This is a genomic window from Idiomarina sp. UBA4520 (assembly GCF_002388365.1).
Lineage (GTDB): Bacteria > Pseudomonadota > Gammaproteobacteria > Enterobacterales > Alteromonadaceae > Idiomarina > Idiomarina zobellii.
This window is the reverse complement of sequence record NZ_DGMK01000004.1, coordinates 57,672-115,342: the sequence shown is the minus strand read 5'-3', so window position 1 is coordinate 115,342 and position 57,671 is coordinate 57,672. Positions and strand designations below refer to the sequence as shown.

Sequence of the window (57,671 nt, the reverse complement as noted above, 5' to 3'; positions counted from 1 at the left end):
GCGCTTTGGAATGCGGACCGGCTGATCAACGAACAAGATGAAGTGTTTCGGGCTGACGTGACAAAAGTGAGTGCGCAGCTACCCCAACTTTTTGGGCCTGAGCACGCGGTCGAGGACACGCTAAGCGAGTTCTACCGATTACAAAAGATGTTGTCGGTGAATGGTTTTTCGATAAGAGCCTTACGTTTAACCGACCGCTTTGCTGTCAGTTTGGTGCTGGAGCAAGGTATTGAAATTAAGTTAGGGCGGGAAGCCACCCTGGAACGCATTAAACGGTTTATCGACTTGTTTCCAAGTATGATGAACCACGAAAACAGTAAAGAGAACAAAGTCGACACAGTGGATTTACGATACGATACCGGGGCTGCAGTAGCCTGGCGTGAAGCAAAAAGTGAGAGTTAGACAGATATGTCGAAAACATCGGAACGCAATATGGTAGTAGGTCTGGACATAGGTACGAGCAAAGTTACCGCTCTTATCGGTGAGTTGTTGCCGGACAATGAAATCAGCGTTGTAGGCGTTGGTACTGCGGTTGCTCGTGGCATGGACAAAGGCGGCGTTAATGACCTGAATTTGGTCGTTCAGTCGGTTCAACGAGCTGTGGACGAAGCCGAATTGATGGCTGACTGCCGAGTTGCATCTGTTTACTTGAATATCTCTGGTCGCCACATCTCGTGCCAGAACGAAAGCGGCATGGTGCCGATTAATGAAGCGGAAGTGACACAGGACGATGTCGACAGTGTGATTCATGCAGCGCAGTCGGTGCCTATTGCGAAAGAGCGCCGCATTTTGCATGTGCTACCGCAAGAGTATGTGATTGACTCTCAGGAAAGCATTCGCAGTCCTATTGGTATGTCGGGCGTGCGTATGGAGTCAAAAGTCCACATTATTACTTGCGCTAATGACATGGCCAAGAACATTACCAAAGCCGTGGAACGCTGTGGTTTGTCGGTCGACAAACTGATTTTTTCAGCGCTGGCATCCAGCATCTCGGTACTAACCGATGACGAAAAAGACTTAGGCGTGGCGTTGGTTGACTTAGGCGGCGGTACTATTGATATCTGCATCTATGCAGGCGGAGTGCTGCGTCACACCGCTGTGATCCCGGCGGCGGGTAATCAGGTCACCAGTGATATTGCAAAAATATTCCGCACACCAACGAATCACGCGGAAGAAATTAAGACCAAGCACGCTTGTGCGTTGCGGCAAATGGTCAGCATGGAAGACACCATTGAGGTGCCGTCAGTGGGTGGTCGCCCTTCGCGTGTTATGTCTCGACATACCCTCGCAGAAGTGGTGGAGCCGCGTTACCAAGAGCTGTTTGAGTTAATCAGAGATGAAATTCAGCAAAGCGGCCTGGACGAACAAATAGCTGCTGGTGTGGTTATCACAGGTGGTAGCGCGAAAATGGAAGGCTGCGTTGACTTTGCGGAAGAGATATTTCAAATGCCGGTGCGCGTAGGTGTGCCGCTTGGTATGAAAGGTTTACGGGACTACGTAGAAGACCCGGTTTATGCGACAGCGGTCGGACTGTTACGGTATGGACAGGAAGACGCCGCTGTATCACAAAAAGAAAGCTCTAAAACTGACGTTATCGGGCTCTGGCAAAAAGTGCAGAGCTGGTTTAAAGGTGAGTTTTAACTTGGGGTAGCAAAAAAAGCAGGTAGGGAGAATTATTATGTTCGAACTGATGGATAATTACGAAAGCGAAGCCGTCATTAAGGTGATAGGCGTCGGTGGTGGTGGCGGTAACGCTGTTCAGCACATGGTAAAAGAGTCAATTGAAGGCGTGCAGTTTATTGCGGCGAACACCGATGCGCAGGCATTGCGTAATCACACTGCAGACGTGACCATTCAATTAGGTCAGGACATCACGAAGGGGCTTGGCGCTGGCGCTAACCCTGAAGTGGGTCGCCAATCAGCGGAAGAAGACCGCGAAAATATCCGTATTCAATTAGAAGGCGCGGATATGGTCTTTATTGCAGCCGGCATGGGCGGCGGCACTGGAACCGGTGCAGCACCTGTGGTTGCTGAAGTCGCCAAAGAGCTGGGTATTCTGACAGTTGCGGTTGTTACTAAACCCTTCCCGTTTGAAGGTAAGAAGCGCATGGCCGTTGCCGATGAAGGTATTCACGCGCTAGAGCAAAGTGTGGACTCGCTTATTACTATTCCTAACGAGAAACTGTTGAAGGTAATGGGCAAAGGCACTTCGTTGTTAGATGCCTTCAGCGCAGCCAACAACGTGCTATTAGGTGCGGTACAGGGCATTGCCGAGCTGATTACCCGTCCGGGTCTTATCAACGTTGACTTTGCCGACGTTCGTGCAGTGATGAAAGAAATGGGTACCGCGATGATGGGTACCGGAGCCGCAAGCGGTGAAGATCGCGCGCAGGAAGCGGCGGAAATGGCTATCAACAGCCCGCTTCTGGAAGACATCGATCTGTCAGGCGCGCGCGGTGTCTTGGTTAATGTAACCGCTGGCATGGACATGAGCATTGACGAGTTCGAAACGGTAGGTAACACCGTGAAGGCGTTTGCGTCAGATAATGCGACCGTAATTGTGGGAACCGTTATCGATACTGAAATGTCTGATGAATTAAGAGTAACCGTTGTTGCGACAGGTATCGGCGCAGAGCGTAAACCAGATATTTCTCTGGTCAACAATGCGCAAAATGCACCTAAGCGTGAACCGCAACCTACGTATCGTGCGGACATTGACCGCGGCGCTACAGCTCCTCGTTACGAAGAGCAGGAAGAGGCTCAGGCAGAGCCGAAACCAGAAGCGAAGCGTCAGGCGGCGGCGAAGCCAAAGCAGGAAAAAGAACTGGATTATTTGGATATTCCGGCATTTTTGCGCAAACAAGCGGACTAAATTACCGCTAAGCCAGTGTAATTATGCGTAAAATTTGATCGGACCATGACAAATGTCGTATAATATGCGGCCGCTTCGGTTTGAATGGTCGTTTTTTGACCAGTAACCGTATAAAGCGAACCGATTTTATAAGGTAGGTGAATAAAACTCATGATTAAGCAACGTACATTGCAACAAGCGATATCAGCAACAGGAATTGGCTTGCACAAGGGCAACAAAGTGAACTTAACTTTGCGTCCGGCGCCGGCTAATACTGGGTTGATCTTTCGCCGTACTGACTTAGAGCCGGCAGTGGATATCCCTGCGCGTGCTGACTGGGTTCGTGATACGCAGTTGTGTACGTGCTTAATTAATGAAGAAAATATTCGCATATCGACAGTCGAACACTTACTCGCTGCGCTTGCAGGAGTTGGCATTGATAACGCTATTATCGAAGTCGACTCTCACGAAATACCTATTATGGACGGTAGCTCTCACCCGTTTGTTTACCTGCTACAAAGTGCGGGCATTGAAGAGCAGTCAGCAGCGAAGAAGTTTATCCGAATCAAAGAGCCGGTGCGTGTTGAAGACGGTGACAAGTGGGCGGAACTGCTACCCCACGATGGTTTCCGTATCGACTTTGCTATCGACTTTGACCATCCGGCTATCGCAGACACAGGGCAAACTGTCAGCATGGACTTCAGTGCTAATGCCTTCATTAAAGACATTAGCCGTGCGCGTACCTTTGGCTTTATGAAAGACATTGAGTACTTGCGCAAAAATAACCTGGCACTTGGTGGCAGTTTTGATAACGCTGTGGTTCTGGATGACTTCCGCGTGTTAAATAATGATGGCCTGCGTTATGACGACGAGTTTGTGAAGCATAAAATGTTGGACGCTGTGGGCGATCTCTACATGGGCGGTCATAGCATTTTGGGCCACCTGCGTGCATACAAGTCAGGCCATGCGTTAAATAACCAATTACTTCAGGCGGTACTGGAAACTGAGTCTGCCTGGGAGTTCGTGACCTTTGAAGATGAGCAGGCAAAAGAGCCTATCGCATTTTGGTCACCAGCTAATACTACGGCTTAATTAGCCTTTATTGTTGGCGGCGTTGTTATCAAACTTCGCCGCTAATGCTTCTAACTGAAGTCGCAGCGGCTCGCTGCAACCCTCCGCCATATTCCTTAGCCTTTGTGCGTTGTCATTTGTGGTGTTTACATTCGGTGACACTTTCACGCTCAGCTTGTTGACCGGCACCGTCGCATTGTTTTGAAAATACGTTATAATGGCCGCTTGTTGGAATTTAAGTTTTGTTGACCAGCTGCCGCTGCCAGCCTTTATAATAAGCTCGCCGTCGCGAATATTCACAAGCTGACAATGTTGAGCGGTTGCTTTGTCCACGCAGTTTTTAAACAACTGTTGCCATTGAGAGAGTTGAGCGGCAAACTGTGCATAATGTCGCAACGTTTCAGCCATAGGTTGCTGGCCAGTACGTAGCAATTCAGATGGCGTTTTCGGTTGTCGGGACATAAGTGGTGTAGTCAACAAATAATAAGAGAGTTCAGATGAGTTTATCAGTCTTTTATCGAGGCTCCAAAATTCGTTTTCGCGTTAATTTAAGTCGTAGACGGATGTTGTCTTTCGCCGGTATAGCGACCTTTATTGGGCTTGTTACCTGGCAACCTTGGGAATACCGGGGAGTTGACCCAGAGTTCGCGCAGGCACAAATCACCGAAGAGCAAAAAAACCTTATTCTTCAGCAAAAAGCCGTCAAAGCGTTGAAAGAAGATACCCAAAAGCAATTGGGTGCTATGAAGGTTTATTTAGGTGAGTTGCGGGCACAAATGCGTCGTTTAGATGCCTTAGGTGAGCGTTTAGCGGGTGTGGCGAACTTGGACAATGGCGAGTTCAATTTCCAGCAGGAAATGCCCATCGGCGGACCGGAAATTGAAGTCGCTGAGTTACCTCAGGCCTCAGGATCTGATGTACTTACCGACATTGAAGACATGTTGTCGAAGATATCGGACAAACAAAAACAGCTATCTCTCCTTGAATCTGTGATGATGAATCACCAACTTAATAATGATGCATATATTGCTGGGCGCCCTATCTCCGATGGTTGGCTCTCTTCGCAATATGGTATTCGTAAAGACCCTTTCAATGGCACTCCGGCCATGCACAAGGGTTTAGACTTTGCGAGTTATAACGAAGATGTGCAAGTGGTCGCGACCGGTGCCGGTGTTGTCACCTGGGCGGGTGACCGGTACGGCTATGGTCAGTTGGTTGAGATTGACCACGGTGGTGGCTTAAAAACTCGCTATGGGCACAATCACGAATTATTAGTAAACGTCGGCGACGTGGTAACACGAGGCCAGCAAATTGCAGAGATGGGTAGCAGTGGTCGTTCAACCGGACCGCATGTGCATTACGAAGTTTTACGTAATGGTAAGCAGATTGACCCGAACCAATTTGTGTACCGAAAAGCCGACTAATACATCTGAACATTAAGAGAATAAACGCAAGCGGTACTAAGTACCGCTTTTGTTGTTAAAAAGTAACACAGGATATATCAAACTCATGCTAGGCAGTCTGTTTCGAAAAGTTTTTGGAAGTCGCAACGATCGCATACTCAAAAACATGCAAAAAGATGTTGATCGGATTAATGCGTTAGAACCCGAATTTGAAGCATTGAGTGATGCGGAATTAAAGGAAAAGACCGCCGAGTTTCGTAAGCGTCTGAACGAAGGTGAAAAGCTCGATAAGTTACTTGTTGAAGCCTTTGCCACGGTCCGTGAAGCCAGTAAACGCGTATTTAAAATGCGTCACTTTGACGTCCAGCTTATCGGCGGTATGGTTTTGAATGAAAACCGTATTGCGGAAATGAAGACAGGTGAAGGTAAAACCTTAACCGCAACCTTAACTGCCTATTTAAATGCCTTGCCGGGCAAAGGCGTGCATATTATTACTGTGAACGACTACTTGGCAAAGCGTGACGCAGAGTTTAACCGTCCCTTATTCGAATACTTGGGCCTAAGTGTAGCGTTCAACATTCCGGGTATGAATCCGGAAGACAAAAAAGCGGCCTATCAGGCAGATATTACTTACGGTACTAATAATGAGTTTGGTTTCGACTATTTACGCGACAACATGGCCTTTTCGCCACAGGATCGCGTGCAGCGCGACCTTTACTATGCGCTAGTCGATGAGGTTGACTCCATTCTTATTGACGAAGCCAGAACACCACTGATTATCTCTGGGCCGGCTGAAGACAGCTCAGAAATGTATCGCAAGATGAACGAGCTGGTGCCGCACTTAGTACGTCAGGAAAAGGAAGATACCGAGGAGGAGCGGGGCGACGGCCACTTTACTATCGATGAAAAAGCGAAGCAGCTTCACCTGACTGAAAATGGCCAAGAGCATATCGAGTCGCTACTCAAAGAAAAAGGCATGCTGGCTGATGATGACTCACTGTATTCCGCAGCCAATATTAGCTTGCTGCACCACATTAATGCGGCGCTAAGAGCACATCACCTATTCCAGAAAGATGTCGATTACATTGTTAAAGATGACCAGATCATTATTGTTGATGAGCACACAGGTCGTACAATGGAAGGGCGCCGTTGGTCTGAAGGTCTGCACCAGGCGGTAGAAGCCAAAGAAGGTGTGCCTATTCAAAATGAAAACCAAACGCTTGCTTCCATTACCTTCCAGAACTACTTCCGCCTCTATGACAAACTGGCGGGTATGACAGGTACAGCCGACACCGAAGCCTTTGAGTTCCAGTCAATTTACGGGCTTGAAACCGTTGTTATTCCAACTAATAAACCAATGGTTCGTGATGATCGCGCTGACTTGATTTACCTAACGGCAAAAGAAAAATACGAAGCTATTGCTGAAGATATCGAAGAGTGCCGTAAACAAGGACGCCCAGCGCTGGTTGGTACGGTATCTATCGAAAACTCGGAGTTGTTGTCGAGCCTTCTGAAGAAGAAGAAAATACCGCATGCGGTGTTGAACGCTAAGTTCCACGAACAAGAAGCCGATATTATCGCTCAGGCGGGCCGTCCAGGCGCCGTAACTATTGCGACCAACATGGCCGGGCGCGGTACTGACATCGTGTTAGGCGGCAATTGGATGGTCGAAGTAGAGAAACTGGAAGAACCATCTAACGACAAAATAGATGCTATTAAAGAAGAATGGCAGAAAGTGCATGACAAAGTCATCGAAGCGGGTGGCTTGCACATTATTGGTACGGAGCGTCATGAATCTCGCCGTATTGATAATCAGCTTCGTGGTCGTGCTGGTCGTCAGGGTGACCCGGGTTCGTCTCGTTTCTATCTATCACTGGAAGATCCACTAATGCGTATTTTCGCATCGGATCGTATCGGTACCATGATGAAACGCCTTGGTATGAAAGAAGGGGAAGCTATTGAGCACCCTTGGGTGACACGCGCCATCGAAAACGCACAACGTAAGGTTGAAGGGCGTAACTTCGATATCCGTAAGCAATTGCTTGAATACGATGATGTGGCGAATGACCAGCGCTCGGTGGTTTATGAACAGCGTAACGAGCTGCTTGATGAAGGCGATATCTCTGAGACCATTACTGCAATTCGTGAAGACGTTGTTAATGCAGTTATTGACGAATATGTGCCGCCACAGTCGCTCGCTGAACTGTGGGACTTAAAGTCACTGGAAGAACGCTTGCGCGCTGATTTCCATATTGAGCTACCTTTACAACAGTGGCTTGAAGATGAAGAGCACTTCCACGAAGAAGTTCTTCGCGAACGTGTATTGGAAGAGCTGGTTAAGACTTACCAGGAAAAAGAAGAGTTGGTAGGGCCGGAAGTTCTGCGCCGCTTTGAAAAGTCGATTATGTTGCAAAGCCTTGATCAGCACTGGAAAGAGCACTTGGCAGCAATGGATCATTTACGTCAGGGCATTCACTTACGCGGTTATGCACAGAAAAACCCTAAGCAGGAATATAAGCGCGAAGCGTTTGAGTTGTTCAGCGAAATGCTTGAGAACTTGAAGTTGGATGTTGTGACTATTTTAAGTCGCGTTAAAGTGCGCGCTCAGGAAGATGTCGATGCGGTTGACCAACAGCGTAAAGCTGCCGACAGCGCACCTCGTGAGTTTAAACACGAGCAGACAAAGCCAGCGACTCAAGAAGAGCAACCGCGAGAGCAAGGGCAGCCGCAGCCGGCCAGAACTGAAAAGAAAGTCGGTCGTAATGAGCCTTGTCCATGCGGCTCAGGTAAAAAATACAAACATTGTCACGGTAAACTGTAGGTTAATATGACCACCCAAAAACCTCCCGCTGTACATGTTGCAGTGGGAGTTATTGAAAACACGAATGGCGAAATCTTTATCGCGCAACGTCTGCCAGAACAGCATCAAGGCGGCAAATGGGAGTTTCCCGGTGGTAAAGTTGAGTCAGGTGAAAATGTTCAGGAAGCCTTAGTCAGAGAGCTCAAAGAAGAGTGTGGCATAGATGTTACTGACATGGCGCCACTGACGGTTATTGAACATCAATATTCGGACAAACGCGTATTATTGGATGTTTGGTGGATTTTGTCTTATCAAGGCGAAGCTACTCAGCTGGAAGGACAAAAATGGTGTTGGGTTGATAAAAATCAGTTAGATGCCTTTCAGTTTCCTGATGCAAACCAACCCATTGTCGACTGTATTATGCAGTCAATGAATACTTACTGAATGTAAGGCTTAAAAGCCGTCGCCCTCGTTAATGTAGTCATCGTTGGCAACAGGGGCAGGCTCGCCTGGAATACTTTTTTCTTCATTTGCCCACTCGCCCAAGTCAATGAGTTTGCAGCGCTCACTGCAAAACGGGCGAAATTTCGAGGTCTCTTTCCATTCGACTTCGGCTTCACATGTTGGACAGTTGACCGTTAAACTCATTGTGCACACCTGGCTATTTCTAATTGAACTGACTGGATTGATTGAGTGTTACTGACACCCGGTAACGGCATGAATCTTACCGTAAAGCGTTGTCTATGCCCACTAATAACCGGGTAAACGGAAGACTCTTTAGGGACTTTAATTCGTAGCATAGCTAACGGCTGTTCAGAGCTTCCCTGCATAAACCCACTGGTCAATGTCATATCGGAGAAAGAGGACTGTTCACGCATTAAGGTGAGCTTTAGTTGCACTGCTTTTTCGATAGGCTGAAATAACTGACACCACGCATCGCATTGTTTCTGTTGGAGCTCATTCTCCTGACTTAACCAGAGTTGCAGTTGCGGCAGTTCGAAAAGGCCACTAATACCCGGTTGGCTAAAACGTTGTCTTATACTCGCCAGTAGTGCATCGTCTTTAATTTCTCGCAATACCTTAGGAATGTCCGGTAAAAATTGTTGGCAGTCGCCAATTTCTTCAATAGTGGTCCGCAACGCCTGTCTATCGACTTGCGGGTGCTGCTCCCATTGTTTCAGGCGCTGTTGCTGTGCATCGAGATCTTTTGAAAGCTCAGTGCGAATGTCGACCCTTTCAAGGAGATCGCTGAGTGAAAACAGAGACTGGAAAAAAGCATCAGGCTGTTGTTGAAACAACTCTCTATTGACGTTGAGCTGCTCGAAGCCGTGTTCAAGTCGTAAATATGTGCGGACACGCTCCTGAAGCGGGTATTCATAAATAATGTGCTGGTTATCCGTGAACGCCATAATGTCAGTAGTTAAAGGGTAATGCGCCTATAATAGCGCATTAAGATGGGTGTGCAATGGCTGCTTCCAGATACCTTTTGTGTAATTCCTGAACCTGAGTGTGAAGTGCGTTTAAAGTGGTGTCATTAACAATAATATCATCCGCTTTTCGGCGTCGCTCTTCACGAGTCATTTGAGCGTTTAAAATGGCTGCAACCTGTTCTTCAGACGTGTTGTCACGAGTAACTGTGCGTTCAATTTGTAATGATTCTGGTACGTCTATAACTAATACTTGGTCACAGTATTTATCCAATCCATTTTCCAGCAGTAATGGAGCGGATAAAATCACATATCTGGAAGACGCATTATTTAACTGAGCGAGTATTTGTCGACGAATTTCAGGATGTAATAACTGGTTCAGCCATTCCTTTTCGTCGTTATTACTAAAGACTTTTTCACGCAGCGCTTTACGGTCTAAGTGGCCGTCACTTTGAATCACTTCTGGGCCAAAGTGGTGTTGAATTTCTTTTAGGCACACAGAGCCTGGCTCCACAACTTCGCGAGCAACAACATCTGCATCTATCACGTCAATGCCTAGACGTTGAAACTCGTCTGTGGCGGCGGTTTTACCGCTGCCGATACCACCGGTTACACCAACAACATAAGTCATGCTTACGCCCCTCCTAGCCAGGACCAATAAGCGTATAGCAACTCGTGCCCCCAAAAGTAGCTTATGATCCCTCCCCCAATTAGAAAGGGGCCAAATGGAATCGGCTGAGCCCGGCCGCTGAGTTTAATGTAAACAACACCAACAACAGCGCCACACAGTGACGCGGCCAATACGGTCACTGGCAATACTGTTGCACCGGTAAACGCAGTTAGTGCTGCCAGCAGTTTAAAGTCGCCATAGCCCATCCCTTCTTTTTTGGTCAGAAGTTTAAACACCCAATAAACTGACCACAAGCTGAGGTAGCCCACGACAGCACCGATGAGCGCCTGCTCTGTGGTTATGGAACTGTACTCGGACAACGACCAGAGTAAACCGAGCCAGAGTAGGGAGTAATTGAGCACGTCGGGCAATAGTTTGTGATGTAAATCGATGACAAAAAGGCAAATTAATAAGCTTGTGACTACGGCGTAAAACAGTGCTGGCACAGTGATGCCATATTGCCAGCCAATTAGCCCGAAACTGATGGCTGCGATAATTTCTACCGCCCAGTAGCTGATTGAAATCGGTGTTTTGCAATGGCGGCAGCGAGCTCTTAAAAGCAGGAAGCTCAACAGTGGGATATTGTCATACCAGGCAATAGCGGACTGACATTTCGGGCAATGAGACGCTGGGAAAGCGAGATTAAAGGGTTCGACTTGATTTGCAGGTGTGCCGTTTGCCTCGGCACATTCCAGTTGCCACTGTCGCTGCAATTGAATAGGCAGGCGATGAATAACAACATTCAAAAAACTGCCAATAACAGCCCCCAGTATGACTGATAAGATCAGCATTGCGATTGTGTGAGCTGCGAATAATTCGGTCATTCGATAGCGTCCTGCTTAATTAAAATTGCTCGCCCAATGAGAATAAAGGCAAGTACATAGCCACTAAAAGAGTGCCTATAATGCCGCCTAAAATAAGCATCAGCAAGGGCTGTGAGTAACTTGAAATGTGCTCAGAATAAAGAGTGAGCTGCTTTTGTTGGTACAACGCCAACTGCTTAAATGCTTGTGCCATACGGCCGGACTTCTCTGCTGACTGAATAAAACTCATGGTTTTCGGCGTATTCAATGCCGACGATCTGAACGCCTTAGACCAGCCTAAGCCTTTTTCTAAATGGTAACTAATAAGGTGAAGTCGGCTTTTATAGACCGGACAGCTCAGGTTATTTGTCGTAAGCTTTAGGGCATGAACGGCATCAATGCCTGCTTCAAGCGAGAGCCCAAGCTGATAATAAATTTGTTGTTCGCGCGAACCAATGACTAATTGCCTATAAACCGGTAGCTTTAGCGTGCAGTGTCGCCAAAACGCAGGAAATCGGTGTCTAATCAGCCGGCAGGAAAGGTAGATTAGGCAAAAAGCGCCACCGATAAACACAGCGTGTTGGCTTACGAATTCTGAAATTGCGATAACCTTTTGAGTCAACAGCGGTAAGTTGGCACTCCCAAAAAGCTTCTGAAACTGGGGAAGTACCCAAGTCATCATGAGTAAAGTAACGACACAGGCAAATGCCGCAATAATAAGCGGGTAGCTAAGTGCTTTGGTGAGTTGTTCTTTTAGTGCCATTTGCTGCTGCTTTAATGTCAAAATATTGTGCAAACCGCTGACCAAATGACCACTCGACTCGGCCCATTCAATGGTTTGTATGTCAGCAGCGGGCAGCCAATCTGAGTATTGCTTAAGCGCACTTGAAAGTGGGCGTCCCAACTTTATTGTCGCAAGGCAGTCATTCACTAGCCAAGTCATTGCCTTTGAAGAGTGCTGATTAACACTATGCTTTAATGCGTCGGGTAAAGGCAGACCGCACTCGAGCAGTTCAAGCCACTGCTCTATAGTTTGCAGCCATTCTTTATCAGCGGGCTTAGGTGTTTTTATAAGGTGTTCGCGCTGTACTGAAATACGACTCAACCCTCTTTCCGACAAAAGTCGAATGGCGTGCAATTGACTGGTGGTATGTATTAACCCAGTCTGTCCGGCACTTTTCCAGCGCCAGCGAGTTACTTTTTGCTCAGTCATTAATGCTGACCTTGTGTCTTTCGTAATAGGCTCTTGCCTGCTCAAAAGTTGGCAGTTTTAGGTGCTCTAAATAGTTGGCTTTATCGGTACCGGATGCTCTGGAGTTAAGCAGCGGGCTGGCCTCCTGTCCCCAGGGCAGCACCTCAAAAATCGCCTGTCTATGAGGCTGGAAGTTATTGTCAAACGCTGGAAGTAAGCGCTGACTAACAATTAGAGTGAGCGCGCTAGCAATATCCAGCGGATTAACGCCGAGCGACTTTAAACGAGCGAGCGTTTCCAACGACCCATTGGTATGCATAGTAGTTAAAACAAGGTGACCCGTTTGAGCCGCTTGCAGGGCTATTTTAGCGGTCTCTGCATCGCGAATTTCGCCAATCATAATGACATCGGGGTCTTGTCTTAGCAGCGCTCGCAACAGCGAGGCAAACGACAGTCCTTTGCGCTCATTTACCATGAGTTGTGTGCTCCCGGCTAAAGGAGATTCAATTGGGTCTTCCACCGTGCAGACGTTGAGTTTTTGAACATTAATGGACTGAAGTGCGCTGTATAACGTCGATGTCTTTCCGCTCCCGGTTGGTCCTGTGACTATAATAAGCCCCTGAGTCTTTGATAATGCCTGCTCGAAGCATTGATACTGGCACTCTAACAGTCCTGTATCTGCCAACGGTAAAATGTGTTCTGAAGATTTTAGGCAGCGCAGTACCAATTTTTCACCACCGAGGGCTGAACAGCAATTCAACCGAAATTCAAAGTTCTGATGGGTCGCTTTGTGTGCGACCGTTAAGCGGCCATCTTGCGGTATTGGTTGTTCGGTCAGATCGAGATCAGCCAGTACTTTTATTCGAGCAATAACTTGCTTGGCAAAAGACACCTGAAGAGCGTCTTTGGTGTCTAAATCGCCTCCTGAACGCGTCCTCACTCGATAGCTGCTCTGGTAAGGCTCTATATGAATATCTGAGCCTCCGTTAAGTGCGCATTCACACAAGAGCTGCTCGACGTAATCGACAGCGGAGTTTTGTAAAGGCTTATAGCCTGAAAGCGGGTGAGAGTTTCTAACAACAAGCACCTTTTTGTCACTGAACAGGCTTAACAGAACGGGTTCAACCGGTTTGCACTGAGGATCCTGCGACAGTAATATCCACTGTTCCTCTTCAGCAAGCCGTGTTAGCCCGTGTTGTTTTAAAAAGCCCTCATTCTGGTTCGTCTCTGTTAGCTCGCTGTTTGCTAACAAAGCTATATCAATTTCAGCGGTAAGGCAGGTTGCGACGTAACTCATTATTCACCAATACCTTGCTGGCAGCCGCTAACAACACTTCGGCTTTGCTGATAGTCAGAGCAGCCAATGCTCCATTCCAAATGGGTGTTCGACGGAACTGGGGTCAATTCAACGGACAATGGTTGTTCATCTATGGTTACAGAGGCTAATTGAAGGCTAATACGAGCGTCCTCATCAATGCTGAGGCTTGCTAAGTCATCCGGTAGCGGCGACGGCACATTGGGCAGACCGTTTTGGCCTGGTTGGGCACAGTCTGAAAGTTGCCCTTCGGTTTGCCAGCATAGCGCAATGGATAGCTGGAATGGTTGAGCATGTGCTAACGCTTTAGTGACTTTCGCTTGCTGTGTGTAATGGGTGTAGGAGGGAACAGCAATGGCCGACAATATCGCTATGATAGCAACCACCACCATCATTTCTATAAGACTAAAACCGTTGTACTGAGTATTTGCATCCTGCATAAGACAGCTCCTGATAAAAAGTCAGGAAACTGTCGTCTATTAAGCAGAATTTGTCGAATGTATTTATTTGTAAGTTATTGACGAATTTAGGAAATTCGCATTGAAAGATCAATGGCTTGAATGTTTTTAGTCAGCGCACCCGATGAAATAAAATCGACGCCGGTGGCAGCTAACTCAGCCAAACGTTCGTCAGTAATGTTGCCGGATACTTCCAGCTTGGCTTTATGTTCAGCCTTATTATTGGTCGCAACTGCAGACTCAATATCAGCCAAACTGAAGTTGTCCAGCATAATAATGTCAGCTTCTGCTGTCAGAGCTTGCTCAAACTCGTCTAAGTTCTCAACTTCCACCTCAACGGTTTTTCCGGGGTTAAGCTGCTTGGCTTTTTTGACTGCCTGCTCGATACCACCGCAGGCAAAAATATGGTTTTCTTTAATTAAATAAGCGTCGTACAAGCCAATACGATGGTTTGCCCCGCCGCCACAGCGAACCGCAAACTTCTGTGCCAGACGCATACCAGGAAGCGTTTTACGGGTATCCAGTAGTGTCGTATTGGTGCCTTCCAGAAGTCGGCTGTATTGGTGCGTTAACGTTGCGGTTGCTGACAAAGTCTGCAAAAAGTTCAGGGCAGTACGCTCGCCAGTGAGTAATACCCGGCTTGGGCCTTCTAAGTCACACAGCGTCGTATTCGGCTCGACCAAGTCACCATCTTTAACATGCCAGCTCAGAGACACTTCTTGTCCAAGTTGTCTAAACACCTCGTTGACCCATTCCACACCACATATAACCGCTTTGTCGCGAGTGATAATGGTCGCTTTAGAATGGCTGGTAGGACTAATTAACTGGGCGGTAATGTCCAGGCTGGCATCTTTTTCCGACAAATCTTCGACCAGTGCGTTACGAACACCTTCCTGAATGGCGAGTTGCAATTCATGCTGACTCATATTGGCTTTACCTTTTTACAGACAATACGGATACTAGGGGGCAAACTTTACCGTTTTGTTGAGCCTGTGAAAAGCGAACAACTGAAAAACCATAAAATAACTCACGCTATACAGCATGCGTCGCCGCACTTTGACGAGCGGCCTGACGAGTCTGACATCAGTCTGCTGGTGATTCATTGTATCAGCTTGCCCGAGGGTGAGTATGGCACGCCTTATGTCAAAGACCTGTTTATGGGGGAGCTACAGATCAATGCACACCCAGACTTTGCGCCTTTAGAAGGGCTGCGAGTGTCAGCGCATTGCGTCATTCGCCGGGACGGCACGTTAGAGCAATATGTACCTTTCGATAAGCGCGCCTGGCATGCCGGACAATCGCGTTACTGTGGTCGCAAACGCTGCAATGACTTTAGTATTGGCATTGAACTAGAAGGCACCGACCAGAGTGCCTATACTGATAAGCAATATCAGTGTTTGGTGGAGGTGACGGAGCTTTTATTGATGCACTATCCAAAACTGAACCGGCGACGCATTATTGGACATGAACACATAGCGCCTGGCAGAAAGACAGACCCGGGCAGCGGCTTTGACTGGCCAAGATATTTGAATCAATTATAAGGAGCATTTGATGGTTCTCATCGCGTTGCTAATTGCATTGAGTATTGAGCGGCTTTACCACAGTCCTGACGCTTTGCATTGGCAGTTTTACCTGAGTCGTTGGCAGCATTGGAGTGCTTCAAAGCTGAGCGATGAAAAATGGAAAAGTGCTCCGGCTACCTTTTTGAGAACTATAGTACCTGCGCTTTTTGTGGGACTATTAATACAGTTGCTCGATAACTTGTTGGTGACCTTTTTAGTGAGCATTGCCGCTTTATTGTTAGCGATAAACTGTGAGCCCGCCCGAGTCTCCTATAAAGCGTATTTAAAAGCCGCGAATCGAGGTGACGATGAAACGTGTCAGACACATCAGCGTGCGCTATCGCAATATGCAGGACTGGGTGAAAAGACATCCGTTAATCAGTCTCTGATTTGGATCAATTATCGGCATTATTTAGCGGTAATGTTTTATTTTGTGTTGTTTGGTAGTGTTGGCGCACTGCTTTATGCAACGTTCCGAATAGCCGCTGATGCTGAAAATAATCCAGAATCACAAGATAATTCAACGTCTTACTGGTCAAGGTTGCTATGGTTTGCTGATTGGGTACCGGCACGTTTGGCTGGTTTTGGATTATTAATTGTCGGACACTTCTCACGGGCGCTACCTGTGTGGATTCGGCTAACAACGACACCACACTGCGAGCCGAAAACCCTATTGTTTGAGGTGGCGGAAAATGCTGAAGACACGCCACAGCACCCGGATGACAAGACCGAGCATGCTACTTGCCAGCTAAAACTGATGCGTCGACAGCAAATATTCTGGGTGGCTGTTATCGCCGTTCTGACATTATCTGGTGCCGTTCTCTAGTGGTTGTACCAGCCCAGAAAAATTTGGGCTGGCGCTATAAATGATTTAGAATGATCGCATCTTTTGGTCTGACCAATTTACCGCTATGTCTGAGTTGCCCATAAAACAAACGAAGCTATCGGATACTATCGTTGCTCATTTTGAGCAAATGATTGTGGACGGGCGCTTGCGTGCCGGGCAAAAACTACCGTCGGAACGGCAGCTGGCGCAGCAGTTTAATGTGTCTCGCCCGTCGTTGCGCGAAGCCATTCAAAAACTGGAAGCGAAAGGCGTTGTTGAGCGCCGGCAAGGCGGTGGCACTTATGTGGTGAATACGGTTAACGAACAATTGACCCAGCCATTATTTGAGTTATTGGCAAAACACCCTGAGTCGCAGTTTGACTTGCTGGAATTTCGACATGCACTGGAAGGCATTTCGTCGTTTTATGCGGCATTGAGAGGCACCAAAGCCGATCTAGAACGCATAGAAGAGAGTATAAAAGGAATAGTGCAAAGCCAAAGCGCTGAAATAAATGAGCAAGTAGACGCTTTGGTCGAATTTTACCACCGCATAGCAGAAGCCTCTCATAACGTCATTCTTGTGCACGTTGTGCAGGGCATGCAAGAGCTATTGGCTGAGAATATTCGACAGAACCTGGAAATAATCGGTAGCCGCAAAGAGCTGCTGGAAAAACTGAATCAACACCGTCAGCAACTGGTTAGCGCCATTGTTGATGGTCAACCGGAGCAAGCGCGGGATGCGTGTCACCAACATTTGACCTATATTGAACAGATATTGTTAGACTTAGGCAAAGAACAGTCTCGTATTCAGCGTTCGCTGCGACGTTCCTGAATTGATAAGAAGGTAAGGAATTGCTATGAGTGATCAATTAACACAAGATGTCGACACACAGGAAACTCAGGAGTGGTTAGACGCTCTTGAAGGTGTGCTGGATGCCGAAGGTCCGGAGCGCGCCCACTTCCTGTTAGAGCAGTTAGTCGATAAGGCCCGCCGAAACGGGGCCTACCTGCCTTATAAGCCGACGACGGCTTACTTAAATACGATTCCTGCAAGTCAGGAACCCACCATGCCGGGTAACCAGACGCTGGAATCGCGTATTCGCTCAGCTATTCGCTGGAATGCTGCCATGATGGTATTGCGGGCATCAAAAAAAGGCGAAGAGCTGGGCGGGCACCTTGCCAGTTTCGCTTCTTCGGCCATGTTGTACGATGTGGGCTTTAACCACTTCTTCCGCGCACCAAGCGAAGGTGACGGTGGTGACTTCCTGTTTATTCAGGGCCATGTGTCACCGGGCATTTACGGTCGTGCTTTCATTGAAGGGCGTCTGACCGAAGAGCAACTCAATAACTTCCGTCAGGAAGTCGACGGTAAAGGCTTACCTTCCTACCCGCACCCGAACTTAATGCCGGACTTCTGGCAGTTCCCAACGGTGTCTATGGGCTTAGGTCCTATTCAGGCAATTTACTTAGCCCGCTTCCTCAAATATTTGACGGATCGGGGTATTAAAGACTGCTCAAAACAGCGCGTTTACTGCTTCTTAGGTGACGGTGAAACCGATGAGCCAGAGAGCCTGGGTGCTATTGGCCTGGCCGCGCGTGAAGAGTTAGACAACCTAACCTTTGTTATCAACTGTAACTTGCAGCGTTTAGACGGTCCGGTTCGCGGTAACGGTAAAATCATTCAGGAACTGGAAGGTAACTTCCACGGTGCAGGCTGGGAAGTGATTAAAGTGATTTGGGGTCGCTACTGGGATCCTCTGCTGTATCGCGATACCGAAGGTAAGCTGCAACAGCTAATGGAAGAAACCGTTGACGGTGACTACCAGAACTTTAAAGCCAAAGGCGGTAAATTCACGCGTGAAAACTTCTTTGGCAAGTACCCTGAAACCGAAGAAATGGTCGCCAACTTGTCTGATGAAGATATCTGGCGCCTGAACCGTGGTGGTCACGATCCGGTAAAAGTCTACTCGGCTTACCATAAAGCGGTAAACACCAAAGGGCGTCCACAGGTTATTTTGGCGAAAACTGTCAAAGGTTACGGTATGGGCGCAGCAGCTGAAGGGAAAAACATTGCCCACCAGGTTAAGAAAATGGATTTAGACGCGGTTAAGCACATGCGCGACCGTTTCAATATTCCGTTTGAAGACAAAGAGCTGGAAGACCTGCCGTACTACAAATTTGATGACGACAGTGATGAAATGAAGTACCTGAACGAGCGTCGCGAGAAGCTCGGTGGCTATATGCCGGTGCGTCGCCCGGAAACGGACGTGGAACTGGAGTTGCCTGCCTTGAAAGCGTTTGATGCGGTACTGAAAGGGTCAGGAGATCGTGAAATTTCTTCTACTATGGCCTTTGTTCGAGTTTTAACAGCGCTGTTGAAAGACAAGAAAATTGGCAAACGTATTGTGCCAATTATTCCGGACGAAGCCCGTACTTTTGGTATGGAAGGTCTGTTCCGTCAGGTGGGAATTTACTCTCATCATGGTCAAAAGTACACGCCGCAGGATAAAGACCAGGTGGCCTATTATCGCGAAGATAAAAAAGGCCAGGTTATTCAGGAAGGCATTAACGAATTGGGCGCAATGGCGTCATGGGTGGCAGCGGGTACCAGCTACTCGTTAAACAACGAGCCGATGATTCCGTTCTACATATACTACTCTATGTTTGGCTTCCAGCGCGTGGGTGACTTAGTCTGGGCCGCAGGGGACAGCCAAACTCGTGGATTTTTAGTGGGCGGTACGGCCGGACGCACCACGCTCAATGGTGAAGGTCTGCAGCACCAGGACGGACACAGTATGGTTCACTTTGGCACGGTGCCAAACTGCATTAGCTATGACCCGACTTACGGTTATGAAATTGCAGTTATCGTGCACGATGGCCTGAAGCGCATGTTTGGCGACCAGGAAAACGTGTTCTACTACATTACCGTCATGAACGAAAACTACCATCAGCCGGAAATTCCGGAAGGCGTCGAAGAAGGCATCATCAAAGGTATTTACGAGCTAGATAAGGTAAAAGCCAAGAAGAAAGCCAAAGGCGATGTGCAGCTCTTGGGTAGTGGTACTATTTTACAGCAGGTGCGCAAAGCGGCTGATATTCTTGCTGAGGACTACGACATTAACTCAACGGTATACAGCGTAACCTCGTTTAACGAGTTGGCGCGTGATGGTCTAGACACCGACCGTTGGAACATGCTGAATCCTGAGAAGAAAGAAAAAGAAGCCTACATTACGCAAGTGATGAAAAAGGCGAAAGGCCCTGCGGTTGCAGCAACCGATTATGTGAAGTTGTATGCTGATCAGGTCCGTGCATGGGTACCAACCTCATACCGTGTACTGGGTACCGACGGTTTTGGACGCTCGGACAGCCGCGCTAACTTGCGTAAGCACTTTGAAATTGACCCGCAATACATTGTTGTTGCGGCGTTAAAAGAGCTGGCAGACCAAGGTGATATCGATAAGAAAGTGGTAGCGAAAGCTATCAAAGATTACGGTATCGACACTGACAAACTTAACCCACGTTTGGCGTAAGGAGGTACTGAGATGGCCGATCAAATCGAACTCAAAGTCCCCGACGTGGGCGGTGAAGAAGTAGAAGTCATTGAAATTCTCGTCAGTGAAGGCGATACCGTTGAGCAAGAAGACGGTGTTGTTACTGTCGAGAGTGACAAAGCGTCAATGGATATTCCGGCGTCTTCGGGCGGTAAAATTACCGAGCTGAAGGTAAAAGTTGGCGACACCATCAGCGAAGGCGATGTGCTGGCGCTGATGGAAGCTTCCGGCGGATCCGACGATTCCGATGAGTCTGACAGCGATAAAGACGCTGAAGAGAAAACTGACGAGAAAGAAGCCGAGGACAAAGCTGAAGAATCGGAAGACAAACAGGAAGAAGAGAAAGAAGAGAAAGACGAAGACTCTGAGCCTGAGAAAAAATCTTCTGGTGGTGACAGTAAAGTCATCGATGTTGAAGTCCCGGATATTGGCGACGAAGAAGACGTCGAGATCATCGAGATTCTGGTTTCCAAAGGCGATTCAGTTTCAGCCGAAGATGGCTTAATTACGTTGGAGACGGATAAAGCCACCATGGATGTGCCTTGTCCACAAGACGGTGAAATTGAAGAGATGTTAGTCAATGTCGGCGATAAAGTGTCGCAGGGCTCTGTCATTGCCAAACTGAAAGTCTCTGGCGGTGCTGACGATTCTGAAGAGAAAGACTCGGCGAAAGAAGATAAGTCAGAGTCTGAGAAAGAATCTGACAGCCAATCTGATAAAAAGTCAGATGACAAAGGCGACAACGATCAGGAGAAAGAAAAAGGCAGCAGCGTTAAGCCAAGTAGCGAACGCCAACCGCCGGTGCCTGATCATCCGAGTCAGCGGAGTGACCGTAAAGAGGGCGTTCTTCATGCGTCTCCGGCGGTACGCCGTGTTGCGCGCGAGTTTGGTGTTGACTTGTCTCAAGTCAAAGGCTCCGGCCCTAAAGACCGTATACTCAAAGAGGACGTGCAGGATTTCGTTAAATACGAACTGTCCCGTCCGAAAGCGGTTGCCGGTGCAACAGGCCAGGGCGGTGGTGGACTGCAGGTGATTGACCCACCTAAGGTCGATTTCAGCAAATTCGGTGAAGTGGAAGAAGTTCAACTGTCGCGCATTCAGCGCAAGTCTGGACCGAACCTGCACCGCAACTGGGTGACCATTCCGCACGTGACACAATTTGACGAGGCGGATATCACCGAACTGGAAAAATTCCGTAAAGCCGAAAATGAAGTGGCGAAGAAGCAGGATTTAGGCTTCAAGATAACGCCGCTGGTGTTCATCATGAAAGCTTGTGCAAAAGCGCTGCGTGAATTCCCAACCTTTAACTCATCACTTTCTGAATCTGGTGAGTCGTTGTACATGAAAAAATATGTGCACATTGGTATTGCGGTAGATACACCTAACGGCTTAGTGGTTCCGGTTATTCGTGATGTTGATAAAAAAGGCATCTACGAGCTGTCTGAAGAGCTGGTTGAAATTAGTTCGAAAGCTCGCGACGGTAAGCTGAAAGCGTCGGATATGCAGGGTGGCTGCTTCTCGATTTCAAGCCTGGGCGGTATTGGCGGTACAGCCTTTACGCCAATTGTGAATGCGCCGGATGTGGCTATTCTTGGGGTTTCTCGAAACGAGATGAAGCCTAAATGGAATGGTCAGGAGTTTGAACCACGCTTAACCTTGCCATTGTCATTGTCTTACGACCACCGTGTTATTGACGGCGCCGAAGCAGCGCGCTTCACCGCCTACTTAAGCGGCGTGTTGGGAGATATACGCAAATTGGTGCTTTAAGCACCAATTTGGGCAGGAAATACGAATTAATTCGCGCTACAATAGCGCCACATTTAGCGTTGATTGACCTCGGCTGGTGGCTCAACCGGCCGTGACAAAGAAGGGGTTAACATGAGCGACAAAATTAAAACGCAAGTAGTAGTGTTGGGTGCAGGGCCAGGCGGTTATTCAGCTGCTTTCCGTGCTGCTGACCTGGGTATGGATGTAGTTCTGGTTGAACGTTACAACACTTTGGGCGGTGTTTGCCTGAACGTTGGCTGTATTCCATCAAAAGCACTACTGCACTTAGCTAAGCATATTGAAGATGCAAAGCACTTAGCTGACGAAGGCATAGACTTCGGTAAGCCCAAAATTGACCTGGATAAAATCCGTAAACACAAAGAGAAAGTCGTGGGTCAATTAACGGGCGGTCTTGGACAAATGTCTAAGATGCGTAAAGTAAAAGTGGTTAATGGCTTAGGTAAGTTTACCGGTAGCAACACCTTGAAAGTTGAAGGCGATGACGGCGCTACTGAAATTGAATTCGATAACGCGATTATCGCAGCGGGTTCTCAAGCTATTAAACTGCCGTTTATTCCTCATGATGACGAGCGCATCTGGGACTCGACTGACGCTCTTGAACTGAAAGAAGTTCCTGAGAAACTGTTGCTGTTAGGCGGCGGTATCATTGCTCTGGAAATGGGGACGGTATACAGCGCTTTAGGTTCTAAAGTTGATGTCGTAGAAATGACTGATCAGCTTGTGCCACCAGCAGACAAAGACATTATTAAGAACTTCAACAAGCAAATGAAAGGCAAGTTCGAAAATGTCATGCTGAGCACTAAAGCAACGAACGTTGAAGCGAAGAAAGACGGCGTTTACGTGACTTTTGAAGGCGACAAAGCACCGAAAGAGCCGGTTAAATATGACGCCGTCTTGGTTGCTGTTGGCCGTGCGCCAAATGGTAACAAGCTGGATGCGGACAAAGCGGGTGTTAACGTTGATGACCGTGGCTTTATTAAAGTCGACAGCCAAATGCGTACTAACGTTGATCACATCTTTGCTATTGGCGACATTGTGGGTCAACCAATGCTGGCGCATAAAGCGGTACATGAGTCTCACGTTGCGGCAGAAGTTATCTCTGGTAAGAAGCACTTCTTCGAACCAAAAGTTATCCCTTCTATCATGTACACAGACCCAGAAGTTGCATGGGCGGGTGTTACTGAGAAAGAAGCGAAAGAGCAAGGCATTGAATATGATGTTGTGACTTTCCCATGGTCTGCATCTGGCCGAGCTATCGCTTCAAATGCACAACAGGGTATGACTAAGCTTATCTTCGATAAAAACAACCGTATTATTGGCGGTGCTATGTGTGGTAGCAACGCTGGTGAGTTGTTGGGCGAAGTTTGCTTAGCCATTGAAATGGGCTGTGATGCAGAAGACATCGCGTTGACGGTTCACGCTCACCCAACTTTGCATGAGTCTGTTGGCTTAGCCGCAGAAATTCAGGAAGGGTCAATTACCGATATGCCGAACCCTAAGGCGAAAAAGAAGAAGTAACATTTTGTTACGATAAATCATCGGTAAAACGGCTACATTCACCGCGAATGTGGCCGTTTTTTTTGCGCTGAATTTCACAATGCGCTAGTTTAATGGGGCTAAAATAATGAACACTATAAAAAGGTGACGACCAATGAAAAAATTGACCGCTGTAGCGCTAGGCGTATCTATGGCATTGACTCTGGGAGCCTGCTCTCCGCAGCAAGAGCAAAATAACCAGCAGTCTCAACAAGCAGAAGAAACCCAACAGCAACTCACGTCGGGCGTTATTCTTGAAAACTTTGATCACAGCGTTAAACCACAAAATGACTTGTATCGCTATGTAAACGGCAGCTGGATCGAGAAGACAGAAATCCCTTCAGATCGCTCTTCTATCGGGGCGTTTTACGATTTGCGTGAAATGAACCAGAAGCGTTTGCGCGACATTATTGAAGGTGCTGCAGCAGCTAACCCAGAGCCAGGTACTCCTGAGCGTAAAATTGGTGATTTCTTTAATGCTTATATGGACACTGAAACGCTGAACGAACTTGGCGCTAAGCCAATTGCCAGTGACTTAGAGGCGATTCAGGCACTAGATAGCCATGAAGCTGTCGCTGAGCACATGGCGCGCATGTTCCGTAGCGGTGTGTCTATTCCATTTGGTTTCTATGTGTACCCGGATGCGAAAGACCCGCAAACCAACGCAATGTATATGTACCAAGCGGGTCTTGGCTTGCCGGACCGTGACTACTACTTAAAAGACGAAGAGAAGTTTGAAGACATTCGTTCTGAATACGTCAGCTACATTACAGATATTCTGGGAATGGTGGGTTTGGAGAACACGGATGAAGCCGCGGAACGTATCCTGGATTTGGAAACTAAGCTTGCTGAAGTTCAGTGGAGCCGTGTTGAAAGCCGCAATGCCGACAAAACCTACAACAAGAAAACGGCAGACGAAGTATCGGGAATGTTCGCCAACTTTGACTTCAAACGTTTTATAGAAACGTCTGAGTTGTCACATGTTGAAGAAATGGTCATCCGTCAGCCGTCATTCTTCGAAGACTTTGGCAATATGTTTGCTGACGTCGATTTACAAACCTGGCAGGACTACTTAAGTCTGCGTTTGGTTAACGAATATGCGTCGGCTCTTAGCGAAGAAATCAGCCAGCGTCGCTTTGATTTCTACGGCACGGTTTTACGGGGTACACCAGAGCAAGAGCCTCGCTGGAAGCGTGCGGTTGATGCTACCAACAGTGTTCTTGGCGAAGTTTTAGGTCAGGTTTACGTTAAGGAATACTTCCCGCCAGAAGCGAAAGAAAAAATGGAAGGTCTTATTGAAAACCTGCGTGATGCGTACGGCGAGTCCATCAAGAACCTTGAGTGGATGACCGAAGAAACCAAAGAGAAAGCGTTAGAAAAACTCGCTAAGTTTGACCCGAAAGTGGGTTATCCAAACGAGTGGCGTGATTACAGTGAGTTGGAAATTTCTGCGACTGACTTAATTAGCAACTACAAAGCTTACGCTGAGTTCAACTACCAGGAAGAAATTGCCAAAATTGGTGGCCCAGTTGACGAAGAAGACTGGGGTATGACACCACAGACAGTCAATGCTTACTACAGCCCGGTACGTAACGAAATCGTATTCCCGGCGGGTATTTTACAGCCTCCGTTCTTTGATATGGACGCTGAAATGGCCGTGAATTACGGTGGTATCGGTGCGGTTATTGGTCACGAAATGGGTCATGGTTTCGACGACCAGGGCTCTAAATACGACGGTGACGGCAACCTGCAAAGCTGGTGGACAGAAGCTGACCGTAAAGCGTTTGATGAGCGTGGTCAGAAATTGTCTGAACAATTTAGTCAGTACGAACCTATTGAAGGTTTGAACGTGAATGGTGACCTGACGCTAGGTGAAAACATTGGTGACTTAGCTGGCCTGACTATCGCTTATGAAGCGTACAAAATGTCGCTGGACGGCGAAAAAGCGCCCGTACTGGACGGTTTCACTGGCAGCCAGCGCGTGTTCATTGGCTGGGCACAAGTATGGCGTGGTAAATACCGCGAAGACGCTATTCGTCAGCAAGTTATGAGTGACCCTCACTCGCCGGCTGAATATCGTGTCAACGGAACTGTTGTTAACGTACCTGCGTTTTACGAAGCCTTTGAAGTAAAAGAAGGTGATGAGCTGTATGTAGCACCGGAAAATAGAGTGACTATCTGGTAATATTCACTTTATGAAAACGCTAACGGTAATTTTGACATTAATAACTGTGCTTTTGGTGGGGAACTATTCCTCACCAATGGCACATGCTATGCCAATGTCGGATGCCGTTAGCGCTTCTTCAGAGGACACTATGTTGCCGTAACATAGCATGCAGCAACATGACTGTTGTGATGACGCTGATATGGATATGGCCGAGCAGCAAAAAAACTGCGACGAGGAAAGCTCATTTTGCCAGCATTGTGAACAACACTGTGCTGGCCAAATTGGCTTAACGAATGTCTTTAATTTTATTGGCAGTACACACCCTACTCAAAACTACTCAATGAGCGAGTTGTCCTTGTGGCAACGCACCGAACGCTTAATCAGACCGCCTAGACTGATAACTGTATAGATTTTTATACCCGCTTTATAAAAAGGATTATTGTTGTCAGAGTTTTTAGGTGGTAACCCATGAGAATTTTATTATTAGCCTTTATTGTGCTGGTTTTTAGTACATAAGATAATCCTCATAATTAACTTTTAGTTAACATTTAATCATGACTTATTATCTTCTGCAAACTCGCAGTTTTCTTAATCTTACCCTCAGTATTCTGGTGTGAATGTCATGCAGACATCGTCAGGCAAAACTTTCCCAGATGGCATTGGCAGCAGGGCCTAAAGTACGGTTCGCAGAGCGCACTAGGTGTATCTCCAGACTTACCTGTTGGATGAATCCGGGAATGGTAATTTCAACCAGTTTGCCCTGCTTAATGGCATTATGTGCAATGTGTTTTGGAATAATTCCCCACCCAAAGCCTGCCTTTAACAGTTCAAATTGAGTATTCACTTCATTCACTCTTATGCGCTGTTGGCTGGGCAAGCGTAGTACTGCATCTAAGTTAATGCCGATTTCTAAGTTTTGTGGAATTAGCATCGGAAGTTCAAGCAAGTCCTGTCGGCTTGAAGGCATACGTCCGAAGTCATCGACTAAAGAAGATGCAATGGCGACAGTAAGCTCAAATGGTGCGACAGGTAGAGTTTCAAAGTCGCCATACTGACGAAATAAGGGCAACCACGGGCATAATGCTAAATCAGCGGAGCCGTTATCTATTCGTTTTAGGGCCCGCATTTGCGACTCGCCGTCAATGTGAACTTCGGTGGCGGGGTAATGCTGCTGTATGTGTTCAATACTTGGCAGCCATAACTTACTGTCACAGGTGTGGTCATAACAAAGGGTTAATAAAGGCTCTGCGCCGTATTTCAGTTGTTCGGTCAGTGACTGCAGACGCTCTTGCTGACGCACAACTTCTTCCGCCTGTCTTAAAAAATGTTGGCCTTGCTCGGTAAGCTGCAGGCGATATCCGCTTCGATTAAACAACGCAAAGCCGGCACTGTCTTCCAGCTTTTTCAGTGCCATACTGACAGCAGATTGTGTGCGGTTTAAGTGATCGGCTGATTTTTGCAGGCTGCCAAATTCAGCAACGGCAATGAGCATTTTTAGGTGCGATAAATTCATTAAATTATACTGATTAAGTTTTTAATTTTAATTCAATATAATTGTAACTGTACGTGCAGTAAACTAATTATCAATTCATAGTTCGTCATTAGGAAAATACGCATGCGTTGGCTTGTTATCACATCCCTTGTGTTATTCATGGTTGCTTGTAGTGAGGCACCAGCAGAAGCAGAGAAAACTGATGAGGCTCGTCCGGTTAAGCTACTTACAGTGATCGAAAATAACGGCGCCAAACTGCGTGAATTCCCCGGTGTGGTTGAAGCCGCAAAAGTGGCGCAGTTGACATTTCGGGTTGCCGGCGAAATTACGGAATTACCTGTTCGTCCGGGAGCCGAAGTGAAACAGGGCGACCTTATTGCTCGCCTTGATCCAACCGATTACCAACTTGCTGTGGATCAGGCTAAAGCTCAATATGAGTTGGCGGCATCTCAGTATGAAAGGAACAAGGTCTTGGTCAATGAAGGTGTGATGTCAGAAGCGCAGTTTGACCAAATTGAGTCACAACGGGCGGTGGCTAAGTCGAACTATGAAACGGCTAAAGCGAACCTGGAATACACTGAGTTACGGGCCCCTTTTGATGGCGTGATAGCGAGTTTAGCGGTTGAAGCTTATGAAAATATTCAACCGAAACAACCCATAGTCACCTTGCAAATTAATAACGCGATTGATGTCAGTATTCAGGTACCGGAGAAACTGTTCGCCAGAGTCAAAAAGCAAACTGACTATGAACCTATGATTCGCTTTGACGCAGCTCCTGAGTTCCAATTCAGGGCTCACTTGAAGGAATGGGACTCGCAAGCCGACCCGGCAACCAATACGTATGAGGTGGTTTTTACTCTGCCTAAACCCGACAACCTGAATGTTCTTCCGGGCATGACTGCAACGGTCATTGTGGATATGGCTCAAGTTCTGCGCTCAACAATTACCGGTATGTTGGTGCCAACAAAAGCGGTGTTTACTAATGGCAGCAATACAGAGCAGCCGCCGTCTTATGTGTGGGTAGTGGCGGAAGACATGTCCGTTGAAAGACGCAAAGTGGTTGTCGGTACCGCGACCAATGATGGCCTGACAATTGTCAGTGGACTAAAAGAAGGCGAAACCATTGTTATTGCGGGAGTCCATCAGCTTCGTGAAGGCCAGAAAGTTCGTGAATGGCAACGCGAACGGGGGCTGTAATGGATATCGCTCGCTATAGCATGACCCGCAAAACAACCAGCTGGATGTTTCTTCTGCTGTTGTTGGTCGGAGGAATTGTCGCACTAACTCAGTTGGGTCGCCTGGAAGACCCTGAGTTCACCATAAAACAAGCGATGGTCATAACACCGTACTCGGGCGCGTCGGCTCAACAAGTGGAAGAGGAAGTCACGTATCGTCTGGAGAATGCGATTCAGGAACTGAGCTACGTGGATAATATCCGCTCGATATCGAAGCCCGGGCTGTCGCAAATTACGGTGGAGATGAAGAGCACTTATAGAGCGGATGACCTGGAGCAGATTTGGGATGAACTTCGACGCAAAGTGAATGACACTAAGCGTCAGCTTCCTCCAGGCACAGGCGAGCCTATTGTTCGTGATGACTTTTCCGACGTTTATGGCGTGATGCTGGCTATCACTGGGCCTGACTATTCCTACAAAGATATCGAGCACTACGCCGACTTTTTGCGAAGAGAACTGGTTCTCGTTGAAGGCGTTGGCAAGGTCTTGCTGTCAGGAGAGCGCCAGGAGCAGGTTATTGTTGAGGTCTCTCGGGCACAACTGGGGAATTTTGGTATACCGCCAAAACAGATTGCGAATTTGCTGCAAACACAAAATGCCGTCGCAAATGCAGGGCGCGTAACCATTAATGAAGAGTCGATGCGTATCGCTACCAATGGCGAATTTTCCTCTGTTGAGGACATGGAAAAATTGGTCATTAGTAACCCCGGAGCCAGCGAACGTATCTACTTACGCGATGTTGCCAACATTTATCGTGAGACAAAAGATATTCCGGATCATGTTGTTCGCTACAATGGTAAGCCCGCACTTTGGTTGGCATTGTCGTTCGCCGATGATGTGAACGTCGTGGAAGTTGGTGAACGCCTTGAGCAGCGTTTGAGTGAACTTTCCTACGCTCAGCCAATTGGTATGAACGTTGAACGTATTTACGATCAACCTCACGAAGTTGAAAACTCCGTTAACAACTTTTTGCTGAACTTAGTCGAAGCGGTCGCTATTGTCGTTGTAGCGCTGCTGCTGTCTATGGGTTTTAGAAGTGGCCTGCTGATTGGCTCTGTGCTGTTATTAACGGTGCTTGGTACCTTTATTTTTATGCGTCTTGGCGATATTAACCTGCAGCGGGTGTCGCTAGGCGCACTGATTATCGCTCTGGGTATGTTGGTCGATAATGCCATTGTTATTGCTGACGGCATGATGGTCGGCATGCGCCGGGGACAAAACAAAGTGCAAGCCGCGACGCAGGTGGTCAAACAAAATCAATGGCCGCTGCTAGGGGCTACTGTCATTGGCATTATCGCTTTTGCACCAATTGGCCTTTCGTCTGACGCCACTGGCGAGTTCGCTGGTAGCTTGTTCTGGGTCTTGCTGATTTCCTTGCTGCTTAGTTGGGTGACGGCTCTAACCTTGATTCCTTTTTTAGCTGATAGGCTATATTCGGAAAAAGACATTGGCGATGAAAACGACGATGCCTTTAAGCACCCACTTTATGTAAAGTACCGCAGTGCGTTGCGTGTTTGCCTGAGACATCGCGTGATTAGCATGCTGGCCATGGTCATTATGTTGGTTTTAGCTGTTGTCGGTTTTGGTCAGGTAAAACAGGCCTTTTTCCCGCCATCTACTACGCCACTGTTTTATGTGGACTTATGGTATCCACAAGGCACGGACATTCGTCATACCGAACAGGATTCAAAACGCCTCGAAGACTACTTGCTGGACAAACAGGAGGTGGTTTCGGTCGCAACAACCGTCGGCCAGGGAGCACCGCGCTTCACACTGACTTATTTGGTCGAAAAAAGCTATGAAAGCTACGCTCAGTTGCTGGTGCGTGTAAACGACAAAGAGGCGATGTCGCCACTTATGGCGGATATTCGGGAACGTATAAAAAACGCTCACCCTGACGTTGAAGATAAGCTGATTAGGGTCGAAATAGGACCTGCAACGCCGGCGAAAATTGAGGCACGCTTTTCAGGACCGGATATTCAGGTGTTACGTCAGTTGAGCGAAAAAGCGCAGGCGATAATGCGTGACGATGCAGGTGCCGTCAATATTCGTTCTGACTGGCGACAGCGCACTAAGTTATTGCAGCCGGAATATGACGAAGCGGCCGGACGACGTGCGGGCATTACTAAAGAAGACGTGAATAACGTTTTGCTGGGTAACTTTGTCGGCCAGCAAATTGGGGTTTATCGCGACGGAACCGACCTTTTACCAATAGTGAAGCGAGCGCCGGCGGCAGAGCGTGTTGATCTTAACAACTGGCAGGAACTGCAAATCTATAGTCCGGTACTCGATAGGTTTATACCGCTGGCGCAGGTGGTTAGAAGTATTGATACCACCTGGGAAGACCCGTTAATACTGCGTCGCGATAGAAAGCGCACACTGACGGTCATGGCTGACCACGATATTTTGGGTAGCGAAACCGCAGCTCAGGTATTTGAACGTGTGCGCCCGAAAGTAGAAGCTATCGAATTGCCGTTGGGCTACGAGCTCAGCTGGGGTGGTGAGCATGAAGCATCAAACAAGGCTCAGAAGGCGTTATTTGGGGCATTGCCGCTGGGCTTTTTGGTGATGTTTATTATTACTGTGTTGCTATTTAACAGCATCCGTCATGCCGCTGTGCTTTGGACAACGGTACCGCTGTCGATAATTGGTGTGACGGTTGGTTTATTGTTATTGAATAAACCTTTTGGATTTATGGCACTGTTAGGCTTTTTAAGCTTGTCCGGCATGCTTATTAAAAATGGAGTGGTATTACTGGAGCAGGTTAACGTAGAGCTTGAGACTGGTAAGTCACGAGTCGATGCGCTAGTTGAGGCCGCTGTTAGCCGTGTCAGGCCGGTCGGTATGGCGGCAGCGACAACCATCCTGGGTATGTTGCCGCTGCTGTTTGACGACTTCTTTGCCAGCATGGCGACGGTTATCATGTTCGGCCTTGGTTTTGCGACAGTACTGACGCTGTTTGTGGTACCGGTTATGTATGCCATTGTGCAAAAAGTGGAGCGCCCTTAATCAGGGCGCAATCAGCCAGCGCATTCATCTTATTTATACCCTGAATTATCTGATTTATAGTCCTCTCGCATGGGAATTTAAGCGCAAAATCCGTATAATGCGCCGCACTAGTGAACCGTCTTGAATTCATGCAAGCAAATGAGAGGTAATACGAGTGCTTAAAGAATATCGTCAGCACGTGGAAGAGCGTGCCGCAGAGGGCATCCCTCCGAAACCACTAACGGCAGAACAAGTAGCCGATCTTGTTGAACTACTGAAGAACCCACCAGTAGGTGAAGAAGAATTCTTAGTAGAGTTATTGTCTGAGCGCGTACCACCAGGTGTTGATGAAGCCGCTTACGTAAAAGCTGGCTTTTTGAGCGCACTGGTAAAAGGCGAAATACAAAGCCCGGTTATCAGCAAAGAAGACGCCGTTAAATTGCTTGGCAATATGCACGGTGGTTACAACATCGTGACTTTGGTTGAGTTATTGGACAGCGCTGATCTAGGTCGCTTAGCGGCAGAAGAATTAAAGCACACAATCTTAATGTTTGACGCCTTCCACGACGTTGAAGAAAAGATGAAAGCGGGCAACGAGCTGGCTAAAGAAGTGGTTGAGTCATGGGCCGAAGGTGAGTGGTTCACCAGCCGTGACAAAATGGCAGAGCAAATTAAAGCGACTGTCTTTAAGGTTACCGGCGAAACCAACACCGACGACCTTTCACCAGCACCTGACGCTTGGTCACGTCCTGACATTCCACTGCATGCCAAAGCCATGTACAAAATGCCTCGCGAAGGCATCACTGATGCAGGCAAGCAGATTGAAGAGTTGAAAGAAAAAGGTCACCCGGTTGCTTTCGTAGGTGACGTCGTAGGTACAGGCTCTTCACGTAAATCAGCAACCAACTCTGTCCTGTGGAACATTGGTGAAGACATGCCGGGTACGCCGAACAAGCGTGCGGGCGGTATCTGTATTGGCGGCAAAGTCGCACCTATCTTCTTCAACACCATGAAAGACGCTGGTGCGTTGGTATTTGAAGCCGACGTCGAAAAAATGAATATGGGTGATGTCATTACCATTTACCCATACGAAGGCAAAATTGAAAATGAAGCGGGTGACGTTATCGCTGAATACGACTATGCGTCACGCGTTATTCTTGACGAAGTGCGTGCCGGTGGCCGTATCAACCTGATCATTGGTCGTGGCTTAACCACCAAGGCGCGTGAATCACTGGGCTTAGGTCACTCTGACTTATTCCTGACTCCGGAGCAGCCAGAAGACAGTGCTAAAGGTTACAGCCTGGCACAGAAGTTAGTGGGTAAAGCCTGTGGTATGGAAGGCGTTCGTCCGGGCACTTACGTTGAGCCGAAAATGACTACCGTGGGCTCGCAGGACACCACCGGTCCAATGACCCGTGACGAACTGAAAGACCTGGCTTGTCTTGGCTTTAACGCTGACCTGGTTATGCAGTCTTTCTGTCACACGTCAGCCTATCCGAAGCCGGTTGACGTTGAAACTCAGCATACACTGCCTGACTTCATCATGAACCGTGGCGGCGTTTCGTTGCGCCCGAACGACGGTATTATCCATAGCTGGTTGAACCGTATGTTGTTGCCGGATACCGTCGGTACTGGTGGTGACTCGCATACACGTTTCCCGCTGGGTATCTCGTTCCCGGCAGGCTCTGGTTTGGTTGCCTTCGCAGCTGCAACCGGTGTTATGCCGCTGGATATGCCAGAGTCAGTACTGGTGCGTTTTAAAGGTAAAATGCAGCCGGGTATTACTCTGCGTGACTTGGTTCACGCAATTCCTGCGTTTGCGATTAAAGACGGCTTATTGACCGTAGAAAAACGCGGTAAGAAAAACGCGTTCTCAGGTCGCATCCTGGAAATCGAAGGTCTTGAGCACTTAACCGTAGAGCAAGCGTTTGAACTGTCAGACGCATCAGCAGAGCGCTCTGCAGCGGGCTGTACCATCAACTTGTCAGAAGATTCAGTCAGTGAATACTTGCGCTCTAACATCACCATGTTGCGTTGGATGATCAACGAAGGCTACGGCGATGCGCGTACGCTTGAGCGTCGTGCTCGTAAGATGGAAGAATGGCTTGAGAACCCATCACTGACGCGTGCCGATAAAGATGCGGAATACGCAGAAGTTATCGAAATCGATTTGGACGAAATTAAAGAGCCAATCGTCTGTTGCCCGAACGACCCTGACGACGCTAAGTTCTTAAGCGAAGTTGCCGGCGATAAGGTTGATGAAGTGTTCATTGGCTCGTGCATGACCAACATTGGTCACTTCCGTGCTGCAGGTAAACTGTTAGAGAAAAACTCTGACCCGCTAAACACGCGTTTGTGGATTGCACCACCAACGAAGATGGACAAAGCACAGCTGGAAACCGAAGGCTATTACGATATCTATTCGCGTAACGGCGTGCGTACCGAAATGCCGGGTTGTTCACTGTGTATGGGTAACCAGGCTCGTGTAGAAGCTGGCGCAACCGTATTGTCAACGTCGACTCGTAACTTCCCGAACCGCTTAGGTGACGGCGCGAACGTTTACCTGACGTCGGCAGAGCTGGCAGCAGTTGGTGCTATTGTAGGCCGACTGCCAACTCCGGAAGAGTACCTGGAGTACGCACAAGATATCAACTCGATGGCTGGCGAAGTTTATAAATACCTGAACTTCGACCAAATGGATGCCTTCCGCGACGCAGAAAAAGCGGCCAAGGAAAACATCATCCCAACCATCAACGTGGCTTAATGATGGGGAATGGAAACATAATAGCCGGTAACAGGAAGACGCCTGCAAGTACGTCCCTGTAAGGCTTGGCTGGCGCCATCCATGGCGCCAGACACTTCCTGTTACCGTCCATAATGTTGTTTCCATTCCCGAATAAGTTTACCTAAAACCGCTTCGGCGGTTTTTTTGTGCCCGATGTTCAGTAGCCTGATGTTCACATCAGGTGAGATATTCTAGCTTGTAGGTGGTCTATTTATAGTCTATATTTAGACTGTTCAGTCGGGAGGGAGCTATGCAGATAAAAACCATTAGTTACATTAAGCAAAATGCGGCGTCACTGAATGTCGAAGAGCCTATTGTGGTCACTCAAGGTGGAAATCCGGTATATCGTATTGAGTCGGAAGCTAGCGCTAGACAACGGGACGAAGCTATTGCGACACTTAAGCTGATGAATTTGGCTGAAAGGGATATTCGAAATCAAAATCTTCTATCTCTTAGCGAAGCAAAAGAAAGGCTAGAGCGTGAAATCAGAACAAAGAAGTTTGAGCTTTAGTTCTCAGTTATGAACTACGATGTTAATTTTACCGAGCTCAGTTATAAGACTCTGGCTGCTTTAACCCGCTATATGGAATCCTTTCTGGGTCAGGAAGAAGCTATTAGGTTAGGTCATCAACTTCTTGATTTCGCCATCAATAAACTCGGCGATAACCCTTTGCAATTCCCCATTTCCCATGAACTTGAGACGTTAGGTATCACTGACTATCGAGTAATGTTAGTAGATAATTATAAGATCTTATTTCGTCTGGATGAGAAAGATAAAACGAGTTATGTCATGGTCTTTCTGCGACAGAGACAAAATACCCAAGAGCTGCTTTACCAGATAATGATTGGGTAGCCCGATGCTATTGCATCAGGTGAGATAGTCGAACACCTCACCTGACGTAGAACGTCAGACTACAAAACTCTGTGTTGGTCAGCCGTGTGCTTGTAAGTCGATAGGGCAGGTTGTTCACTTGTGAGCGTTATGAGTGTTGAGTACTTCTGTGGCGGAGTGTCGAAGGCCATGGATGGCCTTCGTCAAGCCCTCATGGATGAGCTCGTAGCGTCTCCGTCACAGAAGTACTCAATGCTCAAGCGAAATAAGTGAATAACCTGCCCCTACCTGATAGCGGGGGTCTGTTCTATTTCTGCCCAGCAATCCAGTTGTTGATGTGTTGTTCGAGTACTTTCAGTGGCACGCTGCCGTTTTCCAGTACCGCATCGTGGAACTCACGAATGTCGAACTTATCACCTAACTGCTGTTCTGCTTCGCGGCGTAAACGCTTAATAGTCAACTCGCCGAGCTTGTATGAAAGCGCCTGCGCAGGCCAGGTAATGTAACGGTCAATTTCGGTTTTCACGTTATGCAGTGACAATGCGGTATTGTTGGCCATAAAGTCCATCGCGCGCTCGCGGCTCCAGCCTTTAGCATGCATACCGGTGTCCACCACTAAGCGTGCCGCACGCCACATTTCGTAGCTTAAACGACCAAAGTTACTGTAAGGGTCTTCATAAAAACCCGCTTCCAGCCCTAAGTACTCAGAATACAAACCCCAGCCTTCACCAAACGCGGAAATATAAGTCTGTTGACGGTATTCCGGTAAGTCTTCTAACTCACCCGCAATGGCGTTTTGTAAGTGATGACCCGGTACCGCTTCGTGCAGTGTCAGCGCTTCCATCTGATAAAGCGGACGGCGGTCTAACGCGTAGGTATTCACCCAATAAAAACCCGCACGATCATCTCGGTTGGTTCCTGAATAACGGCCGGTTGTGTACTTAGGCGCAATTTCTTCGGGAACCGGCGCTATACCATAAGGCTTACGTGGTAAGGTTTTGAACAGCTTCGGCAGTTCACCATCCATTTTCTTGGCTATCCAGGCTGCGTAGTGTAGTAACTCTTCTGCTGTTTCCGGATAGAATTGGTCGTCAGTACGCAGAAAGTCAACGAATTCGTCAAAGTCACCATCAAAGCCGGTTGCTTCAATGGCTTCTAGCATTTCACCGCGAATACGAGCGACTTCCTGCAAGCCTATCTCGTGAATTTCGTCAGCGGTCATATCCAGTGTGGTGTAATGCTTAATACGGTTTTGATAAAACGCTTCGCCGTTAGGTAGTTCACTGGCGCCAACGCTTTCGCGAGCATTCGGTAAGTACTCTGTCACCATAAAGGTGAAGTAATCGTCGTAAGCAGGCATGACTTGCTCATCAATCGCTGTCATTGCGTCTGCTTTTAGCGCTTCCCACTCAGTGTCATTGACAAAAGCAGGCTGTTTGGCAAAAGGAGAGAAGTAAACACTTTCACTGGCGTCCTGAACAAGATAAGCCAGAATACTTTCTTCGAAGCCCGCCATAGCCGCAGCGGGCTGTGTGTAACCTTCCTCAATGGCTTTTCTGAGCCAATGGGTTTGTTGCTCCATGTAGCGCGGAATGCTGCGCAACTTCGAAATATAGTTTTGATAATCTTCAACCGAGTTAAATGAGGTATACGACGGCATAAACGCCAGTGAACTGTGGAAGCTACCCTCGGCTGTTAGTGGCATGTAATGCGCATTAAAACGGTATTCGTCGACACGGTTTTTCAGCGAGTAGCGAATCATTGCGTGATTAATTTTATCTTCGTCGCTCAGCTGACTAAGTTTTATAGCGTCCAGTTGTTCCAGCCACTTTGACTGCTTTTCATAGCGAGCTTCCAAGGCTTCCGGTGACATGTCCGTTAGCTCGGTATCGCTGGACTCATTCATACCTTCCCAAATGGTGTCTGCCAACTGGTGAAATTGCTCAGCAACACTCTGTTGTGCAACGTTTTGTTGGGTCGGCTGTTGTGACGTTGTCGTCGCACAGGCCGTTAACCCCATTAAACTTCCAATAAGAATCAGATTACGCATGATTTTTCCTTGCGGTGTCATAACGAATACAGGCATTCTATAATGCCTTTTGCATGAGTTAATGTAAAAAGCAATGCAGCGAACTCACAATAATAATAGTTAAACGGGAGAAAAGGGTGGATAAAGCGCAATCAGGGATATACGCCGAGCCAAATTTGCACGGCTTAACCTTGTTTTGTCATGTCATGAGTGACGATGTCGAGAGTTTACGCCGTAAACTGTCTCGATTCCCGGCTATCATTCAGGACTTAGATGCACGCTTTTCTGAAGCCATGCTGACCGGCTTTGTCGGCATTGGTGCTGAATATTGGGATATCCTTTACCCGCATAAACGACCGCTTCACCTGCAGGCATTCCCCGAGCTAAGCGACGCAGACCGGGAAGCGCCTCGTCATCCTTTTGACTTAGTCTTACATATACGCTGCGACCGATTCGATGCCAATTATTTAGCAGGCAGAACCATTATGGAGTGGTTTGGTTATGACATTGAAGTGGCAGAGCAAATCCGTTCCTTTCGTTATTTAGACGGCCGTGACCTGCTGGGCTTTATTGATGCCCCTGATAACCCAAGAGGTATGCGCAAACGCGAAGCCTCGCTAATAAACGCAGCTGACGACACTGCCTTTGTTGACGGTAGTTATTTGTTTGTTCAGAAAATTCGCTATGACTTACGGCGTTGGGATTACTTAGGCCCGGAAAAGCAGGAGCAGATTATGGGACGAGAGAAAGTCTCCGGCGAGCGTTTACCAGAGGCAATGATCGACGGCGTCACTCATGCTGCTAAAGCGAAACTAATGGATAAGAATGAACAGCCAATACCTTTGTTACGGCAAAACATGCCTTGGGGCGACTTGCGCGAGCAAGGGTTGTTAGGAATGTACTTTTCTCATGCGCCTAAAAGTGTTGTCGAGTGGTTAAAGGCACGTTATTACGCCGATGAGCAGGGGCAATACGACCCGATACTCGATTACTCTCAAGCCGTTTTGAATTCCAGCTTTTTTGTTCCGTCAACGCGTTTTCTCTTAGAAAACAGAGAGCTACCCGTTAATCAGGAAGACGGCAGTACTGACTGATTGGCAAACAACTCTTTGACTTTTTGCAGTGTAAAATCAATGTCTTGTACTTTTACCGGTGCAATAAAAATAGTGTCGTCGCCGGCAATGGTTCCCAGCACGCCTTCTTTTTTACCAACCGAGTCGAGTAAACGGGCAATAAGTTGCGCGGCTCCGGGGCTGGTCCGGATAATTACCATGATATCATTATGCTGAATATCCAGTACAAGCTGGCTTAATGGCGCCTTAGTAGAGGGTACGGCTAAATCAGGCGGTAAACAATACACCATTTCCTGCTTTGCGTTACGGGTTCTGACGGCACCGTACTTACTAAGCATACGCGACACTTTCGACTGGCTAATGTTCTCAAAGCCTTGCTCTTTCAGTACGTTAACTATCTCGCCTTGCGAACCGTAACGTTCTTCACGAAGTAACGTTTTGAAGGCGTCAATTAATTGATCTTTCACCATTATCGTGCCGCTTCCTGACTGTCATTTTATGCTATAATGCGACCAGTTTACTGCATTCTGTGACGCTATTCGAGCTTTGTTATAAAAGGCTCGTCAGTTGTATTTAACAGCGTATTCAAGTACAGTTTTGCACCAAATTCTGCATGTTTATGCAGTTCTAATCGACAAACAAAACGGAGTCTGAGATGAAAGTAGCCGTATTAGGTGCGGCCGGTGGTATCGGCCAGGCATTGTCATTACTTTTGAAAACACAACTTCCAGCAGGTTCAGAGTTATCTTTGTATGACGTTGCGCCAGTAGTTCCAGGTGTTGCGGTTGATCTAAGCCATATCCCTACCGACGTAAAAGTCACAGGCTTCGGTAAAGACGACCTTGCGTCAGCATTAGTTGGCAGCGACATCGTATTAATTCCAGCCGGCGTACCACGTAAGCCAGGTATGGATCGCTCTGACCTGTTCAACATGAACGCGGGTATCGTTAAAAACTTAGTACAAGGCGTTGCAGACAACTGCCCTGACGCTTGTGTTGGTATTATCACCAACCCGGTAAACACGACCGTTCCTATTGCTGCTGAAGTATTGAAAAAAGCAGGTTGCTACGATAAGCGTAAGCTGTTCGGTGTTACCACTTTGGACGTTATCCGTTCAGAAGCGTTTGTTGGCGAACTGCGTGGTCTTAACCCTGAAAACGTAAACGTGCCAGTTATTGGTGGGCACAGCGGTACAACGATTCTGCCGTTACTGTCACAAGTTGAAGGCGTTGAGTTTACTGAGCAAGAAATCAAAGACTTAACTCACCGTATCCAGAATGCAGGTACTGAAGTCGTTGAAGCAAAAGCCGGCGGCGGTTCAGCAACCCTATCTATGGGTCAGGCAGCAGCACGCTTTGCATTGTCATTGCTAAAAGGCCTGCAAGGTCAGGACACTATTGAGTGCACTTACGTAGAAGGTCCTGGCGATAACGCTAAGTTCTTCGCACAGCCAGTACGCTTAGGCAAAAATGGTGCCGAAGAAATTCTGTCTTACGGCAAGCTAAGTGCATACGAACAAAAATGCATGGACGACATGCTTGACGGCCTGAAAGGCGATATCCAAAAAGGCATCGACTTCGCCAGCTAAGCTTTCAGCTATCCGCTCTTGAAAATATTGGGGCAGGCCAGCATTGGCTGGCCATTGCAGGTTATCTTCCGAAAGACGCCTGCAAGTACGTCCCTGTAAGGCTTGGGCAGCGCCATCCTTGGCGCTGCACACTTTCTCCAGATAACCCTGCAATGACTTTTCGCCAATACTGACCTACCCCAACATTTCCACGCTACTTGCTGAAAGGTATGTAGCCTAAAAGGGGCAGGCTGTTGGGTTGCGAGCGTTACGAGTGTTGAAGGTTTTCATGGCGGAGTGTCGAAGGCCATGGATGGCCTTCGTCAAGCCCTCATGGATGAGCTCGTAGCGTCTCCGCCATGAAAACCTTCAATGCTCAAGCGAAGCAAGCCAGCAGCCTGCCCCCCAAGACATTTCTTACGTCACTCGGTCGACTGCCAAGTGGGCTAGGGTCAGCAGGGCTTGTTTGTAGTCGGAGTCTGGTAGCTCGTTTAATGACTGGCGTGCTTGTTCGGCGGCTTCTAATGCTTTCTCGCGAGTGTATTGCAGTGCTCCAGTGCGTTCCATAGCAGTTAGCACGGTTTGTAAGTGCTCGCGTCCGTCGCCTTGCTCTATCGCTTCGCGAATCAGTTTCTGCTCTACATCGTTGCCATTCCACATGGCGTATAACAGTGGTAGCGTTGGTTTACCTTCGGCTAAATCATCACCGGCATTCTTGCCCATTGAGTCGCTGTCAGCTGTGTAATCCAGTAAATCATCTACAAGTTGAAAAGCAGTACCTAAATAGCGGCCGTAGTCCGCCAATTGAGCCGTAAGCTTTTCGTCCTGCCCTGTAAGTACACCTGCTAACTCCGTTGCGGCTTCAAACAGCTTGGCGGTTTTGCCGTAAATGACGTTGAAGTAGCTTTCTTCAGAGGTATCCGGGTCATTACAGTTCATCAACTGTAAGACTTCGCCTTCAGAAATAATATTGGTGGCATCGGCTAAAATGCGCAAGATACGCAAGGAGTCCAAGTCGACCATAAGCTGGAATGCGCGGGTGTAGAGAAAGTCACCCACTAATACTGCGGCTTCATTACCGAATACGGCGTTTGCCGTTTTGCGGCCACGGCGTAAATCAGATTCATCGACAACATCGTCATGTAGTAGTGTTGCGGTATGAATAAACTCTATAATGGTGGCGAGTTTTTGGTGGTCTTTGCCGTCATAGCCCAAGGCTCGGGCGGTTATCACCGTCAGCAGGGGGCGTAGGCGTTTACCGCCGCTATTGACGATATAAATACCCAGCTGGTTGATTAACGCAACGTCGGATTTTAGTTGTTCACCAATAAGCGCATTCACACCCAACATGTCGTTTTTGGCTAATGCGTTAATGGACTGCATATCCATCATAGATATCTGAAATTTACAAAATTTAACGGAAACCAGATGGTACACTAATTCAACGGGCTCGGAAACTCTAAAGGCGGCAAATTAGGGCTTGCGATCGTTGACGGGATTACGTACAATTCGCGCCCTGATTTGAATTTGGATACCCAATTGGGTTGTGGAGAATAATATGTACGCAGTATTCCAAAGTGGCGGTAAGCAGCACCGTGTGTCTGAAGGCCAAATCGTCCGCCTGGAAAAACTGGAAGCAGCTACCGGTGATGTAGTTGAATTCGACCAGGTTTTGATGGTTTCTGACGGCAACGATGTAAACATCGGTGCTCCGTTCGTATCCGGTGGTAAAGTGAAAGCAGAAGTGATTGATCACGGTCGTGGCGATAAAGTTAACATCGTTAAGTTCCGTCGTCGTAAGCACTCTCGTCGCCAACAAGGCCATCGTCAGTGGTTCACTGAAGTGAAAATCACTGGTATCAATAGCTAATTAAGGAGTAACGACATGGCACATAAAAAGGCTGGTGGTTCTACTAAAAACGGTCGCGATTCAGAGAGTAAACGCTTAGGTGTTAAGCGCTTCGGTGGTGAATCGGTTCTTGCAGGTAACATCCTGGTTCGTCAGCGCGGTACTCGATTCCACGCTGGTAGCAACGTTGGCATCGGTAAAGATCACACGTTGTTCGCGACTTCAGAAGGCAAGGTATCTTTCGAAACGAAAGGTAAGAACAACCGTAAATTTGTGAGTGTTATTACTGACTAATAATGCCACATAAACTGAAAAGTTTCGGTTCGAAAGCCCTGCCATTACGGCGGGGCTTTTTCTTATGTGCTAGAATTTTGCACAATATTTAATAAGTGATAAGTAGCAGATTGCGATGAAATTCGTTGATGAAGTAGAAATTCGTGTCGACGCTGGCGACGGTGGTAATGGCTGTATTAGTTTTCGCCGCGAAAAATACATACCCAAAGGCGGTCCTGACGGTGGTGACGGTGGCGATGGTGGTGATGTCTACCTGCAAGCCGATGAAAACTTGAATACGCTTATCGATTATCGATTTGAGCGTTTTCACCGTGCAGAGCGTGGCCAAAATGGTATGGGTAAAAACTGCACTGGTAAGCGGGGCAGCGACATTACTTTACCTGTCCCTCCGGGAACTCGCGCGACCGATATTGATACTGGCGAAGTCATGGGCGACTTGACCAAGCACGGTCAAAAGCTGTTGGTTGCTAAAGGCGGCTTTCATGGACTTGGTAACACGCGCTTTAAAAGCAGTGTGAACCGTGCTCCGCGCCAAAAGACGGACGGTACTCCTGGTGAAGTTCGCAACTTAAAGCTGGAACTGATGTTGCTGGCTGATGTTGGGCTTTTGGGTATGCCTAACGCGGGTAAATCAACGTTTATACGCTCGGTATCTGCCGCTAAACCTAAAGTAGCAGATTATCCGTTCACTACCTTGGTTCCAAACCTTGGTGTAGTGACACCGGCACCTGGCCAAAGTTTTGTTATAGCGGACATTCCGGGGTTAATTGAAGGTGCTGCGGAAGGAGCTGGTTTAGGTATCCGTTTCTTAAAACATCTTGAGCGCTGTCGACTGTTATTGCACTTAGTTGACTTAGCACCATTTGACGAGACAGACCCCGCTGAACAGGCTCGCATCATTATTGACGAGCTTGAAAAATACAGTCCTAAGTTGGCTGAAAAACCACGCTGGCTTGTTATTAATAAAGTTGACTTGGTATTGGATGAAGAAGTCCAGGAGCAAGTTGACGCGTTAGTGAAAGAGTTGGATTGGGACGGTCCTGTGTTCCAAATTGCTGCACTAGAAGGTCGAGCTGTCCAAGAACTTTGTCGCGAAGTCATGAACTATATTGAAACTTTGCCCGTACCCCATATGGAAGAAACAGAAGAAGCGGATCCGGTCGAGTTTAAGTGGGACAGTTATCACGAAGATGTCATGGAAGAGCACTTCGAAGATGACGAGGACGACGATGATGACGACGACGACCATGGCGTCGAAGTTATTTATCAGAAGTAAAAAGGTAATTCTAAATGAAAATATCGCTTGTGGTTGCAATGGCAGACAATAGAGTCATTGGAAAAGACAATAAAATGCCTTGGCACTTGCCCGACGAGCTCCAATATTTCAAAAAAATTACCTTGGGTAAGCCAATTGTTATGGGTCGGAATACCTTTGAGTCAATTGGCCGCCCATTACCTGGTCGTAAAAATATCGTCCTAAGCAGAACTTCTGAAAGTCGTGAAACCCATGACGGCCAAGTGCTTTGGGTTAATGGCCCGCAACAAGCCATTGCAGCGGCAGGACCCGCTGAAGAAGTTATGGTCATTGGTGGCGGAAAAATTTATGAAAAATTTTTACCCCTGGCAGACCGCTTATATGTCACTAAAATAGACCTAAATGTTGACGGCGATACCTTCTTTCCTGATTACGAGGAAGTCGCTGACTGGCAAGAGATAGAAAGGCAAAACTTTGCCGCAAACGACCGAAACTCCAACGATTTTACTACCCTTATTTTCGATAGGAAACGTTAATAAGACGTTATAATTTCAGTCACTTACGTGACTTGCAGCCCATTGCAGAGCGACTCATATCGTAGTATCATCCTGATGAATTTTTGAACAATCTTGTGATGGGGTTTTAGATGAAAGCGATTGTATTAGGCACCTTGATGGCTGCGGTTGCAGTAACTGGCGCAACTTTTTCAAAAAACGCAGAAGCGAACGAATTGGCGTTAAGCCTTTGCACCTACGTTCAGGGTGACGACACCATGCGTATGCGTAAAAAGTTACGTGACTCACGCGTGCGTGTCCGTGACATCTATTCAGGCATCCAGTGTAATGGTCAAAGCTTATTGCAGTTCGCAATGGCAAATGGCTCACAAGACATTGGCGAGTTTATTGTTGGACGTTTATCAGTAGACGAACTGAAAAGCTCTGGTGACTACGAATGGGCACAGTCTAACGGTCACGGCGGCTCGCCGATTGCTGTAGCAATTAAAGAGCGCGCAGGCCTTTAATTACAAAGCTAAAATGAATTACTAAAAACCCGCAAGCTTAGCCTGCGGGTTTTTTTTACATCTTCTAACAATTCTTTCAGTTACTTACCTTTTATTTTTTCCACTTCTCAACGACAATAACTCACTGTGATTCAATTCAACTGGACTGATTATGAAACAGTGGATGCTTGTTTCCATACCGTTGTTGGTGTTGAGCGCGTTTAATAGTAACGTCCAAGCACAACAACAAAAAACTACGGACACAATCGATAATGAGTGCTACCTGCCGGGAATTCAGGAACGGTTGGAATGCGGGATTGTTCAAGTTCCTGAAAACTATGAGAAACCACAAGGTAAGCAAATAGGCTTGCATTACGCGGTGCTTCCGGCAATTCAGGAAGGCGCAAAGTCCGACCCAATGCTGATTTTAGCGGGCGGCCCAGGTCAGGCAGCCACCGAGTTGGCACCGATGATTTCCCGAATGTTCGATAAGGTTCGCCAGAAGCGAGATATCTTGCTGATCGATCAGCGTGGCACAGGGAAAAGTCATCCTCTTGAATGTGATATCAGTCGTCCGGATGAACTGATACGAAGCGACGACGACCAGGATTTAGCTGAGCTAACAGAAGACTGCCTACAAAAGTATTCAGATACCGACACGACCCAATACCACACGGTGAATGCTGTTAAGGACTTTGAAAGAGTTCGAGAGCATTTAGGTGTTCAGCAACTGAACTTATACGGTGGGTCTTATGGAACTCGGGTTGGGTTAACCTACTTACGAGAAGCGCCGGAATCTGTGCGTACTGCTACCTTAGATGCCGTAGCTCCGCCTCAAGTGATAATTGGTCCGTTTGGTCAACATGGGGCACAAGCATTTGAAGCTATGCTGAAGAACTGTGAAGAGCAAGCTGCTTGTCAGGAACAGTTTCCCAATTTAGAGCAAGACTATTTTGATGTTATGTCCGCTTTAGAAAAACAGGACGTACTGCTGGATACGCATGATCCTCTGTCTTTCGAACCTATTACCATAAACTTAACACCCGGGCGTTTTAGTTCTATTGTGCGTATGGCGTTATATCACCCAAATACACGTCAGCTGTTGCCTTATGCGATCCATTCGGCTTCGGAGAAAAACTACAAAGCTGTATTGGGGTTAATGGGCGGCACAATGTCACAAAGCAGTATTTATCTCGGTCTAATGCTATCGGTAGTGTGCAGCGAGGACTTACCTCGTGCGACCGAGCAGCTGCTAGCAGAAGACGGAGACAATCAATTTATTGGTGCCCGCACCGGAGATGCATTCATTGACATGTGCAAGGGCTGGAAGTCGGCGCCGGTGCCATCTTATTGGGCAGAACCGGTCGTTAGTGATAAGCCTGTATTACTGTTGTCGGGAGAGTTGGATCCGGTAACGCCGCCTTCGTGGGGAGAGTTAGCTGCCGACACATTACCCAACAGTAGGCACTTAGTGGCGCCAAATGCAAGCCATACCATTGCAAGCCACACCTGTGCCAACACTCTCATCGCTGAGTTTATTGAAACCGCAGACGTCAGTGCTCTTGACGGTAGCTGTTTGCAGCAGCAACGGTTGAAGCCCTTTGTGTTAAATCAAAACGGAGAGGGGCTGTAAAATGATTAATGTCGATGAACTGAGTAAAACCTTTAAGAGTGTGCAGGCCCTAAACTCGCTGAGTTTTCATGCAAAAGACGGAGAAATCACAGGCTTGCTAGGCCCCAACGGCGCAGGAAAAACCACCTGCCTTCGCATTATTTACGGCTTACTACAAGCAGATGAAGGGAAGGCGGAAATAGAAGGCGTTGATGCTAACGTAAACCCAATGGGCGCGCGCAAAAATTTAGGTATCTTTCCGGATAAATTCGGGCTTTATGAACGTTTGACCGTGCGTGAGCAAGTGGCTTATTTTGCTGAGCTGCATGGACTAAGTGGTAGCACTCTAAAAGAAGCGGTATCTCAAGTAATTAAAAAGCTGGATATTGAAGAGTTGGCTGACCGCCGTACAGGTGGCTTTTCTCAAGGGCAACGCATGAAAGTGGCATTGGCTCAGGCTTTGGTACACAGCCCCAAGCACCTTATTTTGGATGAGCCAAGTCGCGGTCTGGATGTTATGAGTACTCGCATTTTGCGCGATGTGCTTAGAGAACAACGGGCACAGGGAACCTGTATATTATTCTCCAGTCACGTTATGCAGGAAGTCGCTGCACTGTGTGATCGCGTTGTTGTGATGGCCGCAGGAAAAGTAGCGGCAGAAGGCACACCGGAAGAGTTGTGTCAGATGACAGGTGAAGAGCAGCTCGAAGATGCTTTCGTTAAAATTATCGGAACGGACGAAGGAATTGCGGCGTAATGAGTGCATTAACTACCGTATGGAAAAAAGAGTTCCGCGACGCAATACGCGATAAGCGTTCAGTATTTGCGGCAATGTCTTATGCGTTTTTTGGCCCTATGCTTATGGCAGTGGCGTTTTTCTTCTTGATTTCACAGCTGACTGACCAAGCCGATGTCGGTATCGAGATAGAAGGTAAAGAATACGCACCGCAATTGGTCGAGTTTTTGAACGAGAACGGCATTGTTGAAAAGCAAGGCGATTGGTCAGAAAACGAAGTCCCTATTATTTTGCGACTACCAGAAAACTGGTCGACCAAAATTGCTGACGCCGAGCCTGTTGAAGTTGAGTTAAAAGCAGATTGGTCTTCTCAAAAGCAGCAAACTGATATCAAGCGTGTCGAAAAGGCGGTACAAGCCTATAGCAGTCAAATTGCCAGTTATAGGCTCATTCTTCGTGGTGTTGACCCACGCGTTGTGCAGCCTATTCAGCTGCAAAAGCAGGACGTTGCCACAAAGGGCTCGAAAGCAGCACTGATTATGGGCTCCGTTTTGGTATTTATTATTTTGTCAGTGTTTTGGTCAGGCATGAACGTGGCTATTGATATTAGTGCCGGGGAGCGAGAGCGAAACTCACTTGAGTTCTTGTTGAGCCAGCCATTAAGCACTTGGGACATAGTGACAGGGAAGGCTCTGACAGCCTCTACCTTTTCCCTATTTGGTGCCGCGCTGTCGCTGATTATTATTCCAATTATTTTTGCTTACGTGCCACTTCACGAAATTGGTATGAACGTGAATTTTAGCGTTGGTATGATGCTACTCATGTTCTTACTGCTTGTGCCGCTAGCGCTATTTGCAACCGCATTACAGCTGTTCGTTTCTTTTCGGGCGAAAAACTTCAAAGAAGCACAGACTTATATTAGCTTCCTGTTGATTATTCCAATGGCGGCATCCTTTGGCGTAGAGTTTGCCCGACTTAAAAACCCAATACTCTATTACTTGCCTCTCACCGGACAACATCAGGCTTTTCTGTCACTCATTCGCGGAGAGTCTATTAACGTTATGGGCACAGTGATAAGCGCCATAGCCACCTTAGCCGCCGCTTTATTGCTCATAAAATACATAGCCCGCCTCCTCAAAAGCGAGAAAATAGTCTTCGGCCTGTAGCTCCAGGGCAGGCTACTCACTTGCTTCGCTTGAGCATTGAGTCCTTCTGTGGCGGAGACGCGACGAGCTCATCCATGAGGGCTTGACGAAGGCCATCCATGGCCTCCGACACTCCGCCACAGAAGGACTCAACACTCGTAACGCTTGCAAGCGACTAGCCTGCCCTTTATACGGGGGAGATGGCGGATAGAGAGCGCGCCCGACGGTTAGAGTGGGCTGCTATGGAGGTGTGCAGCGCCATGGATGGCGCTGCCCAAGCCCTACAAGGATGTATTCACGGGCGTCCTCCATAGTAGCCCCTATAGCCTCAGCGCTCTCTATCTGCCACCTCACCTTCAGTCGAGTAGGCGACCGTAGTGGTAGTAGAGCCATTGGCCCAGGCGGCGGAACTTCGGTAGGGGGAATGGTTTTAGTTGTGACTGATAATAGGGTAGTTTGGGTAGAACTGCTCCCATTGCGCATTCGGCTAATCGTTGGCCGGCTAATGCGCTGAAACTAACACCGGCGCCGCAGTACCCCATGCTGGCGTATATGTTGTCGCTGAATTTGCCGACGCGAGGATAATCGTCAAGTGATACGCTGACCCAGCCGCTCCAAAAGTTGTCCCATTGGGTAATCCCTTTTAGCTGAGGGAATGTTTGGTGCATTGCTTTTAACAATCGCTTGGCGAAGACTGGGTCTTCAGCATTTTTTCCCTGAATTGCTCCTCTACCGCCAAATAATAAACGGTTGTCAGGCAGTAGGCGGAAGTAATACTTCAGAATCCGTGTATCCATGATGGCATACTCTGGCGACAAGCGAATACTATCAGCCTGCTCTTGTGACAACGGTGGTGTGGTTATAATGCTTGAAAGTACGGGTAAAGAGCAGCTAGCGAGCTTGGGAAGTAATTGTTGGGATGTATAGCCATTCGAACAAACTAATAGCTTACGAGCCCGTACATTGCCTTTGGCTGTTTCCAGATAAACGCCTTTTTTACCTAAAGAAGCCGCTGAAGTGACTGGGCAGTGTTCAACGAGTTGCGCTCCGGCTTTAGCGGCTCGGCGGGCTGTTGCTGCGGCTAGTAATAATGGGTTAACGGCAAAACAGTCAGTAAAGCGAAGGGCTGCGTGCGCTTGAGGACTATCGATAATTTGACGTAAAGCGCTGTTATCTAACCACTCAACAGGTTGTTCAAATTGTCTAAGACTGTCGTATTGCTGTTGTAAGGGGGGTATTGACGCTAGCTTATGAGCAACTTTTAAATAGCCGCCGCTTTGACGTTGGCAATGCTCAGGGCACTCTTCAATGGTTTTTTCAATAAGCCTTAAACCTAACCCATGCTCGTGGGCTATACCCTTAGCAACGTCCTCACCAAAGCGCTTAGCCCAAGCTGAAAGTCCCAGCCTGCCCGTACTTTTCATTACAAAGCCAGCATTGCGTGACGAGCAACCCCAAGCCAGGTTGTTTGCTTCAAAGACAGCAACAGAATGTCCGTTTTCAGCCAACGTCCGAGCCGCGTTAAGACCCGTATAACCGCCGCCAATTATTGCAAAGTCCACGTCCTCTGGCGCATCAGTGCATTGCGGAAATTCAGCCTGAGTATGCAACTGCCAATAACTAGCTCCAGGAGCATCATGAGGCCCCGGAGGCGCATTAACCAAAGGATCATACATAATCACCACCTATAGCAGAGAAAGAAGGTAGTGAGCGCTGAGGTTACAAGGACTATTATGGAGGACGCCCGTGAATACGTCCCTGTAGGGCTTGTGCTGCGCCATCCATGGCGCTGCACACCTCCACAATAGTCCTATGTAACCGTTAGCGCGCTCACTCTCCCAGTCTCAGATAAAAAGCAAACTTAGCCGTTATAGAAGAAGCAAAAGGGGCAGATTGTTCACTTGTAAGCGTTACGAGTATTGAAGGCCTCTGTGGTGGAGTGTCGAAGGCCATGGATGGCCTTCGTCAAGCCCTCATGGATGAGCTTGTCGCGTCTCCGCCACAGAGGCCTTCAATGCTCAAGCGAAACAAGTGAGCAATCTGTCCCGGCCCCATGCAACCTCAGCGCTCGCTATTCGCAGCCTTACGTATCGAACTTCAGCAGCATTTCGCCGGCGTTGCAGTAGCAGATGCCGTCACACACTGGGCAGTAGTAGCCGTCCTCTACTGAGGCTTTATACCAGCGTTTTTCATGCTGTTTAATCATTTCGCCACCGCAGCGAGTGAAGTATTCATAGGCGCTGTTTTTGGGGCTTTGCATCCAAATGTGTGCCAGACCGCCTTTGCAGCCAAGCTCTTTAGCGCTGTCAATACTGCGTTGCAGTAAGGTTTTACCAATGCCTAAACCGCGGGCTTTTTCTGAGACAGCAGCGCATTTAAAGTAGCACAGCTCTTCTGCGGGGAAAGGCCACTCGGATGGTGTACAAAAACTATCTATGGGCCATTGACCAGGGGCCAATGTCAGGCGAACACCTAGCATTTGTCCGTCCTTCAGAGCCAGCCAGTTCAACTGAACATCTTCAACGGTGCCTGCTTGTAAGTAATGCTGAAAGCTCTCTGGCGATAAGTAGTTGTCGCCATGAACTTCGTTGGCCAGATCAATAACGGCCGCCTCATCGGCAGCCGTTATTTGACGATATATGACTTCGCTCATTAGTAGCGATACTCGTCAGTCTTGAATGGACCCTCAACCTCTACATGAATGTAGTCGGCTTGTTCTGGTGTTAGCTGTGTAATGACACCACCAAAGCCTTGAACCATGTAGCGAGCTACTTCTTCGTCCAGTTGTTTAGGCAGAACCTCAACGCGCAGATATTCTTCCTGCTGTTTAATTTCCATGTCAGCGAACTTCTGTTCAAACAAGTGAATTTGCGCTAACACTTGGTTTGCGAAAGAGCCGTCCATAACGCGGCTTGGGTGGCCGGTTGCGTTACCCAGGTTCACCAAACGACCTTCTGCCAGGAGAATGAGATAGTCGTTGTCATCGTCTGAGCGGTAGATTTTGTGAACTTGTGGCTTTATTTCTTCCCAACGCCAGTTTTTGCGCATGAAGGCGGTGTCAATTTCGTTATCGAAGTGACCAATGTTACAAACCAGGGCCGTAGGCTTAAGCGCAGCCAGCATATAACGGTCGCACACATCCATATTACCGGTTGTGGTGACAATCAGGTCGGTATTGCCCAGCAAGTCTTTGTTAATGTTCTCGCCGTTACCCTTGTTTTGACCATCGATATAAGGAGAGACCACTTCAAAGCCGTCCATGCATGCTTGCATCGCACAAATTGGGTCAATTTCGCTGATCTTAACAATCATGCCTTCCTGACGCAGACTTGCGGCAGAGCCTTTACCTACGTCGCCATAACCTACAACCAGTGCTTTTTTACCAGACAATAGGTGGTCGGTCGAACGCTTGATAGCATCATTCAGTGAATGGCGGCAACCGTATTTGTTGTCGTTTTTTGACTTAGTTACAGCGTCGTTCACGTTAATGGCTGGAACCTTCAAGGTGCCTTTTTCCAGCATATCCAGCAGGCGGTGAACGCCGGTGGTGGTTTCTTCGGTAATGCCGTGAATTTTTTCCAGCATTTGAGGGAACTCGTCATGGATCATCAGCGTTAAGTCGCCGCCGTCGTCCAGAATCATGTTCGCGTCCCAAAGTTCGCCGTCTTTATGACAAGTTTGTTTCAGGCACCATTCATACTCTTCTTCGGTTTCACCTTTCCAGGCGAAAACAGGTACGCCTGCAGCAGCCATAGCGGCAGCAGCGTGGTCCTGAGTAGAGAAAATATTGCACGAAGACCAACGCACCTCTGCGCCTAGCTCCAGCAGTGTTTCGATTAACACAGCCGTCTGAATAGTCATGTGAATACAGCCGATAATGCGTGCGCCCGCTAAAGGTTTGCTCGCTGCGTATTTGCGACGAATCGTCATCAACGCCGGCATTTCCGACTCAGCAATAGCAATTTCTTTACGGCCCCAGTCAGCGAGGCTTATATCAGCGACTTTGTAGTCTTGCGAATTTTCTACACTCATAACGACTCTCTTTTCAGTAATTTTCGTGAATTCTATGCAGTTTCAGCGTTCATAACGCGTTCAATTAACTGCTGTTGGCGCGCTTTGTCCAAGCGTGCTCCAAACTCAGTAACCAGTTCAGCGGCAGCATGACTTGCTAAGCGACCAGCATTTTCCAGAGACATTCCCTGAGTTAATCCATACAGCATAGCACCTGCAAACATATCGCCGGCACCGTTGGTATCTATTGCTTTAACTGGAACGCCGGGTATATGAACTTGGCGCTCTTTGTTGGCAATAATAGCGCCGTCTTTGCCCAGCGTAATGGCGACGGTGTCAGCTTTGTCTAGTAATACGCTCAATGCCGCTTGAGGATCTTCTTTCCCCGTCAATAATTCGGCTTCCTCACGGTTACAGAACATTAAATCGACACCACCGTCTAGAATTTCGTCAATGCCATCGCGGAAGAACTTAACCATAGCTGGGTCTGAACAGGTCATTACCAACTTGGTGTCATTCTCGCGAGCAACTTTCTTCGCATGCTGAATAGCACCGCGAGCAATATCTGACGTAATCAGGTATCCCTCAATGTATAAGTAGTTGGCAGCAGCAATGGCGTGATCATCGATTTCGGTAGTCGATAAGTCTGCCGTAATACCCAAGTGCGTGCGCATGGTGCGTTCTGCGTCTGGAGTCACCATAACCAGGCAGCGTCCGGTAATGCCCGGGTTTTGCTGGTTTTTAAGGCTAGTTTCGATACCGACTTGCTCTAAATCCTGACGATAGAACATGCCGGCTTCGTCGTCAGCGACTTTGCAGCAGTAGTAAGCATTGCCGCCGAACTGAGCAAAAGCAACCAGAGAGTTAGCGGCTGAGCCACCACCACACTGCTTTTTCAATTCGCCAAGTTCAGAGAGTTCGGCAATAAGAGTATTTTGAGCGTCTTCGTCAATTAACTCCATCATGCCTTTTTTAAGGTTGTGTTTTTGCAGGAAGTCGTCTGTGACTTCAAATTCCTGATCCACCAGCGCGTTGCCAATGCCGATTACATCAATGGTTTTCATAATTTCAAATGGTTGCCTTATTAGGGCGCGTAGTATACCCGATGAGTCAGTCAGGGTCGATAAATGAACAAGGTAAAAAGTCCAATTAACAGACAAGTAATGAAGAAACCTTGCCAAAGCCTTTGCCAGCGAGCCGCTTGAGGCAGTAGCAACTCTGCCGGACGGCCGCCAAAACGCTGGCGACTAATACGAATACCGGCGGCTTGTATAGGCCCGCCAAGAGTCACTTTATGACAATAACTGAAACTTTGTAGCCAACTGAGCAATATTGTCGGAAACACTGGGTTACGCTTGAGTGGTTCTATTTTCGGTGTATTGCGACGAAATAGCCCAACCGCCCGGGCGAATAACGACAGAACAAATGAGGGTAAAAAATGCGTAATAGCGTACAACCAAGCGGTTGCCTGACCAAAGTGTCGGTAGCGAGCCTGCGCGGTGGGCCAAACCTCTTTAAGTTCGGCCAAAACACGTACGCCAAGGGCGGCTAACGGTCCGCCGAGACACCAGAATAACAAGGGAGCAAAGCGGCTTTCTAGAATGCTAGTCGCCCGTAACTCAATACTGGTTTTAGCAATACCGTGTTCACTGAGTAGGTCGCAATCGCGCCAGGTAACCCGCGTTAACCAGGCGCGTGCCGCATTTTTGCGACCTTTTGATAAATGCTGCTCGGACAGATGAGTGGCTTGCCGGACTGCTTGTTGGCGTAGGCTGACTAAAAGAATCAGCCAACCTATGGCTAAAGACACTTCAGCGCCGGCGAAAACGATAGCGGCTGGTAATAGAACCAGTAGAAGCATGGTCAGTAATGCTAAAAAACCGGCAATTTTTTGCTGGCTAGAAGGGCGGTCTGGCTTGTTCACTTTGCCGCTCATGTAGGCGGCCATTAGCCGCAACACGGCAAAAGGGTGCCATTGCTCAGGCCAGGGGAACCATCGCTCTGCCAACAAAGCCAGCAGAGCGAGGCCAAAAGGTGAAAATAGTAATTCTTTAAACAGTTCGACGGTCATGCCGTCATATTGCCACGGCAAGGCTTAAGCGGCAATTGGCTGGTTATTCTTATCTTTATTGGTCGGAACTGCAGCTCGAACATGTTCAGCCTGGCGAATTTTTCCATGAATATAGTCATGTAATTCGGCAACTCGGTATCCTGGCTTGGCTTTAAAGCGAAGGAAGGGTAAGCCCGCTGCAGCTAGCGTGTTTTTCAGGAACAAATTGCGTTTTTGTTGCTGCAACGATGACTGATTCGGTTCAAGCTCAATAGCTGCCTTCACTTGCATAGTGTCGATATCACACAGAACATAGTCCAGAATTCGTTGACTGGCTTTTTGCTGGGCATCTTTGCGTGCCGAAGCCGATAGTCCAGAGCGAACGGTAACAATGTCGCTTAAGCGTACTTTTGTGAAAATACGAAACTCATTACCGACAGACTTTTCCAGAAGTGTCAAAAACTGGTCTTCCTGGGCCGTGCACAATGACACGTCTTTGAGTTTATAAGGGTAGGGCACATAGTTCTCCGACATACGGCTTGCAATAACAGCAACCGCAATAAGAACTACAACAAACAACAACAGGATAATTTCCATTTTCACACCTCATCAGAAAATTGACGCTACATGAGGTATGAAGCAAAAGCTGTGCCATACTTTATGACACAGCTTAATTCTTTAGGCTTTATAGCCGCCGGGGACACCTTTAGTGGTAACACTGACCGCGTCGTGTGCGTGCAGAGACTCATAATGGTTCACGCGCAGCCAGAAATCGCGGAAATTCGGCATCTGGTTCAGTGTGTGCTGCAAGCGGCGAGATGCATCTTCGCAGAACATTAGGTTTTGTCCGTTTAAGCGAGCAAATTCCTGCTCGTCTTCACGTTTAACGGCGGCTTGAACTGGGGTCTTTAAAGCACCTTCCACAGCGTCTATTAACTCGACAATTGGGAAGTCGGTGACATTTTCACTAAGCTGAACTTTGACTTCAGCAACTGAACGCTGGCTGTGAGGAGTAGCCACAATACCTTCGGTAGAGCCAAGCCATTCGTGCATAGTTGCTGCGTCGACAGTGTCCTGCCCAGCGAATTTCTCACTGAATGCGTCCTGTATTAGTTGGCGTGCAAGCGCTGCAGAGCACGGACAAGTTGATGAGTAAGGGACATCAACAGACAGCTCGAGGTTCAGGGTGCCCGCGTCATAACGGCCAGTTAGGCTGACTGGGTATGCTTTCCAGCCCTGCTTTTTGCTTATTAACGATTTACGACGCAGATGATAGTCGAAGTCGAACTTAATAAACGCTTGGTTACTGATGTCTTTATGACTCTCAATAAAGTCATTCAGCAACTGCTTTAATGATTCGTGACTGAGCTCACCGTTGGTTGATAACTCGTCCAACAGTAAATAAAGACGCGACATGTGAATGCCTTTGGTCTTCGGATCTTTTAAGTTAACAAAAGCTTCCACATGAGCTGCTACAGGGCGTTCAGAAGCGCCGGCCGCTGCCACCATCAATGGAACTTCAATATTGCTCATGCCAACCCAATCCAGGGTTCCCTCTGTCTGGGCCTGTGTTTGGTTGGCTACGTCGGGCATAACTGTTGGCATTCGTTGTGAACTCCAAAAATTTTGTGAATATTGTCAGGGCCGAGTTGATCTCTATCAATTTGGCTCAGTCTTAAAGTCGGGCATTATAGCGCAGAATTCCATCGGGTGACACCGATTGCCCTAATCGATTCTCCCTGACAAACAGGCCGGGGAGTTGACTAAAACAGTAATTACGCCGAGGATAGAGTTTTGGATTGACGGAGTAACAAAATGTCAGAAAAATCGGTTATCGATACCGAATTATTGCAGCAGTACGTTGACTCACTGGGTGTTGACGGCCTGAAAACAACGTTAGCCACCTTTGACGGTGTCATTCAGGAGTACGCGAAGCTTATTCATACAGCTGCCAAAGAGCGAAAAGAAGAAGAGCTCCGCAAACAAGCGCATAAAGTAAAGGGTGCATGCAGTTCTGTTGGACTTACTGAACTAGCTGAAATGATGAAGCGAGTAGAGAAAGAAAAATGGGAATGGCCGCAGGTAGAGCGCTGGCTGATAGAGTGGGCCGACGCGGTTATCCCGCATCGGCAACAAATTGACGCTTGGTTAGCAACTCATCATTGAGCTTGCTGATCAACCTCACCAATAAACCGATAGCCTTCACCATGGATGGTGGTTATTAGGTTTGGCGTTTCCGGGTGTGACTCGAAATGACGGCGAATGCGACGAATAGCAACGTCAACGGTACGATCATTAGGACGTAATTCTCGGTCTAACATACGCTTGACCAGAGTCTCACGATCTAAAATACGACCCGGATGAGTTAAAAACAGCTCTAGCGCGCGGTACTCACTTTTCGGCAAACGGAACATTTGGTTGTCTGGTGAGTACAGGCAGCGACTGTCACTATTCAAACGCCAGCCGTGGAAACGGAATTCAACGCTGTTACTTTCTACTGGATTGCTTGAGCGTGATGCTTCAATACGACGGCATAAGTTACGAACTCGAATGGTTAACTCTTTCGGGTTGTAAGGCTTAATAAGGTAGTCGTCAGCACCGAGCTCAAGAGCAAGTAGACGATCATCTTCGCTATCGCGGCCTGTCAGGAAAATAAGACCAATGTTGTCTCTTTCACGCAGTGACTCGGCAAGCTCTAAGCCGTTTTTTCCCGGTAAATTGACGTCCATAATGACAACATCCACACGCTCCTGGCGCATAATGTTTTCCATTTGCAGACCGTCCGCCGCGTCAAATACTTCATAGCCTTCCTGTTGGAATAAACGAGTTAGAGTCTGGCGGGTAACGACTTCATCTTCAACAATCAGTATTCTGGCATTCATAAGCGTTGATTTTCCCGGAAAGTTCGTCGCTTGACGTGAAAGTTAGCGTCAAATTATAAAAGTTATGACGTTACATTATGACTTTTGTTTCAAATTTTTCAAGCATTGCTGAGCACGGTGACCGGAAAGCGAATAATAAATTCAACGCCGTTATCCTCTTCACTGAAAAAGTGGATGTTTCCACCCAGTACCTGCGTGACAAGGTTGTAAACTAAATGCAGACCTAAACCACTGCCGCCGGAACCACGCTTTGTTGTCACAAAAGGATCAAATATCTTACGGCTAATGTCAGCGTCAACGCCACAGCCGTTATCGGTGTAGACAATTTCCAGTTCGTTATCGTTCATTAACTGAAAGCTTATGTCTACTTGTCCCTGGTCACGGCCATCGAACGCATGAACCATAGAATTAATAATAAGGTTCATGAGTATTTGGTTCAGTGGACCTGCTTTCGCCCGCACCTGTATGTCGCCTTCGCAGTGAATATTAATGGGGAAGCGTTCAGGGTTTAAACGACGTGGCTTCACGGACATCAGTACGTCATTCATGAAACTGTTTATTTCAATGTCACGGTCAACTTCCGATGACTGGTCTACAGCAACTTGCTTGAAGCTGGTGACTAAGTCGGCAGCTCTGTTTAAGTTGCGGTAAATAATTTGCAGATTTTCGTCGCAATCATTCAGGAAACGCTCAAATTCGTTGGTAGAAATGCGTTTAGCATCAAACTTCTCTTGCATGATGGCAAGTTTGTCTTGCAGCAAAGTGGATGCAGTAACCGACAGTCCAATTGGTGTATTCACTTCGTGAGCAATACCGGCGACCATGTCACCTAGTGACGCCATTTTTTCCGATTCTACTAGCTGCCCTTGATACTGGTGCAATTGCTCTAAGGTTTTCAAAAGTTCACTATTTGACTCTTTCAGCGCTTGAGTTCGTTGTGTGACTTGTTGCTCTAGTTGAGTGTTTAACTGGCTGGCTTCTTCTTCGGCACGGCGCTGGCGAGTAATGTGTTGCTGCACTCGGTCAAGCATGGTGTTGAAAGCTTGAGCCATCATGTCAAACTCAGCTAATTGTGACGAGGGCAAACGCAGTGAATAGTTTTTGTCCCGGGCAACTTGTGAAACAACATCAACGACCGAGTCGAGAGGTTGAACTATTGCTTTACGCAGTCTTAGGGTTGCTAGCCAGCATGCGAGTAATGTCACTAGGGCCACTACAATAGCTACCGCTATCGAGCGCCACATGAACAATCGAACTTGCTCGAGGGAGCCTCTTAGGTAGACATAACCTATAACCTCACCGTCCAGGGTGACCGGTTGAGAAACCTCTATATTGGAGTCGTTAACTTTAGGTGACGTTAAACGCTCTAACTTGGAAAAGCGGGCCGGAATAGGCGCTAAGCCTTGCTTGTTATAA

The 57,671-nt window shown here is 47.8% G+C and carries 53 protein-coding genes (2 of these 53 cut by a window edge); 31 read left to right on the top strand and 22 right to left on the bottom strand.

Translation table 11 applies throughout. The features are described from left to right. The 4 genes from B3850_RS01895 to lpxC all read left to right on the top strand — a co-directional run. Nucleotides 1–402: the 3' portion of a cell division protein FtsQ/DivIB gene (locus B3850_RS01895; protein WP_053953035.1), read on the top strand. Its footprint begins 345 nt before the window's first position; the window shows 402 of its 747 coding nt (coding positions 346–747); its start codon lies off the left edge, out of view; it ends in the stop codon at nt 400–402. A 6-nt stretch (nt 403–408) separates the two neighbouring features. After that, nucleotides 409–1,641, top strand: a complete 1,233-nt coding sequence (gene ftsA / locus B3850_RS01890; RefSeq protein WP_058576805.1) for a cell division protein FtsA — start codon at nt 409–411, stop codon at nt 1,639–1,641. A 37-nt stretch (nt 1,642–1,678) separates the two neighbouring features. Next, the gene (ftsZ, locus tag B3850_RS01885) at nt 1,679–2,872 is read left to right on the top strand and encodes a cell division protein FtsZ (RefSeq protein ID WP_286874212.1); all 1,194 of its coding nucleotides are present in this window, start codon (nt 1,679–1,681) and stop codon (nt 2,870–2,872) included. Nucleotides 2,873–3,022: 150 nt separating this feature from the next. Further along, nucleotides 3,023–3,943 carry a UDP-3-O-acyl-N-acetylglucosamine deacetylase gene (gene lpxC / locus B3850_RS01880; RefSeq protein WP_053953032.1) on the top strand — a complete coding sequence of 307 codons (921 nt, stop codon included), beginning with the start codon at nt 3,023–3,025 and terminating at the stop codon, nt 3,941–3,943. Here lpxC and B3850_RS01875 read toward each other — a convergent pair whose 3' ends face one another. Next, on the bottom strand, nt 3,944–4,384 hold the full coding sequence (locus tag B3850_RS01875; RefSeq protein WP_273267239.1) for a DUF721 domain-containing protein: 441 nt from the start codon (nt 4,382–4,384) through the stop codon (nt 3,944–3,946). Between the two features lie 35 nt (nt 4,385–4,419). On the opposite strand from B3850_RS01875, the gene B3850_RS01870 reads away from it, so the two are divergent. The 3 genes from B3850_RS01870 to mutT all read left to right on the top strand — a co-directional run bounded on the left by B3850_RS01870 (nt 4,420) and on the right by mutT (nt 8,569). After that, nucleotides 4,420–5,346, top strand: coding sequence for a M23 family metallopeptidase (locus B3850_RS01870; RefSeq protein WP_058576808.1), 927 nt, complete (start codon nt 4,420–4,422; stop codon nt 5,344–5,346). 85 nt (nt 5,347–5,431) lie between these two features. Continuing rightward, nucleotides 5,432–8,146, top strand: a complete 2,715-nt coding sequence (gene secA, locus B3850_RS01865) for a preprotein translocase subunit SecA (protein WP_286874218.1) — start codon at nt 5,432–5,434, stop codon at nt 8,144–8,146. A gap of 6 nt (nt 8,147–8,152) precedes the next feature. Further along, complete coding sequence (gene mutT, locus B3850_RS01860) at nt 8,153–8,569, top strand: 8-oxo-dGTP diphosphatase MutT (protein WP_058576810.1); 417 nt, start codon at nt 8,153–8,155, stop codon at nt 8,567–8,569. 9 nt (nt 8,570–8,578) lie between these two features. Here mutT and yacG read toward each other — a convergent pair whose 3' ends face one another. The 8 genes from yacG to nadC all read right to left on the bottom strand — a co-directional run bounded on the left by yacG (nt 8,579) and on the right by nadC (nt 14,916). After that, nucleotides 8,579–8,773, bottom strand: a complete 195-nt coding sequence (gene yacG, locus B3850_RS01855; RefSeq protein WP_058576811.1) for a DNA gyrase inhibitor YacG — start codon at nt 8,771–8,773, stop codon at nt 8,579–8,581. Next, on the bottom strand, nt 8,770–9,534 hold the full coding sequence (gene zapD, locus B3850_RS01850; RefSeq protein WP_058576812.1) for a cell division protein ZapD: 765 nt from the start codon (nt 9,532–9,534) through the stop codon (nt 8,770–8,772). The genes yacG and zapD overlap by 4 nt, the downstream gene beginning before the upstream one ends. Before the next feature lie 40 nt (nt 9,535–9,574). Beyond that, nucleotides 9,575–10,183, bottom strand: coding sequence for a dephospho-CoA kinase (gene coaE, locus B3850_RS01845; RefSeq protein ID WP_286874223.1), 609 nt, complete (start codon nt 10,181–10,183; stop codon nt 9,575–9,577). A gap of 2 nt (nt 10,184–10,185) precedes the next feature. Next, on the bottom strand, nt 10,186–11,046 hold the full coding sequence (locus B3850_RS01840) for a prepilin peptidase (RefSeq protein WP_286911301.1): 861 nt from the start codon (nt 11,044–11,046) through the stop codon (nt 10,186–10,188). 19 nt (nt 11,047–11,065) lie between these two features. After that, a complete protein-coding gene (locus B3850_RS01835; RefSeq protein WP_286874227.1) occupies nt 11,066–12,238 on the bottom strand; it encodes a type II secretion system F family protein in 1,173 nt (390 codons plus the stop codon). Beyond that, a complete protein-coding gene (locus B3850_RS01830) occupies nt 12,231–13,514 on the bottom strand; it encodes a GspE/PulE family protein (RefSeq protein ID WP_286874229.1) in 1,284 nt (427 codons plus the stop codon). Before B3850_RS01830 ends, B3850_RS01835 begins: the two co-directional genes overlap by 8 nt. After that, nucleotides 13,514–13,972: a pilin gene (locus B3850_RS01825; protein WP_286874231.1), complete on the bottom strand. Its 459-nt coding sequence runs from the start codon at nt 13,970–13,972 to the stop codon at nt 13,514–13,516. The genes B3850_RS01830 and B3850_RS01825 overlap by 1 nt, the downstream gene beginning before the upstream one ends. Nucleotides 13,973–14,058: 86 nt before the next feature. Beyond that, entirely contained in the window at nt 14,059–14,916 is an 858-nt protein-coding gene (nadC, locus tag B3850_RS01820) for a carboxylating nicotinate-nucleotide diphosphorylase (RefSeq protein WP_286874232.1), read from the bottom strand. A gap of 66 nt (nt 14,917–14,982) precedes the next feature. Between nadC and ampD the strand changes: the two genes are divergently transcribed. From ampD to B3850_RS01780, 8 genes are all read left to right on the top strand, one after another. Beyond that, nucleotides 14,983–15,531 carry a 1,6-anhydro-N-acetylmuramyl-L-alanine amidase AmpD gene (gene ampD / locus B3850_RS01815; protein WP_126752051.1) on the top strand — a complete coding sequence of 183 codons (549 nt, stop codon included), beginning with the start codon at nt 14,983–14,985 and terminating at the stop codon, nt 15,529–15,531. A gap of 10 nt (nt 15,532–15,541) precedes the next feature. Continuing rightward, nucleotides 15,542–16,378, top strand: a complete 837-nt coding sequence (gene ampE / locus B3850_RS01810) for a beta-lactamase regulator AmpE (protein WP_286911299.1) — start codon at nt 15,542–15,544, stop codon at nt 16,376–16,378. Nucleotides 16,379–16,463: 85 nt separating this feature from the next. Continuing rightward, nucleotides 16,464–17,210, top strand: a complete 747-nt coding sequence (gene pdhR, locus B3850_RS01805; protein ID WP_286911297.1) for a pyruvate dehydrogenase complex transcriptional repressor PdhR — start codon at nt 16,464–16,466, stop codon at nt 17,208–17,210. A gap of 25 nt (nt 17,211–17,235) precedes the next feature. Beyond that, nucleotides 17,236–19,908: a pyruvate dehydrogenase (acetyl-transferring), homodimeric type gene (gene aceE / locus B3850_RS01800; protein ID WP_286911295.1), complete on the top strand. Its 2,673-nt coding sequence runs from the start codon at nt 17,236–17,238 to the stop codon at nt 19,906–19,908. A gap of 12 nt (nt 19,909–19,920) precedes the next feature. Beyond that, nucleotides 19,921–21,696, top strand: coding sequence for a dihydrolipoyllysine-residue acetyltransferase (gene aceF, locus B3850_RS01795; RefSeq protein WP_286911294.1), 1,776 nt, complete (start codon nt 19,921–19,923; stop codon nt 21,694–21,696). 111 nt (nt 21,697–21,807) lie between these two features. Beyond that, entirely contained in the window at nt 21,808–23,235 is a 1,428-nt protein-coding gene (gene lpdA / locus B3850_RS01790; protein WP_126751976.1) for a dihydrolipoyl dehydrogenase, read from the top strand. 133 nt (nt 23,236–23,368) lie between these two features. Beyond that, nucleotides 23,369–25,438 (top strand): M13 family metallopeptidase, encoded by a 2,070-nt coding sequence (locus B3850_RS01785; RefSeq protein WP_286874493.1) that lies wholly within the window; start codon nt 23,369–23,371, stop codon nt 25,436–25,438. 148 nt (nt 25,439–25,586) lie between these two features. Continuing rightward, on the top strand, nt 25,587–25,829 hold the full coding sequence (locus B3850_RS01780; protein ID WP_286874491.1) for a hypothetical protein: 243 nt from the start codon (nt 25,587–25,589) through the stop codon (nt 25,827–25,829). A gap of 225 nt (nt 25,830–26,054) precedes the next feature. On the opposite strand, the gene B3850_RS01775 is transcribed toward B3850_RS01780, so the two are convergent. Continuing rightward, complete coding sequence (locus B3850_RS01775) at nt 26,055–26,933, bottom strand: LysR family transcriptional regulator (protein ID WP_286874489.1); 879 nt, start codon at nt 26,931–26,933, stop codon at nt 26,055–26,057. A 102-nt stretch (nt 26,934–27,035) separates the two neighbouring features. Between B3850_RS01775 and B3850_RS01770 the strand changes: the two genes are divergently transcribed. The 5 genes from B3850_RS01770 (at nt 27,036) to B3850_RS01750 (ending at nt 34,773) form a co-directional block, all read left to right on the top strand. After that, complete coding sequence (locus tag B3850_RS01770) at nt 27,036–28,109, top strand: efflux RND transporter periplasmic adaptor subunit (RefSeq protein WP_286874487.1); 1,074 nt, start codon at nt 27,036–27,038, stop codon at nt 28,107–28,109. Then, nucleotides 28,109–31,156 (top strand): efflux RND transporter permease subunit, encoded by a 3,048-nt coding sequence (locus B3850_RS01765; RefSeq protein ID WP_286911320.1) that lies wholly within the window; start codon nt 28,109–28,111, stop codon nt 31,154–31,156. The genes B3850_RS01770 and B3850_RS01765 overlap by 1 nt, the downstream gene beginning before the upstream one ends. Nucleotides 31,157–31,310: 154 nt before the next feature. Next, complete coding sequence (acnB, locus tag B3850_RS01760) at nt 31,311–33,899, top strand: bifunctional aconitate hydratase 2/2-methylisocitrate dehydratase (RefSeq protein WP_286911293.1); 2,589 nt, start codon at nt 31,311–31,313, stop codon at nt 33,897–33,899. A gap of 271 nt (nt 33,900–34,170) precedes the next feature. Further along, nucleotides 34,171–34,431 (top strand): type II toxin-antitoxin system Phd/YefM family antitoxin, encoded by a 261-nt coding sequence (locus B3850_RS01755; RefSeq protein WP_058575975.1) that lies wholly within the window; start codon nt 34,171–34,173, stop codon nt 34,429–34,431. Nucleotides 34,432–34,440: 9 nt separating this feature from the next. Beyond that, entirely contained in the window at nt 34,441–34,773 is a 333-nt protein-coding gene (locus tag B3850_RS01750) for a type II toxin-antitoxin system RelE/ParE family toxin (protein ID WP_286911291.1), read from the top strand. Between the two features lie 286 nt (nt 34,774–35,059). Here B3850_RS01750 and B3850_RS01745 read toward each other — a convergent pair whose 3' ends face one another. Beyond that, nucleotides 35,060–36,838 (bottom strand): DUF885 domain-containing protein, encoded by a 1,779-nt coding sequence (locus B3850_RS01745; protein ID WP_286911290.1) that lies wholly within the window; start codon nt 36,836–36,838, stop codon nt 35,060–35,062. A gap of 80 nt (nt 36,839–36,918) precedes the next feature. On the opposite strand from B3850_RS01745, the gene B3850_RS01740 reads away from it, so the two are divergent. Next, complete coding sequence (locus B3850_RS01740) at nt 36,919–37,875, top strand: Dyp-type peroxidase (protein ID WP_053954588.1); 957 nt, start codon at nt 36,919–36,921, stop codon at nt 37,873–37,875. Here the strand turns inward: B3850_RS01740 and argR are convergent. Further along, nucleotides 37,851–38,324, bottom strand: a complete 474-nt coding sequence (gene argR, locus B3850_RS01735) for a transcriptional regulator ArgR (RefSeq protein WP_286876185.1) — start codon at nt 38,322–38,324, stop codon at nt 37,851–37,853. The two genes, B3850_RS01740 and argR, sit on opposite strands and share 25 nt — an antisense overlap. A 185-nt stretch (nt 38,325–38,509) precedes the next feature. Between argR and mdh the strand changes: the two genes are divergently transcribed. Further along, the gene (mdh, locus tag B3850_RS01730) at nt 38,510–39,442 is read left to right on the top strand and encodes a malate dehydrogenase (RefSeq protein ID WP_058575980.1); all 933 of its coding nucleotides are present in this window, start codon (nt 38,510–38,512) and stop codon (nt 39,440–39,442) included. A gap of 396 nt (nt 39,443–39,838) precedes the next feature. Here mdh and ispB read toward each other — a convergent pair whose 3' ends face one another. Beyond that, nucleotides 39,839–40,810, bottom strand: coding sequence for an octaprenyl diphosphate synthase (gene ispB / locus B3850_RS01725; protein ID WP_286876196.1), 972 nt, complete (start codon nt 40,808–40,810; stop codon nt 39,839–39,841). A gap of 169 nt (nt 40,811–40,979) precedes the next feature. On the opposite strand from ispB, the gene rplU reads away from it, so the two are divergent. From rplU to B3850_RS01685, 8 genes are all read left to right on the top strand, one after another. Beyond that, nucleotides 40,980–41,291 (top strand): 50S ribosomal protein L21, encoded by a 312-nt coding sequence (rplU, locus tag B3850_RS01720; protein WP_058575982.1) that lies wholly within the window; start codon nt 40,980–40,982, stop codon nt 41,289–41,291. Nucleotides 41,292–41,306: 15 nt separating this feature from the next. Further along, nucleotides 41,307–41,564 (top strand): 50S ribosomal protein L27, encoded by a 258-nt coding sequence (gene rpmA, locus B3850_RS01715; protein WP_273269638.1) that lies wholly within the window; start codon nt 41,307–41,309, stop codon nt 41,562–41,564. 115 nt (nt 41,565–41,679) lie between these two features. Then, nucleotides 41,680–42,840 (top strand): Obg family GTPase CgtA, encoded by a 1,161-nt coding sequence (gene cgtA / locus B3850_RS01710; RefSeq protein WP_286911289.1) that lies wholly within the window; start codon nt 41,680–41,682, stop codon nt 42,838–42,840. 14 nt (nt 42,841–42,854) lie between these two features. Continuing rightward, nucleotides 42,855–43,355 carry a type 3 dihydrofolate reductase gene (gene folA / locus B3850_RS01705; RefSeq protein ID WP_273269642.1) on the top strand — a complete coding sequence of 167 codons (501 nt, stop codon included), beginning with the start codon at nt 42,855–42,857 and terminating at the stop codon, nt 43,353–43,355. 110 nt (nt 43,356–43,465) lie between these two features. Continuing rightward, the gene (locus B3850_RS01700; RefSeq protein ID WP_286876178.1) at nt 43,466–43,840 is read left to right on the top strand and encodes a DUF3718 domain-containing protein; all 375 of its coding nucleotides are present in this window, start codon (nt 43,466–43,468) and stop codon (nt 43,838–43,840) included. A gap of 151 nt (nt 43,841–43,991) precedes the next feature. Beyond that, entirely contained in the window at nt 43,992–45,452 is a 1,461-nt protein-coding gene (locus B3850_RS01695) for an alpha/beta hydrolase (protein ID WP_286876176.1), read from the top strand. Between the two features lies 1 nt (nt 45,453). Beyond that, on the top strand, nt 45,454–46,188 hold the full coding sequence (locus B3850_RS01690) for an ATP-binding cassette domain-containing protein (protein ID WP_286876174.1): 735 nt from the start codon (nt 45,454–45,456) through the stop codon (nt 46,186–46,188). Next, nucleotides 46,188–47,333, top strand: coding sequence for an ABC transporter permease (locus B3850_RS01685; protein WP_286876172.1), 1,146 nt, complete (start codon nt 46,188–46,190; stop codon nt 47,331–47,333). Before B3850_RS01690 ends, B3850_RS01685 begins: the two co-directional genes overlap by 1 nt. A gap of 335 nt (nt 47,334–47,668) precedes the next feature. Here B3850_RS01685 and B3850_RS01680 read toward each other — a convergent pair whose 3' ends face one another. The 7 genes from B3850_RS01680 to folE2 form a co-directional block, all read right to left on the bottom strand. Next, complete coding sequence (locus tag B3850_RS01680; protein WP_286876170.1) at nt 47,669–48,988, bottom strand: NAD(P)/FAD-dependent oxidoreductase; 1,320 nt, start codon at nt 48,986–48,988, stop codon at nt 47,669–47,671. A 407-nt stretch (nt 48,989–49,395) separates the two neighbouring features. Further along, a complete protein-coding gene (locus B3850_RS01675; protein WP_286876168.1) occupies nt 49,396–49,965 on the bottom strand; it encodes a GNAT family N-acetyltransferase in 570 nt (189 codons plus the stop codon). Continuing rightward, complete coding sequence (gene ahcY / locus B3850_RS01670; RefSeq protein ID WP_286911288.1) at nt 49,965–51,344, bottom strand: adenosylhomocysteinase; 1,380 nt, start codon at nt 51,342–51,344, stop codon at nt 49,965–49,967. Before ahcY ends, B3850_RS01675 begins: the two co-directional genes overlap by 1 nt. Before the next feature lie 32 nt (nt 51,345–51,376). Beyond that, nucleotides 51,377–52,387 (bottom strand): adenosine kinase, encoded by a 1,011-nt coding sequence (locus B3850_RS01665; protein ID WP_286876164.1) that lies wholly within the window; start codon nt 52,385–52,387, stop codon nt 51,377–51,379. Between the two features lie 50 nt (nt 52,388–52,437). After that, nucleotides 52,438–53,415, bottom strand: coding sequence for a cobalamin biosynthesis protein CobD/CbiB (locus tag B3850_RS01660; RefSeq protein ID WP_286911287.1), 978 nt, complete (start codon nt 53,413–53,415; stop codon nt 52,438–52,440). A gap of 3 nt (nt 53,416–53,418) precedes the next feature. Next, entirely contained in the window at nt 53,419–53,970 is a 552-nt protein-coding gene (locus B3850_RS01655; protein WP_058575993.1) for a DUF2726 domain-containing protein, read from the bottom strand. Nucleotides 53,971–54,051: 81 nt separating this feature from the next. Beyond that, nucleotides 54,052–54,978: a GTP cyclohydrolase FolE2 gene (gene folE2 / locus B3850_RS01650; RefSeq protein ID WP_273268369.1), complete on the bottom strand. Its 927-nt coding sequence runs from the start codon at nt 54,976–54,978 to the stop codon at nt 54,052–54,054. Between the two features lie 210 nt (nt 54,979–55,188). On the opposite strand from folE2, the gene B3850_RS01645 reads away from it, so the two are divergent. Beyond that, nucleotides 55,189–55,539, top strand: a complete 351-nt coding sequence (locus tag B3850_RS01645; RefSeq protein ID WP_058575995.1) for an Hpt domain-containing protein — start codon at nt 55,189–55,191, stop codon at nt 55,537–55,539. Here the strand turns inward: B3850_RS01645 and arcA are convergent. Together arcA and B3850_RS01635 are read right to left on the bottom strand one after the other, a co-directional pair. Continuing rightward, a complete protein-coding gene (gene arcA / locus B3850_RS01640; protein WP_053954517.1) occupies nt 55,533–56,255 on the bottom strand; it encodes a two-component system response regulator ArcA in 723 nt (240 codons plus the stop codon). The two genes, B3850_RS01645 and arcA, sit on opposite strands and share 7 nt — an antisense overlap. Nucleotides 56,256–56,353: 98 nt before the next feature. Then, nucleotides 56,354–57,671, bottom strand: partial view of an ATP-binding protein gene (locus B3850_RS01635; RefSeq protein WP_058575996.1) — the 3' portion only. It continues 302 nt past the right edge of the window; 1,318 of the gene's 1,620 nt are visible here — the last part of the coding sequence; the start codon falls outside the window, past its right edge — the gene reads right to left on this strand; the stop codon is at nt 56,354–56,356.

Coding starts and splice junctions, on each gene's coding strand:
- ftsA (WP_058576805.1), top strand. CDS start 409: ATGTCGAAAACATCGGAACGCAATATGGTAGTAGGTCTGGACATAGGT.
- ftsZ (WP_286874212.1), top strand. CDS start 1,679: ATGTTCGAACTGATGGATAATTACGAAAGCGAAGCCGTCATTAAGGTG.
- lpxC (WP_053953032.1), top strand. CDS start 3,023: ATGATTAAGCAACGTACATTGCAACAAGCGATATCAGCAACAGGAATT.
- B3850_RS01875 (WP_273267239.1), bottom strand. CDS start 4,384: ATGTCCCGACAACCGAAAACGCCATCTGAATTGCTACGTACTGGCCAG.
- B3850_RS01870 (WP_058576808.1), top strand. CDS start 4,420: ATGAGTTTATCAGTCTTTTATCGAGGCTCCAAAATTCGTTTTCGCGTT.
- secA (WP_286874218.1), top strand. CDS start 5,432: ATGCTAGGCAGTCTGTTTCGAAAAGTTTTTGGAAGTCGCAACGATCGC.
- mutT (WP_058576810.1), top strand. CDS start 8,153: ATGACCACCCAAAAACCTCCCGCTGTACATGTTGCAGTGGGAGTTATT.
- yacG (WP_058576811.1), bottom strand. CDS start 8,773: ATGAGTTTAACGGTCAACTGTCCAACATGTGAAGCCGAAGTCGAATGG.
- zapD (WP_058576812.1), bottom strand. CDS start 9,534: ATGGCGTTCACGGATAACCAGCACATTATTTATGAATACCCGCTTCAG.
- coaE (WP_286874223.1), bottom strand. CDS start 10,183: ATGACTTATGTTGTTGGTGTAACCGGTGGTATCGGCAGCGGTAAAACC.
- B3850_RS01840 (WP_286911301.1), bottom strand. CDS start 11,046: ATGACCGAATTATTCGCAGCTCACACAATCGCAATGCTGATCTTATCA.
- B3850_RS01835 (WP_286874227.1), bottom strand. CDS start 12,238: ATGACTGAGCAAAAAGTAACTCGCTGGCGCTGGAAAAGTGCCGGACAG.
- B3850_RS01830 (WP_286874229.1), bottom strand. CDS start 13,514: ATGAGTTACGTCGCAACCTGCCTTACCGCTGAAATTGATATAGCTTTG.
- B3850_RS01825 (WP_286874231.1), bottom strand. CDS start 13,972: ATGCAGGATGCAAATACTCAGTACAACGGTTTTAGTCTTATAGAAATG.
- nadC (WP_286874232.1), bottom strand. CDS start 14,916: ATGAGTCAGCATGAATTGCAACTCGCCATTCAGGAAGGTGTTCGTAAC.
- ampE (WP_286911299.1), top strand. CDS start 15,542: ATGGTTCTCATCGCGTTGCTAATTGCATTGAGTATTGAGCGGCTTTAC.
- pdhR (WP_286911297.1), top strand. CDS start 16,464: ATGTCTGAGTTGCCCATAAAACAAACGAAGCTATCGGATACTATCGTT.
- aceE (WP_286911295.1), top strand. CDS start 17,236: ATGAGTGATCAATTAACACAAGATGTCGACACACAGGAAACTCAGGAG.
- aceF (WP_286911294.1), top strand. CDS start 19,921: ATGGCCGATCAAATCGAACTCAAAGTCCCCGACGTGGGCGGTGAAGAA.
- lpdA (WP_126751976.1), top strand. CDS start 21,808: ATGAGCGACAAAATTAAAACGCAAGTAGTAGTGTTGGGTGCAGGGCCA.
- B3850_RS01785 (WP_286874493.1), top strand. CDS start 23,369: ATGAAAAAATTGACCGCTGTAGCGCTAGGCGTATCTATGGCATTGACT.
- B3850_RS01780 (WP_286874491.1), top strand. CDS start 25,587: ATGCAGCAACATGACTGTTGTGATGACGCTGATATGGATATGGCCGAG.
- B3850_RS01775 (WP_286874489.1), bottom strand. CDS start 26,933: ATGAATTTATCGCACCTAAAAATGCTCATTGCCGTTGCTGAATTTGGC.
- B3850_RS01770 (WP_286874487.1), top strand. CDS start 27,036: ATGCGTTGGCTTGTTATCACATCCCTTGTGTTATTCATGGTTGCTTGT.
- B3850_RS01765 (WP_286911320.1), top strand. CDS start 28,109: ATGGATATCGCTCGCTATAGCATGACCCGCAAAACAACCAGCTGGATG.
- B3850_RS01755 (WP_058575975.1), top strand. CDS start 34,171: ATGCAGATAAAAACCATTAGTTACATTAAGCAAAATGCGGCGTCACTG.
- B3850_RS01750 (WP_286911291.1), top strand. CDS start 34,441: ATGAACTACGATGTTAATTTTACCGAGCTCAGTTATAAGACTCTGGCT.
- B3850_RS01745 (WP_286911290.1), bottom strand. CDS start 36,838: ATGCCTGTATTCGTTATGACACCGCAAGGAAAAATCATGCGTAATCTG.
- argR (WP_286876185.1), bottom strand. CDS start 38,324: ATGGTGAAAGATCAATTAATTGACGCCTTCAAAACGTTACTTCGTGAA.
- mdh (WP_058575980.1), top strand. CDS start 38,510: ATGAAAGTAGCCGTATTAGGTGCGGCCGGTGGTATCGGCCAGGCATTG.
- ispB (WP_286876196.1), bottom strand. CDS start 40,810: ATGGATATGCAGTCCATTAACGCATTAGCCAAAAACGACATGTTGGGT.
- rplU (WP_058575982.1), top strand. CDS start 40,980: ATGTACGCAGTATTCCAAAGTGGCGGTAAGCAGCACCGTGTGTCTGAA.
- rpmA (WP_273269638.1), top strand. CDS start 41,307: ATGGCACATAAAAAGGCTGGTGGTTCTACTAAAAACGGTCGCGATTCA.
- cgtA (WP_286911289.1), top strand. CDS start 41,680: ATGAAATTCGTTGATGAAGTAGAAATTCGTGTCGACGCTGGCGACGGT.
- folA (WP_273269642.1), top strand. CDS start 42,855: ATGAAAATATCGCTTGTGGTTGCAATGGCAGACAATAGAGTCATTGGA.
- B3850_RS01700 (WP_286876178.1), top strand. CDS start 43,466: ATGAAAGCGATTGTATTAGGCACCTTGATGGCTGCGGTTGCAGTAACT.
- B3850_RS01695 (WP_286876176.1), top strand. CDS start 43,992: ATGAAACAGTGGATGCTTGTTTCCATACCGTTGTTGGTGTTGAGCGCG.
- B3850_RS01690 (WP_286876174.1), top strand. CDS start 45,454: ATGATTAATGTCGATGAACTGAGTAAAACCTTTAAGAGTGTGCAGGCC.
- B3850_RS01685 (WP_286876172.1), top strand. CDS start 46,188: ATGAGTGCATTAACTACCGTATGGAAAAAAGAGTTCCGCGACGCAATA.
- B3850_RS01680 (WP_286876170.1), bottom strand. CDS start 48,988: ATGTATGATCCTTTGGTTAATGCGCCTCCGGGGCCTCATGATGCTCCT.
- B3850_RS01675 (WP_286876168.1), bottom strand. CDS start 49,965: ATGAGCGAAGTCATATATCGTCAAATAACGGCTGCCGATGAGGCGGCC.
- ahcY (WP_286911288.1), bottom strand. CDS start 51,344: ATGAGTGTAGAAAATTCGCAAGACTACAAAGTCGCTGATATAAGCCTC.
- B3850_RS01665 (WP_286876164.1), bottom strand. CDS start 52,387: ATGAAAACCATTGATGTAATCGGCATTGGCAACGCGCTGGTGGATCAG.
- B3850_RS01655 (WP_058575993.1), bottom strand. CDS start 53,970: ATGGAAATTATCCTGTTGTTGTTTGTTGTAGTTCTTATTGCGGTTGCT.
- folE2 (WP_273268369.1), bottom strand. CDS start 54,978: ATGCCAACAGTTATGCCCGACGTAGCCAACCAAACACAGGCCCAGACA.
- B3850_RS01645 (WP_058575995.1), top strand. CDS start 55,189: ATGTCAGAAAAATCGGTTATCGATACCGAATTATTGCAGCAGTACGTT.
- arcA (WP_053954517.1), bottom strand. CDS start 56,255: ATGAATGCCAGAATACTGATTGTTGAAGATGAAGTCGTTACCCGCCAG.